This is a genomic window from Kribbella sp. NPDC050281 (assembly GCF_040655855.1).
Lineage (GTDB): Bacteria > Actinomycetota > Actinomycetes > Propionibacteriales > Kribbellaceae > Kribbella.
In genome coordinates this window covers 1-54886 of the sequence record NZ_JBFAKS010000041.1, presented here as the reverse complement: position 1 = coordinate 54886, position 54886 = coordinate 1, and the positions used below count along the sequence as shown (strand labels likewise).

The window sequence follows — 54886 nt, the reverse complement described above, 5'->3', positions numbered from 1 at the left end:
CCGGTCTCGGCCGGCAGATCAGGGAAGGGCTGCGGATCGTCATCCGTGACGGTTCACTGCGGGCAGTGGCGATTGCGACCTGCATCTACCAGTTCTCGTTCACGGCGCTGACCACCGTCTACCTGCTCTTCCTCGCCCGCACGCTCGATCTGCCAAGTGCCGTCGTCGGTTTGGTCCTGGCTGCCTTCGGCCCGGGCGTCCTGATCGGATCAGTGCTGTCCAGCTGGATGCCCAGGTGGTTCGGCTACGGCCGGGTGGTGGTGTTCGCCGCCCTCATCTCCGATGTCGTCATGCTGTCCACCTCCGGCCTGCACGGCTCCGGCCCGGCGACCGTCGCCGCGCTGATCGCGATCAACGTCCTGTACGGCGCCTTCAGCCAAACCGTCGATGTCGCGGTAACGGCGATCCGCCAGGCCATCACCCCGCTGCAGGTTCAGGGCCGGGTCGTCGCCACGATCAACTTCCTCGGCATGGGGCTGACCCCGCTCGGCGCACTCCTGGGCGGAGTTGTGGCTGGTGCGTTCGGCATCCGGATCGCACTTCTCCTGGCCACCGCAGGAATGTTCCTGTCGCCGTTGTTCCTGAGCCTGTCTCCACTGGCTCGCCTGGGGACTAGCCTGGCGCGATGAAACGGATCTTGGTGACCGGAGTGTCCGGCGTCGGGAAGTCCACGGTGGTGGCGCGCCTGGCTGAACTGGGTCACCACGCCGTGGATCTCGATTCGCCGGAGTGGTCGGAGTGGGTCGATAGCGCGGACGGTTCCGGCCCCACGCCATCGCAGCCGGGGAAGGACTGGCAGTGGCGAGAGGGCCCGGTCCGGGAGTTGCTGGCGAACGACGGTGACGGAGTTCTCATCGTCTGTGGGTGCGCGCGGAACCTGGGCGTGTTCCGTGACCGCTTCAGCGGCGTCGTACTGCTGAGCGTCCCCGCCGAGGTGATGGCCGAACGGCTCATCCATCGGACCACCAACACGTACGGCAAGGATCCGGAGGAACTCGCCCGCAGCCTCGAGTTCAAGGAATCGGTCGAGCCGTTGCTGCGGGCAACCGCCGACCTGGAGCTGGACGGAACCACACCGCTCGGGCAGCTCGTCACCCGGATCGAGCGGTTCGCCGCTGAGTCCTGACGAGCGGGCCGAGCAGCTCGCTCCGTAGCGGACATTTCACCCACCGTAGTCTGCCCTGCGATGGGATCACCCGGCGATCGATTGTCTCGTCGGCTGGTCCGGGCGCCGTCCGGCCACGTGATACTCGTCTCGGACGCCACTCGGCGTGAGATTCTGCCGGGTCGTTCGCCGGGATCGTGATTGGCTGGCGAGTGATGGACGAGATGACGGCGAGCGCGTGACCGGCCCGGAGCACCTGGCGGTGGTGGCCGCGGGACTCGGCGCGGGGATGCTGACCTCGACGGTCGGCGTCGCTTCGCTGATCAGCTTCCCGGTCCTGATCGCGCTCGGGATCCCTCCCGTTGTCGCCAACGCGTCGAACACGGTCGGTCTGCTGCCGGGCGCGCTGAGCGGATCGTTCGGCTATCGCCGCGAGCTGCGTGAGGTGCCGCGACCGCAGACGATCGCCGTCGTCCTGACCTGTGCGATCGGGGCGATCGGTGGTGCCGCGCTGCTACTGGCTTTGCCGGCGGAGGTGTTCGCCGCGGCGGCGCCGTGGCTGATCCTCTTCACCTGCTTGATCGTCGGCGTACAGCCGTGGATCTCGACCTGGCTCCGCTCGCGGCGAGAACACCCGCACGGGACGCAGACGACCATGTCACCGGCGACGACCTTCTTCACCGCACTCACCGGCGTGTACGGCGGCTACTTCGGCGCCGGTGCCGGCGTGATGATGATGGCCGTGCTCGGCCTGGGCCTCGACCTGGAACTACGGATCGTCAACGCCCTCAAGACCCTGGCGTTGCTGGCCGCGAACCTCGTCGCGAGCGTGATCTTCGTCTTCGTCGCCGACCTCGACCTGACCGCCGCCGCCCTCCTGGCCGCGGGCTCTGTCGTCGGTGGGTACGTCGGATCCCACATCGGCCGCCGCCTCCCCAGCGGCCTCCTCCGTGCACTGATCGTCCTGGCTGGAATCATTGCCGCAGTCCTGATGCTGCGCTGACAACGGAGGTGCCCTATCACCGAGCTGCCGAAGGATCTGCCGATCCTCGAGCGGGACGCGGTCCGTGTCGTCGTCCGTGACAGCAAAGACCGGATCCTGCTCTTCCACACACGTGAGGTGACCGCGCCCGAGCTGGGCGAGTGGTGGGAGCTACCGGGCGGCGGCATCGACGAGGGCGAGACCTCGCTGGACGCCGCGCTCCGCGAGCTGCGCGAGGAGACCGGGATCAAGGCGACCCCGGACCAGGTGAGTACGCCGACCTGGCGGCGTACGGCGTCGTTCCGCCATCGCGACGTACGGCACCTCCAGCACGAGGTGGTGTGCGAGGTGAGGCTCGACGGGCCGGGACCGGATGTCGACGAGACCGAGCGGTTCGACTACGAGAAAGAGGACTACTTCGGCTTCCGCTGGTGGCCGATTGCCGACGTGGTGGCCAGCACCGACGTGTTCTACCCGCGCAACCTGCCGGGACTGTTGACCCGGTTCCTGGCCGGGGACCAGATCGACGAGCCGTTCGAACTGTGGTCCTAGACGTGCTGCAGGATCGCGCCGGCCGTGATCAGCAGGCAGATGCCGCCGTTGACGTACTTGTGTGAGTAGAGGATCGCGACGAACTCGCGGATCGTTGCCGTCGGCCAGTAGTACGCCGCGGTCGGGGAGCCGACGACCTGGCCGTTGACCCTGACCTTGCGGGCGGTCAGTGCGGCCCGGAAGGCGTGGAAGTTGTTCGTCACGATCAGGCAGCGGTACGCCGGCACCCGGCTGACCATCAGTTCCCGGCTGAAGGTCAGGTTCTCCGTCGTACTGGTCGACCGGTCCTCACGCAGGATCCGGTCCTCCGGCACACCGCGCTCGATCAGGTACGACGCCATCGCGTGCGACTCGGGCACATCCTCATCGGGGCCCTGGCCGCCGGAGGTGATGATCATCGGCGACCGACCCTTGCGGACAGCCCGCAGGTAGACCTGCTGGGCCCGGTCGAGCCGGCTCGCCAGCAGCGGCGGGACGCGCGAGCCGCGCAGCCCGGAGCCGAGGACGACGACGAAGTCCACCTTCCGGGACGAGCGCACCCGGCTGTAGACGAACGCGTAGGCGAGGAAGCACACGAACAGGAACGAGATGTAGGTCAGCACCCCGACCAGGATCGAGCGCACCGCATCGAGCGGGTCCCAGCTGAGCTGCTGAACCGCGATGCCGAAGATGACGAGCCCGATGATGCCGAGCCCTGCGAGCAGTGACAGCAGGTTCGCCGGCCGGCGACCCTCCCGGCGGAGCATCGTCACGCCGTTGATCACGAGGAAGATCGCGAGCACCACGATCGCCACCGGGATGGCGACCACGATCGCCAGCACCAGCCAGCGCGCGGCGGTGCCGCTGACCGAGTCGAGCGCGAAGATCACCCCGAGCCCGGCGAACATCAGCGTCAGGACCAGGAAGATCCCATTGCGGAACAGCCGCCGGTCGTGCAGGAAGCTGAGCGCGAAGACGAGGAACCAGAACCCGGCGATTCCGAACGAGATGAGCATCGGGCGCCATCAAACCATCTGATGGCGCCCGATCGCTCACGCCAGGCTGGTCAGTGACGAGATCGATGCCTTGTGCAGGTGGGTGATCACGTTCTTCGTCTTCGGGTCGGACCGGTACAGGTACGACCCCGACTCGAACACCTCGTACAAGCGGCCGCCGTACTCGGTCAGCCCTTCGGACATGCTCGGCGCCCGGAAGCAGCTCAGCTTCGCCTTGTCCAGGTCCGGCTGCCCGCGGCGGACGACGTACAGGTTGCTCAGCTTGTCCCGCCCGTACGACGTGCTGTAGATGAAGTGCGACTTGGTCACCAGCAGGCCCTGGGTCTTGGTCGGGATCTCCCAGGCCTTGTTGATCGTGGTCAGCGTGCCGTTGCTGCTGATCTTGTACTCGTACATCTTGTCGCGGCCCTTGTCGTTGAACTTCCCGGCGAACAGGGAGTCCCCGTAGCTGGTCAGGAACGACGCGCCGTACACCTTGCGCTCGGAGCCGGTCGCCTTCACGTACGGCGTGCCGGCCTTCTTCATCGCGGCGCGCAGCGTGGCCAGACTGTACTTGCGGATGCCGTTGGTGCTGCCCTGGACGAAGGCCCAGCCGTAGACCGTGGTGATGCCGCCGCCGTGGGTCGCCGCGATCGCGACGTCGCCGACGACCTTGTTGGTGGCCGGGTCGATGCCGACGATGACCGAGTTCGAGCCCTTGCGGTACATGGTGACCAGCAGCAGGTTCTTGCTGCCGTCCCAGTTCCACCAGGTGCCGATGCCCTGCGGTGTGTACGACGCCAGCCGCGGCAGCGCGGCGCTCACGCTGAACCGGGCGTCGTACTTCGCCGACGCCGACGGGCCGTCGTAGAAGTGCTTGCCGCCGGCCTTGGTGTCACAACTGATGGCGCGCGTAGCCGTGACGGCGGTCGTGGTGGCGGCCGTGGCCGGCTGCGATGGGCCTTTGACCGCGACGGTGATCGCGGTGCCGGTGGCCAGGACACCCGCCAGGCCGAGGGCGGTGAATGCCCGGCGGCGGGACAGTTTGGGGCGCAACTTAGTTCCTCTCCAATGGGTAAGACCGTCAACCTCCAACCCTTGGTGATGTGCGAGAGTCGTGCCGGGACCGGCGCGCGAGGAAGGTGTACTTCATGACAAATGTCACGAATTGGGCGGGCAACGTCAGCTTCGCGAGCGCATTGCAGCGGCCAGGGTCGGTGGGGGAACTGCAGGAGATCGTGGCGTCGAGCGAGAAGGTGCGTGCGCTCGGCACCGGGCACTCGTTCAACCGGATCGCCGACAGCACCGGCACGCTGGTCAGTGTCGCGGACCTGCCGCAGGTGATCGAGGTCGGCGAGCGTGGGGTGACAGTCTCCGCCGGGCTTCGGTACGGCGAGATCACGGCGGCCCTGCAGGCCCAAGGACTCGCGTTGCACAACCTCGGTTCGCTGCCGCACATCTCGGTCGCCGGTGCCTGCTCGACCGGCACCCACGGCTCTGGCGACACCAACGGTCCACTCGCGGACGCCGTCAACGCGATCACCTTCGTGGACGCGTCCGGCGAGCTCGTCACGCTGACTCGTGCCGACCCGGACTTCGCCGGCTCGGTGATCTCCCTCGGTGCCCTCGGTGTCACTGTCAGCCTCACGCTCGACGTCCAGCCGTCGTACCAGATCAGCCAGGTCGTGTACGACGGTCTGCCGGTGGAGCGGCTGGGGTCGGACTTTGCCGCGGTGATGGGCAGTGCGTACAGCGTCAGCGCCTTCACGGACTGGGTCGATCCGGACGTGATGGTGTGGCGCAAGCAGCGTGGTGAGGTTCCGATCGAGGCGGAGTGGCTGGGCGCGAAGGTTGCTGACGGCCCCCGTCATCCGATCAAGGTGATGCCGGCCGGCTACGCCACTCAGCAGGGTGGCGTACCGGGTCCGTGGAACGAGCGGCTACCGCACTTCCGGCTCGAGTTCACGCCGAGCAACGGCGACGAACTGCAGTCCGAGTACTTCGTTCCAAGAGAGCGGGCGGCCGAGGCGTTCGACGTACTGCGGGCCCTGGGCAACCAGTTCACGCCGGTCATCCAGGTGTCCGAGATCCGCACGATCGCCGCCGACGAGCTGTGGCTGAGCCCGAGCCAGGGCCGGGACACGGTCGCGCTGCATTTCACCTGGATCCAGGACGAGTCCGCCGTACGGCCTGTCGTGACCGCGCTCGAGGAGGCCCTGGACCCGCTGGACGTGCGGCCGCACTGGGGCAAGGTCTTCGCCGCCGACGCGGCGTTGCTCCGCGCGCGGTATCCCAAGGTGCCCGACTTCATCGCGCTCGCGGCGAAGTACGACCCGGCCGGCAAGTTCCGCAACCCCTACCTGGACAGGTATCTGCCTAGCTGAGCTCGACCACCGACAGCGGCAGATCCTCGATCCGGTACGACGGTGACGGTGTGCGCAGTAGCGTCCCGCTCACGTGGTGGGCGCTGTTGCTCAGCACGACCCGTCCCTGGTCGTTGACGATGGCAACTTTCCGGTGGGTCGCCCGCAGGCAGGGCAGGATCGCCTTCTCGAAGGTAAACACGCGGACGTCCGCGCCGGCGACGCCGACGAACCGGTCGTCCACCACGACGGGCACGGTGAAGGTCAGGGTGTAGTCGTCGGTGCAGAGGTAGTCGACGTAAGGCCCGGTGACGTGGCGGCGGCCGGTGGTCCGCGGTACGTCGTACCAGGGCAGGGAACCGTAGTCGTAGAAGTTCTCGCCGCGGGGATCGGTGTCGACGATCAGGCGCTCGGCCGAACCGTTGCTCAGCATGAACCACTCCAGCCACCAGCGCGAGTCGGCCAGCGTATCGACGGCCGCGACGAATCCGGCGCCCTGGATCAGGCCGTCCGGATCCTCGAGCGCCGGACCCACCAGCGTCGTGACCGCACCGAGGTCGCCGCGCCGGACCGTCGGCTGATCGGTGAACACGGCACCGACGTCCGCGGCGATCCGGTCCGCGAGCCCGAAGGCCTCGCCGACCACGCCGCCGACCTGCTCCAGGACGGCATCGACTCCGGCATCTGACGCAAGGTGAGTACTCATCAGTCCTCCAGGGCCAGTCTGAGGTCGATCAGCCGTGCCGTCGAGTCTGCGACGCGTTCCTCCGCGGCCGCCCGGGCGGCGTCGCCGTCGGTTCGCTCGATCGCCGCGACGACATCACGGCAGCTCTGCACGGTCCGGCGGTGGCTCTCGTCGTCGCCGAACGCCAGCCAGAGCAGCGTGCCGACCTCCGCCTGCAGACTCACCTCGGCCCGGTACAGCCGGGTGGACTGCGCGGTCGCGGCCACCTCGATGTGGAACTGTGCGTCCGCCCGGCGACGGGAGCCGAGACCTTCCGCGTTCTCCAGACTGTCGCAGACCCCGCCGAGGCGCTGCACGTCGTCCGGCGTCGCCCGCTCGGCCGCGAGTCTGGCCGCCGTACCCGCAATGGCGCTGTAGTGGTCGCCGAGATCGCGAAGCTGCGCGAGGCTCAACTCCTCCAGCCGGTCCCGGACGATCGCGGCGGACATCTCCTCCTGGGCCCGGACGAAGCTGCCACCGCCCCGCCCGCGCCGGGTGTGGATCAGGCCGCGCAACCGCAGTGACGACAGGGCTTCGCGCACCGTAGTGGTGGAGACGCCGAAGATGCCGGCCAGGTCGGACTCGCCCGGCAGTTGCTCCGAGTCCGGGAGCAGGCCCAGCGCGATCGCGTCGGTCAGGCGGCGCTCCACCAGTTCCGAGCGGCTCAGCGTCTCCAGCGGTGCGAACACCGCCGCCGCGCCACTGCCGTAGAACCGCAGCGCCATCCCGCCCTACCTCTCTCGGTCACCCGGACACAACTCCGGAACATTCTCACCGATCTCTTGAACTTTAACATCTGATTTCATATGTTTACGGCCACCAGAGACAGTCCCCCGGCCACGGGAGTGTGCGCGATGCGAACTGTGCGGAATCTGATCAACGGAACACCGCGAGACGCGCTCAGCGGCGCTACCAGCGAGCTCGTCGATCCGGCCACCGGCAAGGTCTTCGGTACGGCGCCACTGTCCGGCGACGAGGACGTGGACGCGGCGTACCGGGCGGCAGACGCCGCTGCGCCGGGCTGGGCCGGGACCACACCGAGCGACCGGCAACGCGCGCTGCTGCGGTTCGCCGACCGGGTCGAGGCGGAGGCGGACGCCCTGGTCGCCGCCGAGTCGGAGAACACCGGCAAGCTGCTCGAGCTGACCCGGACCGAGGAACTGGACGTCATGGTCGACCAGATGCGGTTCTTCGCCGGCGCCGCACGGCTCCTCGAAGGCAAGTCCGCGGGTGAGTACCTGGCCGGTCACACGTCCTGGGTGCGCCGCGAGCCGATCGGCGTCGTCGGCCAGATCACGCCGTGGAACTACCCGATGATGATGGCGGTCTGGAAGTTCGGTCCGGCGCTTGCCGCCGGCAACACCGTGGTCCTGAAGCCGGCCGAGACCACACCGGTGACGACGGTAATGCTCGCCGAGCTCGCGGCCGAAGTACTGCCGCCCGGCGTGTTCAACGTCGTCTGCGGTGACCGTGCGACCGGGCAGGCCGTGGTTGCGCATCCGGTCCCCGGCCAGGTCAGCATCACCGGCTCGACCCGCGCCGGTTCCGAGGTCGCCAGTACGGCGGCGCTCGACCTCAAGCGCACACACCTCGAACTCGGCGGCAAAGCACCGGCCGTCGTCTTCGCGGACGCGGATCTCGCGGCGGCGGCCGAGGCGATCGGGGTCGGCGGCTACTTCAACGCCGGCCAGGACTGTACGGCGGCCTGCCGGGTGATCGTCGATGCCTCGGTGCACGACGAGTTCGTGCAGACCCTGGTCGACTGGGCGCGATCGAACGCACGCCCAGGACTCGCGAACGACGGCGACGCTCTGTTCGGGCCACTCAACAGCAGTCTGCAGCTGGACCGGGTCCACGGCTTCCTGGCCCGGATGCCCGAGCACGGCTCGATCGCACTGGGTGGCGAGCGGTCCGGCGGAGCCCTTGCCGACGGCTACTTCCTGGACGCGACCGTCGTGACCGGGTTGCGGCAGGACGACGAGATGATCCAGGACGAGGTGTTCGGTCCGGTCATCACCGTGCAGTCGTTCACCGACGAGGACGAGGCACTGCGGATGGCCAACGGCGTGCGCTTCGGTCTCGCGTCGAGCGTGTTCACCACTGACCACTCGCGGGCACTGCGGATGTCGGCGGCTCTCGACTTCGGCTGCGTCTGGATCAACACCCACATCCCACTGGTGGCCGAGATGCCGCACGGCGGCTTCAAGCACTCCGGGCACGGCAAGGACCTGTCCCTGTACGGCGTCGAGGACTACACCCGGGTCAAGCACGTGATGTCGGCGATCGGATGACGAGCTTGGGTGAGCAGGTGACGACCGAGATGCCGCCGGACACGGTGGCGGCGGTCAGCCTGCGCGGCCTGCGGAAGACGTTCGGCGAGGTGGCCGCGGTGGACGGTGTCGACCTCGACCTGGCCGAGGGCGAGTTCTTCTCGATGCTCGGCCCGTCGGGTTCCGGCAAGACCACGGTGCTGCGGATGATCGCCGGCTTCGAGGTGCCGACCGCGGGCCGGATCCTGCTCGGGGGCGTCGACGTCACCGAGCGGCCGCCGTACGCGCGCGATGTGAACACCGTCTTCCAGGACTACGCGCTGTTCCCGCATATGAGTGTGTTGCAGAACGTCGAGTACGGGCTGCGGGTGAAGGGTGTCGACCGGCGGTCGCGCCGTACCAGGGCTCTCGAGGCGCTGGAAACGGTCCGGCTGGAGGGGTTCGGGGACCGCCGGCCGAGCCAGCTGTCCGGTGGCCAGCGGCAACGCGTTGCGCTGGCCCGGGCACTGGTGAACCGCCCGAAGCTGCTGTTGCTGGACGAGCCGCTCGGAGCCCTCGACCTGAAGCTGCGCCGGGAGATGCAGCTCGAGCTCAAGGCGCTGCAGCGTGATGTCGGCATCACCTTCGTGTTCGTCACCCACGACCAGGAGGAGGCGCTGACGATGAGCGACCGGATCGCCGTGTTCAACGGCGGCCGGATCGAGCAGCTGGCCGGTCCGGCCGAGCTGTACGAGCATCCGGCGAGTGCGTTCGTCGCCGGGTTCGTCGGTACCTCCAATCTGCTCGAGGGCGACGTCGCATCCGCCGTCCTCGGTACGCCGGGAGTGTTCACCGTCCGGCCCGAGAAGATCGACATGCAATCCCGGGACGCCGCCGCCGCCCCGGGAAGCTGTACCGCCACCGGTGTGGTCCGCGAAGTGGTGTATCTGGGCTCGGCCACGCAGACCGTGGTCGACCTGGACGCCGGTGGCTCGCTCATCGTCCTGCAGCAGAACCAGCAGGGTTCGGTGCAGGACAAGCTCGCGCTTCGGGGTGCCCAGGTCCGCCTCACCTGGCGCCGCGAACACACCGTCGAGATCGGCGGTTCCGCCTAGCAAGTCCCACCGCACCACCCCTTTGGCAAGGAGCTTTCGATGAAGAGACTCAGTGCGGCGGCGAGCCTGGCAGTGCTCGCTCTGATCCTGGCAGCGTGCGGCACGTCCGGTGGTTCCGACGACAGCTCCGGTGACGGGGCGGCCGGGACGAGCGGGTTCACCCCGCCGGACCTGAAGAAACTCGACACGCTCGGAGCCGGGGAGGGCAAGCTCAGTGTGCTGGCCTGGCCCGGGTACGCCGAGGACGGCTCGAACGACCCGAAGGTCGACTGGGTCTCGTCGTTCGAGAAGGAGACCGGCTGCCAGGTCACGGTGAAGACGTTCGGTACGTCGGACGAGGCCGTCAGCCTGATGAAGACCGGGCAGTACGACGTGGTGTCGGCCTCCGGCGACGCGTCGCTGCGGCTGATCGCGGGCGGACAGGTGGAGCCCGTGAACACCGACCTGATCCCGAACTACGCCGACGTCTACCCGTTCCTCAAGGACCGGCCGTGGAACTCGGTGAAGGGCCAGATGTACGGCGTACCGCACGGGTACGGCGCGAACCTGCTGATGTGGCGGACCGACAAGGTGACGCCGGCGCCGACGTCGTGGGGCGTGGTCTTCGACGCCAACTCGCCGTACAAGGGTGCGGTCACGGCGTACGACTCACCGATCTACATCGCCGACGCCGCGATGTACCTGATGGCGACGAAGCCTGATCTGGGCATCAAGAACCCGTACGCGCTGGACGACAAGCAGTTCACCGCGACCGTCGATCTGCTCAAGCAGCAGAAGACGCTGGTGTCGGAGTACTGGTCGGACTACCTCAAGGAGGTGCAGGCGTTCACCAGCGGCAACTCGGTGGTCGGCACCACCTGGCAGGTGATCGCGAACGTGGCGACCGGCGAGAAGGTCCCGGTGCAGGTCACCGTCCCGACCGAGGGCGTGACCGGCTGGTCCGACACCTGGATGCTGAGCGCTACGTCGAAGAACAAGAACTGCGGCTACCTCTGGATGAACCACATCGTCAGCCCGACGGCGAACGCGGCGGTGGCCGAGTACTTCGGTGAGTCGCCGGCCAACGCGAAGGCGTGTGCACAGACCGCGGACAAGAACCACTGCACCACGTTCCACGCGGGTGACGAGGCCTACTCCGAGAAGATCTGGTACTGGACCACCCCGATCGAGCAGTGCCTCGACGGCCGCACCGACGTCAAATGCACCGACTACAGCCGCTGGACCCAAGCCTGGACCCAAATCAAGGGATGAACGGTCTGCACCGGCACCCGCGGGTTCGGTTGGGGTTGTTGCTGGGGCCGCCGATCTTGTGGCTCGGGGTTGCGTACCTGGGGGCGTTGGCGGCGTTGTTCGTCACCGCCCTCTGGTCGCAGGACAGCTTCACCGGGCTGATCGAGCGGGAGTGGACGCTGGACAGCTTCCGGACGCTGTTCACCGTCGAGGTGTACCGGACCATAGCCCTGCGCACGATCGGGGTCGCCCTCCTGGTGACCGTGATCGATGCGGTGGTCGCGTTCCCGATCGCGCTGTACATGTCGAAGGTGGCGCGCCCGGGGCTGCGCCGGTTCCTGCTGGTGGCGGTGCTGATGCCCTTGTGGGCCAGCTATCTGGTCAAGGCGTACGCGTGGCGCGGGATGTTCGCCGAGGGCGGGCTGGTGTCCTCGATGTTCGAGGCGGTCGGGCTGCAGTCGCCCGGGTTCGGCCTGACCGCGACGGTGGTGACGCTGGCCTACCTGTGGCTGCCGTACATGATCCTGCCGATCTACGCCGGCCTGGAACGGCTGCCGGACTCGTTGCTGGAGGCATCGGCCGATCTCGGTGCGAAGACCACCCAGACGATCCGGCGGGTGGTCGTGCCGGTGGTGGTGCCGGCCATGGTGGCCGGGTCGATCTTCACCTTCAGCCTGACGCTGGGGGACTACATCGCCGTACGGATCGTCGGCGGCACCAACCAGTTGCTGGGCAACGTTGTGTACGACAACGTGGGCGCGGCCAACAACCTGCCCTTCGCGGCGGCGGTCGCCACGATCCCGGTCGTGGTGATGCTGGGGTACCTGGCCGCGGTACGCCGTACCGGAGCGATGGAGAGCCTCTGATGACGATCTCCGGACCGACCAGGATGGTGTTGCGGATCCTCACCATCGTGATCCTTGCGATCATCTACATCCCGTTGCTGCTGGTGCTGGTGAACTCGTTCAACGTGAACAAGACGTTCGCCTGGCCGCCGCGGGACTTCACGCTGGAATGGTGGCGGCGCGCGGCCGAGAGCCAAGGGGCGCTGGATGCGCTCTGGGTGAGTGTGCGGGTCGGGCTCGTGGCGACTGTGATCGCGCTGGTGCTCGGGACGATGATCGCGTTTGCGCTGCAGCGGTTCAGCTTCTACGGCCGCGATTCAGTGTCGCTGCTGGTGATCCTGCCGATCGCGCTGCCGGGCATCGTCACCGGGATCGCGCTGAACAACGCGTTCCGGACCATCTTCGGCTTCGAACTCGGGTTCGGCACGATCGTCATCGCGCACGCGACGTTCTGCATCGTCACGGTGTTCAACAACGTGATCGCCCGGCTGCGGCGCACCGGCGTACATCTCGAGCAGGCGTCGGCGGATCTCGGTGCGTCCGGGTTCACCACCTTCCGGCTGGTGACGTTCCCGCTGATCCGGTCGGCGCTGCTGGCCGGTGGGCTGCTCGCGTTCGCGCTCTCGTTCGACGAGATCATCGTGACCACGTTCACCGCCGGCGCGAACCAGCAGACGCTGCCGATCTGGATCTTCAACAATCTGTTCCGGCCGAACCAGGCGCCGATCGTCAACGTGGTCGCAGCCGCGCTGATCGTGTTCTCGGTGATCCCGGTCTGGCTGGCACAACGACTCTCGGGCGACGCCGAGTCATTAGGAGCTGGACGATGACGGTCACGCAGGAACGCAAGCTGGTCACGGAGATCCCCGGGCCTCGGTCGATCGAGTTGATGGCGCGGGTACGGAGCTCGGTCGCGCGCGGGATCGGGATCACGCTGCCGGTGTTCGTCACCGAGGCCGGCGGCGGGATCGTGGTGGATGCCGACGGCAACCAGCTGATCGATCTCGGCTCCGGGATCGCGGTCACGAACGTCGGCAACGCCGCGCCGCGGGTGGTGAGCGCCGTCCAGGAGCAGGTGGCCCGGTTCACCCACACCTGCTTCATGGTCACGCCGTACGCCGGCTACCTCGAGGTGTGCGAGGCGCTGAACCGGATCACGCCCGGGGACCACGAGAAACGGTCCGTGCTGCTGAACTCCGGTGCCGAGGCGGTCGAGAACGCGGTGAAGATCGCCCGCTCCCACACCCGGCGGAACGGGGTGGTGGTGTTCGACCACGGTTACCACGGGCGGACCAACCTGACCATGGCGATGACGGCGAAGAACGCGCCGTACAAGGACGGGTTCGGCCCGTTCGCGCCGGAGGTGTACAGAGTGCCGACGTCGTACCCGTATCGCGACGGGCTGAGCGGACCGGAGGCCGCGGCCCGGGCGGTCGCGTCGATCGAGAAGTACGTCGGTGCGTCGAACGTGGCTTGTGTGGTGATCGAACCGATCCACGGCGAAGGCGGGTTCGTCGTACCTGCTCCCGGGTTCTTGCCTGCGGTGGCCGAGTGGTGCCGTTCTGCCGGGGTGGTGTTCGTCGCGGACGAGATCCAGACCGGGTTCGGGCGGACCGGCGACCTGTTCGCGTGCTCGCACGAGGGCGTCGTACCGGATGTGATCACACTGGCGAAGGGCATCGCGGGCGGTCTGCCGCTGGCGGCCGTGACGGGCCGGGCGGAGATCATGGACGCGCCGCACGTGAGTGGTCTCGGCGGCACGTACGGCGGGAACCCGGTGGCGTGCGCGGCTTCGCTGGCGGCGATCTCGATGATCGAGGACGAGGACCTGCCGGCCCGGGCGCGGGAGATCGGCGAGATCATGCTGCCCGCGCTACAAGACCTGGCCAAGCGACACCCCGTCATCGGCGATGTCCGCGGGCGGGGCGCGATGATCGCCATCGAGCTGGTCGACAGCTCCGGCGAGCCCGATCCGATCGCGACCGGGGAGATCGCGCGAGCGTGTCACGCGGAGGGGATGGTCGTGCTGACCGCGGGGACCTACGGCAACGTACTGCGGTTCCTGCCGCCGCTCGTGATGCCGCCGGAGCTCCTGCGCGAGGCTCTGAGTCTGCTCGCGAAGGTCTTCGACGCGCGCTAGGGACGGCCCTCGACGCGTGTCGCGCGCATCACACCAACGGGACACAACCTCAACCCCGGTCGACCGCATCATTGACCTGTGGGGATCCTCGACAAAACGGTCACGACGATATTCGTTCTCCTGGGCGGCGTGGCCCTGGTCGGCGTCGCTACCGATCTCGGAACTGTGGTGGCGCCGGACAACGACCGCGAGATACACGCCTACGAGGCTGCGCCGCGCTGCTCGACCGCTCCGCAGACACCGGCCGAATGCCGGTGGACGGAGGAGTTCACCGCGACCGACATCCATGTCGTCCCGGAGTACAAGACGGGCGACCGCAGCGCGGTCCTGATCGGCGCGTCCGGCGCCAGGTGGAACACGGGGTTCCCCAACAGCGGCCCCATCCTCGATCAACTCGACGAGGGCGACCGGGTGACCGGCACGATCTGGCGCGGCCGGCTGACCGAGATCACGGCCAACGGCGCCGCCCAGGCGACCGGAGCGGCTCCGGCCGACGGGAGCTGGCCTGACATCGTGTCGCTGGTCCTGGCCTCCAGCGGCCTGCTCGTGGTCGTCGCCTGCGCTTGGCGGCTGCGGCGCCGCCGCGCGACCCCGGCCATGGACGCCACCATCGTCCTGAGCATAGGAATGCTCTTCGTCGGGCTCTTCTCCGCGATCGCGCTCTTCGTCCTCGCCGATCTCCTGTCGCCGAGCGTGGCCTACAACTTCTGGCTGTTCGCGGCCATCTTTTGCGCCGGCGCCGCCTGGGTGACTGTCCTGGTACGCCGGGACCTCAAGGCACCGCGCACCCCCGGCCTTCCGGGCATTCCGATCTAGTGCCCTGGCTCGAGGGTGGAGGTGATGGTCCAGAGGAGGTTGCGGAGCACGCGTCGGTCCTCTGGGCCGAGCTGGGCGAGGGCCCGGCGGCCGGCTCGGTCGTAGACCTCCTGGACCGTGTGGGCCAACTCGGCGCCGCGGTCGGTGAGTTCGATCGCGACCTGACGGGCGTCGGTGCTGTTCCTGACCCGGCGGACGAGGCCGGCAGCTTCCATCCGCTGGGTGGTTTTCGTTGCTGTCGGCACCTCGACGTCCAGGACCTTGGCCAGTTGGGCCACCTGGAGCGAGCCGTGGTGCAGGAGCTTGGCGAGAACCAGTTCCTGGCCGGTGTGCAGTCCGGTGCCGGCCAGCTCGTCAGCGACCGCCTTCCGGGCCGCCCGGTCGGCGAACCGCAGCGCGATCAAGACGTCTGCTTCGCTCGCCGGTGCTTCTGGAGGCCACTCGGCCTGGTCGGTGCTCACATGTGGCTCCGGGGCAGGAATGGGTTGCGGGCGTCGTACTCGCCGCTGTACTCGGTCGGGATCGCGGGCTCGCCACGGCTCAGCTGGCTGGCGTAGCGGGGCAGTTCGTCGCGCACCTTGAGGTGGTGCGCCTGCGACTCCTCCGGGGTGGTGCGGCCGACGATCTTGCCGGCCTCGACCAGCGGCTTGAGCAGCTCCCGGTCGTCACCGTCGTCGACCGGCGGCTCGCCGACGCCGATCAGCTCGACCTCCGCAACGCCGCTGGCCGAACGGCGCCGTAGCGCATACTTCCGGCCGCCGATGGAGATCTTGTCCGGGCTCTTCTTCGCCACCGGGACCAGCGCCCCGTCCGCGTTCTCCCGGGCGACCAGTTTGTACACGAACCCGCAGGTCGGGTGGCCGCTGCCGGTGACGAGCGACGTACCCACGCCGTACCCGTCGACCGGGGCCGGTGCGAGGGCGGCGATCTGGTACTCGTCGAGGTCGCTGGTGACGATGATCCGGGTCTTGGTCGCCCCGAGAGCGTCGAGCTGCTCGCGGACCTGCCCGGCCAGGGACGGCAGGTCGCCGGAGTCGAGCCGGACCGCGCCGAGCTCGGGGCCGGTGATGCCGATCGCGGTCCGGACCGCCTCAGCCACGTCGTACGTGTCCACCAGCAGGGTCGTCCCCTTGCCGAGGGCATCGACCTGGGAGATGAACGCGTCCCGCTCGGTGTCGTGCAGCAGCGTGAACGAGTGCGCCGCCGTACCCGCGCTCGGGATGCCGTACCGGTGCGCGGCCTCCAGGTTCGAGGTGGTGGCGAAGCCCGCGATGTACGCCGACAGCGCGGCGGCGACCGCGGACTCCTCGTGGGTCCGGCGCGAGCCCATCTCGATACACGGCCGGCCACCGGCCCACCAGGTCATCCTGGACGCCGCCGAGGCGACCGCGGAATCGTGGTTCAGGATCGACAGGAACACGGTTTCCAGCAGCACCGCCTCGGCGAAACTGGCCTCCACCACCAGCACCGGCGAGCCGGGGAAGAAGATCTCGCCGTCGGCGTAGCCGGAGATGTCGCCGGTGAACCGGTAGTCCGCCAGCCAGTCCCGGGTAGCCTGGTCGACGACACCCCGGTCGGCCAGGAACCCGATCGCCCGCTCGTCGAAGCGGAACCGCTCCAGCGCGTCCAGCAGCCGGTTCACGCCGGCGACCACGCCGTAGCGGCGCCCGTCGGGCAGCCTGCGGGCGAACAGCTCGAAGACCGAGCGGCGCTGCGCCGTCCCGTCGGCCAGGCTGGCCTGCAGCATGGTGAGCTCGTAGTGGTCCGTGAGGAGCGCGGTCGAGTGCGTCACAGCGTGAGTCACAAGGGCAGCCTATTGCGAACCTGGAACCGATGATGGAGAGAATGGACCGGTGAGCACCGCACCCAGCGAACTCGAGAGCCCCGAGGTCGACGAGGCGATCGAGCTGAGCCCACCGTGGGTGACGATCGTCTGGAACGATCCGGTCAACCTGATGGACTACGTCACCTTCGTGTTCCAGACCTACTTCGGCTACTCCAAACACAAGGCGGAGAAGCTGATGCTGCAGGTGCACCAGGAGGGCAAGTCGGCGGTCTCGAACGGCAACCGCGAGGCGATGGAACGCGACGTGGAAGCGATGCACTCCTACGGCCTGTGGGCCACCTGCGAGAAGTCGTGACCCGGTTCCGCAAGCGCCGCAAGACCGTCGTCGTCAGTTTCGCCGAGCACGAGGCGGACATCCTGGCGAACCTGCTCCGCAACCTGGTCGAACTCCTGTACGACGGCCTGCCGCCGCGCGCCACCCAATCCTCGGACCCGCTGGCGGCGCTCCTGGACAGCGACGGGCCGACCTCGCCGCCGGAGGACGTCGTACTCCAGCGGCTGCTGCCGGACGCCTACAAGGAGGACGACCAGGCGTCGGGTGAGTTCCGGCGGTTCACGGAGCGCGGCCTGCGCGACCGCAAGATCAGTGACGCCAAGCGGGTGCTGTCGGCGCTCGAGGAGTCCGGCGCGGACGAGATCGCGCTGGAACCCGACGAACAACTGTCCTGGCTCCGCGCCCTGAACGACCTCCGCCTGGCGATCGGCACCCGCCTGGACATCAAGGAAGAAGACGACTACTCCACCTGGGAAAAGCTCCCCGACGACGACCCCCGCCGCCTGACGTACGACCTGTACGACTGGCTCGGCTACCTCCAGTCCGCCCTTCTCCACAACATGCGCTGAGAGATTCCGCGCTTCGCGCGGGTGGGGGAGGGGTGGCTCGGTTATCTGTAGGGCGTGTTGTTGCATAGCATGCGCTGGGTGAGCTACCCGAAGAGCGGTGACGCCGAGCTGAGTGCTAGTCCTGACTTTCCGCGGATCGAGCGGGAGGTGCTCGAGTACTGGGACAAGGACGGGACGTTCCTCGCCTCGGTGGAGCAGCGGGCGGCTGGGGTGGACGGGGCCAACGAGTTCGTCTTCTACGACGGGCCGCCGTTCGCGAACGGGCTGCCGCACTACGGGCATCTGCTGACGGGATACGTGAAGGACGTCGTGCCGCGGTACCAGACGATGCGTGGGCATCGGGTGGAGCGGCGGTTCGGGTGGGACACGCACGGGTTGCCGGCCGAGCTGGAGGCTCAGCGGGTGCTCGGGCTGAAGACGAAGGCGGACATCCTCGAGCTCGGTATCGAGAAGTTCAACGAGGCGTGCCGGGCGTCGGTGCTGAAGTACACCGGTGAGTGGCGCAGTTACGTCACCCGCCAGGCGCGCTGGGTCGACTTCGACCACGATTACAAAACGCTCAATCGCGACTACATGGAGTCGGTGATCTGGGCGTTCAAGACGCTGTACGACAAGGGCCTGGTGTACGAGGGCCTGCGGGTGCTGCCGTACTGCTGGAACGACGAGACCCCGCTGTCCAACCACGAGCTGCGGATGGACGACGACGTCTACCAGCAGCGCCAGGACCCGTCGGTGACGATCGCGGTCGAGCTGGAGACCGGTGAGCGCCTGCTCGCCTGGACCACCACGCCCTGGACCCTTCCGAGCAACCTGGCCATGGCCGTCGGCCCGGACGTCGACTACGTGGTCGTGAACGACGCCGACGGCCGCCCGACGATCCTCGCCGAGGCGCGGTTGGCGGCGTACGCCGGGACACACGGCGACTTCGACGGCCTCGGTGACGAGGTGCTCCGGCGGCTCAAGGGCTCCGACCTGATCGGCCTGCGCTACGCCCCGCTGTTCCCGTTCCTCGCGAACGCCGAGGTCTTCGGGACCGCCAACGCCTTCCAGGTCATCTCGGCCGAGCACGTCACCACCGACGAGGGCACCGGCGTCGTCCACATGGCTCCCGCGTACGGCGAGGAGGACCAGGTCGCCTGTGAAGCGGCCGGGATCCCCACCGTGCTGACCGTTGACGAAGGAGCCCGGTTCACGTCCGTGGTCCCGCCGTACCAGGGGATGCACGTGTTCGAGGCGAATCGGCCGATCATCCGCGACCTGCGGGCGGCCGGGGCGCTGGTGCGCGAGGACAGCTACGTGCACAGCTACCCGCACTGCTGGCGGTGCCGGAACCCGCTGATCTACAAGGCGGTGTCGAGCTGGTTCGTCGAGGTGACCCGGATCCGGGACCGGATGGTCGAGCTGAACGAGCAGATCACCTGGGTGCCGGAGCACGTGAAGCATGGGCAGTTCGGGAAGTGGCTTTCGAACGCGCGGGACTGGTCGATCAGCCGGAACCGGTTCTGGGGCAGTCCGATCCCGGTCTGGCGTTCGGACGATCCGGCGTACCCGCGGATCGACGTCTACGGTTCGATCGAGGAGCTGGAGCGCGACTTCGGTGTCGCGGTCCCGGATCTGCACCGCCCGTACGTCGACCAGCTGACCCGGCCGAATCCGGACGACCCGACCGGGCGGTCCACGATGCGCCGGGTGCCCGACGTACTCGACGTGTGGTTCGACTCGGGGTCGATGAGCTTCGCGCAGGTGCACTACCCGTTCGAGAACACCGAGTGGTTCGAGCACCATTTCCCGGGCGACTTCATCGTCGAGTACATCGGCCAGACCCGCGGCTGGTTCTACACCCTGCACATCCTGTCCACGGCGCTGTTCGACCGGCCGGCGTTCTCGTCCTGCCTGAGTCACGGGATCGTGCTCGGCAACGACGGCCAGAAGATGAGCAAGTCGCTGCGGAACTACCCGGACGTGTCCGAGGTGTTCGACCGCGATGGCGCCGACGCGATGCGCTGGTTCCTGATGTCGAGCCCGATCCTGCGCGGTGGGAACCTGGTCGTCACCGAGGAAGGCATCCGGGACGGCGTCCGCCAGGTGATGATCCCGTTGTGGAACGCCTGGTACTTCTTCGCGCTCTACGCGAACGCCGCCGGGGCGACCGCGACGTGGTCGACCGACTCCGAGGTTCTGCTGGACCGGTATGTGCTGGCCCGGTTGCGGGTGTTCGTCGCGGACGTCGAGGAGAAGCTGGACCGGTACGACGTCGCGTCGGCCTGCGATGCGGTGCTCAGCTACCTGGAGGTGCTGACGAACTGGTACATCCGCCGGTCCCGGGATCGCTTCTGGGACGAGTCGGGGGAGACGTTCCAAGACGCGGTGAACACGCTCTACACCGCGCTCGAGGTGGTCTGCCGGACGGCTGCGCCGCTGCTGCCGCTCACGGTGGAGCAGGTCTGGCGTGGTCTGACCGGGGAGCGGTCGGTGCATCTGACCGACTGGCCGTCGGTCGACGAGCTTCCGGACGACCCGGAGCTGGTCGCGCGGATGGAGCGGGTGCGCGAGGTGTGTTCGGTCGCGTCGTCGATCCGGAAGGCGGCAGGCATCCGTGGCCGGCAACCGTTGCAGTCGCTGACGGTGGCGACGGCCGACGCGGAGGCCTTGAGGGCTCTGGTGCCGTTGATCGAGGATGAGGTCAACGTCCGCGAGGTCGTGCTGGCGTCGGCGGATGCGGTGGACGCGCCGGTGTCGCAGCGGCTGACGGTCAACGCGCGGGCGGCCGGGCCGCGGCTGGGGCGTGACGTCCAGACGGTGATCAAGGCGTCGAAGAGCGGTGACTGGTCGGTCTCCGCGGACGGCGTTGTCGTTGCCGGGGGCATCGAGTTGGCCGAGGGTGAGTACACCCTGGAGACCACGCTGGCCGAGGGCGGTACGGCGAGCGGCCTGCTCTCCGGCGGCGGATTCGTCGTACTGGACACGACGATCACGCCTGAGCTGGAGGCCGAGGGGACGGCGCGCGACGTGATTCGCTCGGTGCAGCAGGCGCGGCGGGACGCGGGCCTGCAAGTGACCGATCGGATGCGCTTGTCGGTGACGGCTGACGCTCGGACCATGCAGGCGGTCGAGGCGCATCGCGAGCTGATCAAGGCGGAGACGCTCGCGACGGATCTGGACGTTTCGGAGGGTCCCGAGCTACGGGTCGAGGTCACTGCCTAGGGTTAGCGGCATGGAGACGCGCAGGCTTGGTCGGACTGGTCGGGACGTGGGTGTGGTCGGGCTCGGTGCCTGGCAGCTGGGCGCCGACTGGGGCTCGGTCGACGAGGGCGATGCGCTCGCGGTACTGCGGGCGGCGATCGAGGGCGGCGTCACGTTCATCGACACCGCGGACGTGTACGGCGACGGACGCAGCGAGCGGCTGGTCGGCCAGGTGGTCAAGGAGTACGACGGCCTGACCGTGGCGACCAAGATGGGACGTCGCGTCGAGCAGGTGCCGTCGAACTACACGCTGGAGAACTTCCGGGCCTGGAACGACCGGTCCCGGCAGAACCTCGGTGTCGACACCATCGACCTGGTCCAGCTGCACTGCCCGCCGACGCCGGTGTACTCGACCGACGCGGTGTTCGACGCGCTCGACTCGATGGTGGACGAGGGCAGGATGGCGTCGTACGGCGTGAGCGTCGAGACCTGCGCGGAAGCGCTCACCGCGATCGCGCGGCCGAACGTGGCGTCGGTGCAGATCATCCTGAACGCGTTCCGGCTGAAGCCGCTCGACGAGGTGCTGCCCGCGGCGCAAGCGGCCGGCGTGGGCATCATCGCCCGCGTCCCGCTGGCGAGCGGGCTGCTGTCCGGCAAGTACGACGAGAACACCACGTTCTCGGCCGACGACCACCGCACCTACAACCGCCACGGCGAGGCCTTCGACGTCGGCGAGACCTTCTCCGGCGTCGACTTCGGCACCGGGCTGGAGGCCGTCCGCCGCCTGATGCCCTGGCTGACCGCCGGCGTCACCATGGCCCAGTTCGCCCTCCGCTGGATCCTCGACCAGCCGGGTGTGAGTGTGGTCATCCCCGGCGCGCGCAACCCGGCCCAGGTGTCCGGCAATCTGGCGGCGGCAAGTCTTTCCCCGCTCACCGCCGACCAGTCGGCCGCGGTCCAGGCGACGTACGACGAATTGATCCGGCCACAGATCCACGATCGCTGGTAGCGCTCTGTCCGCATAATGGACCGACTCCCGGGTTGGCGGGACGGGTCCGGCGGTCGCCGTACCGTGGTCTCGTGTTGATCATCGAGAAGGCCACGTACGACGCGATCGTCGCGCACGCCCGCCGGGACCACCCGGACGAGGCCTGTGGCGTGGTCGCGGGGCCGGCCGGGTCGGACCGGGCGGTGCGGTTCGTGCCGATGCTCAACGCGGCGATGTCGCCGACGTTCTACGAGTTCGACTCCGGCGACCTGCTCCGGCTCTACCAGGAGATGGACGAGCGGGACGAGGAGCCGGTGGTGATCTACCACTCGCACACCGCCACCGAGGCGTTTCCGTCACGCACCGACATCACCCTCGCCCAGGAGCCCGGCGCCCACTACGTGCTGGTGTCGACCCGGGACGGCGCCGACTCCCCGGCGTACGACGGCCCCGTCGAGTTCCGGTCGTACCGGATCATCGACGCCGAGGTCGTGGAAGAAGAAGTGCGCGTGGTGGGTTCTTATGAGGAAACAAGAGGAGACAACTGATATGGCGATCGAGTTGCGCGTGCCGACGATCTTGCGCACGTACACCGGCGGCGAGAAGGCGGTGAACGGGGACGGCGCCACGCTGGCCGAGTTCATCGACGACGTGAACGGTGCCCACCCGGGTCTGAAGGAGCGCATCGTCGAAGGCGAGCCGGAGGAACTGCGCCGGTTCGTGAACGTCTACGTCAACGACGAGGACGTCCGGTTCACCGGCGGCCTGAAGACCGGCGTGAAGGACGGCGACGTGGTCGTCGTACTGCCCGCGGTGGCCGGCGGCTGAGCATGCGTTTCGACAGTCTGCTCGACTCGGTCGGAGGCACGCCGCTGGTCGGTCTGCCCCGGCTGTCGCCGTCGGCGGACGTCCGGTTGTGGGCCAAGCTGGAGGACCACAACCCGACCGGTTCGATCAAGGACCGGGCGGCGCTGCGGATGCTCCTGGACGCCGAGAAGGACGGCCGGCTGCGGCCCGGCACCACGATCCTCGAACCGACGTCGGGCAACACCGGCATCTCACTGGCGATGGCGGCCAAGCTGCGCGGCTACCGGATGGTCTGCGTGATGCCGGAGAACACCTCCGAGGAACGCCGCCAGATCCTGCGGATGTGGGGAGTCGAGATCATCTCCTCTCCGGCCGCGGGTGGGTCGAACGAGGCGGTCCGGGTGGCCAAGCAGGTCGCCGAGGAGCACCCGGACTGGGTGATGCTCTACCAGTACGGCAACCCGTCCAACGCGGCCGCGCACTACGACGGCACCGCGCGCGAGATCCTCGCCGATCTGCCGTCCGTCACCCACTTCGTGGCCGGCCTCGGCACCACCGGCACGCTGATGGGCGCCGGCCGGTTCTTCCGCGAGCACAAGCCCGAGGTGCGCATCGTGGCGGCCGAGCCGCGGTACGGCGAACTCGTCTACGGACTGCGCAATCTGGACGAGGGCTTCGTGCCCGAGTTGTACGACGAGACCCTGATCGACGCCCGGTTCTCGGTCGGCCCACGCGACGCCGTACGCCGGGTCCGTGAGCTGCTGGACAACGAGGGGATCTTCGCGGGGATCTCCACCGGCGCGATCCTGCACGCGGCGCTCGGCCAGGCGGCGAAATGCGTCCGCGAGGGCGAGACCGCGGATATCGCGTTCGTGGTCGCGGACGGTGGCTGGAAGTACCTGTCCACCGGTGCCTACGAGGGCACGATCGACGAGGCGGAGGATCGCCTCGAGGGTCAGCTCTGGGCCTGAGGTGGAGCTGAGCGCCGGCGGGCGGAGGGCCGGGACTCAGGACGGTGCCGGTTGTTGTTGCTGCCGGCACCTGATCGTGACTAGGTCATGTCCGCCTACGGTTGCTTGAAGAGGACCTTGCGTCCCAGTCGGGGGTGAACACCGCGGCCCTTGCAACTGTTGCAGGGACGTTGGGCGTAGCTGAAGAGTGCGCCGCGGTGCCGTCCGGCGCCTTTGCAACGGTTGCATTTGGCGTTCGGGTGCAGCGAGAGCGAGACGACGTACAAGGCGAACGCCGCCATGGCCAGCACCACCAGCATCCCGGTCGGCCCGAGGGCCGCCACGATGTCCGCGGTAGTGCTGTGCGTGTCCGCAGCCTGGCCCGCCGCCGTGGCGCCGTTGGGTTGCGGATTCGGTGCGGCGGTGGTGCCCAGCACCACCGCGATCTGGTGCGCCAGTGTCATGGCATCACGAAGGGCGGTCGAGCAAACATCGCTCCAGAGTGGCGCCCATCACGTGAAAAGGCAATTCCGCAGAGTAAAGATGTGGATAACTCCGGCGTGTCGGATCGCTTGGTTAGGTAAGGCTGGCTTCGGGACTGCCCGCGATCAGACCTGTATAAGCTCTGCCTGTGGCTGACGCACCGGTGGGGATCTTCGATTCAGGCTTCGGCGGACTCACCGTCGCCCGCGCGGTGCTCGATCAGTTGCCGCATGAGCCGATCCTGTACCTCGGCGACACCGCCCGGCAGCCGTACGGCCCGAAGCCGATCGCCGAGGTCCGCGAGTATGCGCTGGAGTGCCTTGACCATCTCGTCGAGGCCGGCGTGAAGATGCTCGTCATCGCCTGCAACTCGGCCAGTGCGGCGATGCTCCGCGACGCCCGCGAACGGTACGACGTACCGGTCGTCGAAGTGATCCTGCCGGCCGCGCGCCGGGCCGTGGCCGCGACCCGGAACCAGCGCGTCGGCGTGATCTGCACCCGGGCGACGGCGGCGTCGCTCGCCTACGAGGACGGGTTCGCGGCCGCGCCGCAGGTGGAGCTGTTCACCCGTGCCTGCCCGGATTTCGTCGACTTCGTCGAGTCCGGCGTGACGTCCGGGCCCGAGCTTCTCGAGGCCGCGCACGAGTACCTCGATCCGCTGGTCGAGGCCGGCGTCGACACGCTGATCCTCGGCTGCACGCACTATCCGTTGCTCACGGGCGTCATCTCGTACGTGATGGGCGACAACGTCACGCTGGTGAGCAGCGCCGAGGAGTGCGCCAAGGACGTGTACGGCGTACTCACCAAGACCGGGCTGCTCCGCGCGGACAACCTGCCGGAGCCGCGGCACCGCTTCGTCACCACCGGCAGCCCGGCCGAGTTCGCCGCCATCGGCTCTCGCTTCCTCGGGCCGGTGCTGTCCGCGGTCGACCAGTTCGCCTGGGTCCGCTAGCCGGTCTGTTGTCCAGGGCACCGGATCCCGTCGTGATGTGCGCGAAATCACCGCCAGGCAACTGGATCCGATGATCCGCGACGCGACCCGCGGTCCTGCGAAGCCGGCAACCCGCCGGTAATGTTCCGGCTATGAAGCTCACCGTGATCGGCTGCTCCGGGTCCGTACCCGGCCCGGACTCGGCCGCCTCGAGCTATCTGATCACCGCCGAGGGTTTCCACCTCATCCTCGACCTCGGCAGTGGCGCGCTCGGCTCGCTCCAGCGGCACGTCGCGGTCCCGGAGATCGGCGCGATCGGCCTGTCCCACCTGCATCCTGACCACTGCATGGACCTGTGCGGGTTGTACGTCGCGGCGAAGTACGGACCAGGTACGCCGATCCCGCGGATCCCGGTCTACGGACCGCCCGGGACGTCCGGCCGGATGGCGTCGGCGTACGACCTGCCGATCGATCCCGGGATGGAGGAGGAGATCGAATTCCACACCTGGCAGGCGGTTCAGCGGATCGGCCCGTTCACGGTGCGCACCGCGCGGATGGTGCACCCGGTGCCGGCGTACGCGATCCGGGTCGAGCACGGCAACAAGTCACTCGTCTACACCGGCGATACCGGGCCTAACGAGGCGCTGATCGAGCTCGCCCGTGGTGCCGACGTCCTGCTGTCCGAGGCCGCCTTGCAGGACAACGATCCGCACAACCCGACAGACCTTCACCTGACGCCCGCCGACGCCGGCGAACACGCCAAGAAGGCCGGAGTCAAACGTCTGATCATCACCCACGTCCCACCTTGGTACAGCCGCGAGACCCAGGCCGAGGCCGCCGCCCGCACGTACCCAGGCCCGATCGAGATTGCCACCCCCCATGCCGTTTTCGACCTCTGACGGCGTCCCGCTGTGGACGCTCACCAGCGGCACCGCCAGCTCGTTGCCGCCTGTCGTCATCGTCCACGGTGGCCCAGGCTTGTGGGACGACTACGCCGTACTCGCGGAGATGCTGGACGATCTGACCGTCGTACACCGCTTCGACCAGCGCGGCTGCGGGCGGTCGGGACCATCGGAACTGCAGTCGGTCCGGCGGACGGCGCAGGACATCGACGAGCTTCGCGAGTACTGGGGGCATGAGCGGATCGTCGTACTCGGGCATTCGTTCGGCGCGACGCTCGCGCTGGCCTACGCCGGGTGGTACGGCGATCGTGCCGCCGGCGTCGTGTACGTCGGCGGCGTCGGGATCGGCGACTGGCGTACGCCGGAACGCGCAGAGCGTGCGCGGCGGATGACACCGCCACAGGTCGACCGGCTGGACGAACTGGGGGAGAAGCGCGACCGGACACCGGAGCAGGAGATCGAGTTCCGCGTGCTGGCGTGGTTCCCCGATCATGCCGACCGGTCGATGGCGATGACCTGGGCACGGGACAGCGCGGCGGTGGACCTGCCGATCAACTTCGCCGCCAATCGTGAGCTCCTCCTGGACGTAAACCGGTGGCCAGAGGGCTACCTGGCCGGGCTCGCGGCCGGGCTCCGCGCGCCGGTCACGTTCGTCCATGGCGCCGGGGATCCGCGATCGGCGGTCAATGTCCGTGACCTGGCGGCGCACACTCAGCGCCACACCTTCCACCTCGTCCCCGACGCCGGTCACTTCCCGTGGCTGGAGCAACCCGAGCTCTTCCGGAAGGTTCTGCGGGAGGCACTACAGGGTTGCGGAAACAAATTCTGAGATCTACTCTCAAATTAGAGTCGATCTCAGGAGGCGTGTGTGATGGGTGCTGTGAGCCGTGACCCGCGGCGGTGGTGGGCGTTGGGCGCCATGTCGGTCAGCCTGATCGTGGTCGGGCTGGATCTGACCGTGCTGAACGTCGCGCTGCCGACGCTGGCGACCGAGCTGGGGGCGTCGACCAGTCAGCTGCAGTGGTTCGCGAACTCGTACACCTTGGTGCTCGCGGCGCTGCTGTTGCCCGCCGGGCTGCTGGGTGACAGGTTCGGCCAGAAGCATCTGCTGATCGGGGCCCTCGTGGTGTTCGGCGGGGCGTCGGCGGCCTGTGCGTTCGCCTCGTCGGCGGGGCAGTTGATCGCGGCTCGCGCGGTGCTCGGGGTCGGGGCGGCCTTCCTGATCCCGCTGTCGATGTCCTTGCTCAACGTGCTGTTCGAGCCGGGGGAGCGGGTCCGGGCGATGACGATCTGGGTGATGGCCAACTCGCTCGGCATCCCGCTCGGGCCGGTGCTCGGCGGCTGGCTGCTGGATCACTACCGCTGGGGATCGGTCTTCCTGATCAACCTGCCGCTGGTCGCCGTCGGCCTCGTCGCGGTCGCTCTGCTGATCCCGGCGACGCGCGGTCACCGGTCCGGACGGATCGACGTACCCGGGATTCTGCTGTCGGGAGTGGGGCTGGTGGCGGTGACGTACGGGTTCGTCGCGGCCGGTGAGCGCGGGTGGGGCGACGGGGTGACGCTGACCAGTCTGGCCGTTGGCGCCGTACTGCTGGCGGTGTTCTGGTCGTGGCAGCGGCGTACGGCGGACTCGCTGGTCGACCTGGCGTTGTTCCGGTCGGCGCGGTTCACCTGGGGCACGGTGCTCGCGACGCTGGCGTCGTTCGCGTTGATGGGTCTGCTGTTCGTGCTGCCGCAACTCTTCCAGGCTGTGCAGGGCGCGGACGCGTTGAACACCGGCCTGCGGCTGCTGCCGATCATCGGTGGACTCCTGGTCGGTGCCAAGGTCGCCGAGCGCCTCGCCGCCACCGCAGGGCCGCGGCTGACCGTCGCGTTCGGCTTCGTGCTGATGCTGGCCGGCCTGGTGATGGGCGCGTTCACCAGCGTCGACGCCGGCTACGGGTTCACGGCGATCTGGGTCAGCCTTGTCGGTGTGAGTATCGGATTCACGCTGCCGCCGGTGATGGACCTGGCCATCGGTGCGTTGACCGTCGAGCGCAGCGGATCCGGATCGGGCCTGATTCAGGCGCTCCGCCAGGTCGGTGGCACGATCGGTGTCGCGATCCTCGGTACGGTGCTCAACTCGGCGTACCGCGACCACCTGAACGTCGGCGGCCTGCCGCCCGCTGTCGCCGGCGCGGCCCGCGACAGCGCGTCCGGGGCGGTCGCGATCGCGGCCCACACCAACGCGCCGGCCCTGGCGGAATCGGCCCGTGAGGCGTTCGTCCACGGCATGAGCGCGACCCTGTGGACGTGCAGCGGGATCGCGGCTCTGGGCTTCGTGCTCGCGCTGGCCTTCCTGCCCGGCACCCGTGGGTCCGTCGAGCCGGAGCCCGCGGAAGTTGTCACAATCGAGGTATGACGACGGAGAAGCCGCCCGGGCTGCGCGAGCGCAAGAAAGCGAAGACCCGGGCGGCGATCCAGGAGCACGCGCTGCGGCTGTTCCGCGACCAGGGGTACGCCGAGACGACCGTGCAGGAGATCGCGGCCGCGGCGGAGGTGTCGCCGGCCACCTTCTTCCGGTACTTCCCGACCAAGGAGGACACCGTCGTCTTCGACCGGCTCGACCCGGTGATGATCGACGTGTTCCGCGCGCAGCCGGCCGAGCTGAACCCGACCGACGCGCTGCGTGCGACGCTCAAGGACAGCATGCGGATGCTGACCGAGGCGGAGTGGGAGTTGGAGTCTCAGCGCCAGCAGCTGGTCCTCAAAGCCCCCGAGCTGCGCGCGCGGATGCTCGACCAGCTGTACGCCGGCATCGACCTGCTGGCCGTCCTGGCGGCTGAGCGGGTCGGCCGCTCCGCCGACGACTTCGCCGTCCGGGCCTGGGCCGGCGCGGTCGTCGGCGTGGTGATGGCGACGTACCAGATCACCGGCCACGCCAAGATGCAGGACTACTTCGAGATCATCGACCGCGCGTTCGCCCACCTCCAGGCCGGCCTTCCGCTCGGTAAGTAGTTGCCTACGGCTCCATTTCGGTGATGGTGAGGGTCATCGTCGCACCCGGGATCGGCATCGACAGTGCCTCGGCCTCGATCGCGGCCCGGTCCTGATCGGACAGCGGGCCGGCGGTGCGGAGGTCGACCTTCCCGCCCTTGCGTCCCCAGGCGCCGCGGATCTCGCCGTTCAGCATGAGTCCGTGCGGGTGGTACCAATCGTGCAGATGGATCCGCGGCTTCTGGCCCGGTGCGGCGAACAGTCCATGCCGGTCCTGCCCGAACAGCCGCAGATCCGAAGCCACCAGGAACCGTGCGCCGGTCGGTGCCGGCGCGGACCGGACGGCCTGCTCGTCCGCCGCGAGGATCCACCCCTCGCGACCTTCCAACTCAACCGGGAGAAGCTCACCGTCCAGCAGCTTCCAGACTTCTCTCGCATCAGGTCTCGACAGCCCGGACCACCAACTGAAGGCCTCCACGGTGGTCGGCCCGAACGCCTGCACGTGTCGCCGGCACAGCTCCAGATGCGCGTCCTGGAAGTCGATCTCCGGCGCCGGAACCTCACGCACGTAGAGCGCACTGGTCGTCCACCGCAACGCCAACCGCCCACTCCAGCAGGCACTCCGCAGCTCATTGCCCCGGCCGCCGCGGTGCTCGGCGCCGCCCAGTTCCCGGCAGATCCGGTCGGCCTGGCGTGCGATCTCCCGCTGCTTCTCCTCATCGAGCGGCATCCGCCCGACCGTGAACACCCCGAAGTCCCGCTCCGGCAACACATACACCGCCGCCCGCGGACTGTACGTCTGCATCAACCCCGGCGCCTCCCACGCCGACGGCTCACACCCCTCCACCCGCGCGTGCAACCCGATCAACGCATCCCGAGGAGCCGTATCCTGCAACCCGAACCGAGCCGCCCCCACATACTCCCCACCCCCGAACCGCACCCCCAACCGATTCACGTCCAGCCGATACCGCACAGCCTCCGCATAACTGACCGACAGACCGCGACTCATGCCTGATACCTATCAGCACGGACCGACAGCCTGGTCGGTCCGCCCGGGCCGTCAGCTGTCCAGGGCGTTCAGGTAGGCCGTGCCGCGGGGGCTCAGTTCGTAGCCGACTTCGAGGCTGTGGGTGAGACCCAGGTTCTTGAGTTTGCGGACGTCGAGTTTGAAGGGGGCCGTCTCGCGCTTGAGGGAGGCGGCCAGGTCGGCGGCCCGGGTGGCGGGCTTGGACTGGATCAGCCGCAGCGTCTGGGTGGTCCACGCGCCGTGATGGCTGAGCTCGTCGAAGCGGGCCAGCCGGTTCGTGAGATCGGCGAGGTCGTCGGCGGTCAGCTCGGACTGGGCCGCGAGCTCCTCGCGCGGGTCCGGCCCCTCGACGAGGTGGAACTTGATCAGGAACGTCGGCCAGTCCTCGTTGCCGCGCAGCCGCCGGCGGACGTCCTTCGCGTTGCGCCGGTCCGCGTCCGCCACGTCGGCGTCGCTGTCGGCGATCAGCTCCGGGTTCACCTGGCGGACGCTGTCGATCTCGATCCGGCCGGCGTTGGTGCGGTAGATCCGCCCCTCCACCACCCGGGGCTCGGCCCACCGCCGGTAGGCCGCGGTGATCTTCCCGTCCGCGACCCCGTCCCGGTCCGATCCGGCGAACAACATGGTCCTACCCTCCCAACGCCTTCGCGACGATCGGGGCCAAGGCACGCAACGCCTTGCCCCGATGGCTGATCGCGTCCTTCTCCTCGATCGACAGTTCCGCCGTCGTCCGGTCGTACCCCTCGGCCTGGAACAGAACGTCGTACCCGAAGCCGCCGGTGCCGCGCAGCTCGCGGATGACCGATCCGCGCATCTCACCGAGCACCAGTTCGTCCGCCTCGTCCGGCCGGACGAACGCCACCGCGGCGATGAACGACGCACCACGCCGCTCGTCCGGCACATCCTCCAGCTGGCCGAGCAGCAGCAGGTTGTTCGCGTGGTTGTCCTTGGCCGGTCCCGACCAGCGCGCCGACAGTACGCCGGGCATGCCGTTCAGCGCGTCGACGCAGATGCCGCTGTCGTCGGCGATCGACGGCAGCCCGGTCGCGGCCAGCGCGGCGTGCGCCTTCAGCAGCGCGTTGCCCTCGAACGTCGGCTCGGTCTCGGCCGGCTCGTCGTACGCCGGTACGTCGCCCAGCCCGAGCACCTCGATCCCGGGCACGATCGGGGTCAGGATGCGACGCAGTTCCTCGAGCTTCTTCTTGTTGTTCGAGGCCAACAGCACCTTGGTCACGCGAGGGCCTCCAGCTGCAGCTTGGTCAGCTCCGCGCATCCCGCCGTACCGAGCTCCAGCAGGCTGTCCAGCTCGGCGCGGTCGAACGGCGCACCCTCGGCCGTGCCCTGCACCTCGATGAACTTGCCGTCGCCGGTCAGCACCAGGTTCATGTCCGTCTCGGCGCGGACGTCCTCCTCGTAGCAGAGGTCGAGCATCGGGGCGCCGTCGATGATGCCGACCGAGACCGCAGACACCGAACCGGTCAGCGGCTCGCTCTTCAGCAGCTTGCGCTCGCGCAGGTACGACACCGCGTCGGCGAGCGCGACGTACGCGCCGGTGATCGCCGCGGTCCGGGTCCCGCCGTCGGCCTGCAGTACGTCGCAGTCGAGCAGGATCGTGTTCTCGCCGAGCGCCTTGTAGTCGATCACGGCCCGCAGCGAACGCCCGATCAGCCGCGAGATCTCGTGGGTCCGGCCACCGATCTTGCCCTTCACCGACTCGCGGTCCGAGCGGGTGTTGGTCGCCCGCGGCAGCATCGCGTACTCCGCGCTGACCCAGCCGAGACCAGAACCCTTGCGCCAGCGCGGCACACCCTCGGTCACACTCGCCGCACACAGCACCCGGGTCCGGCCGAACTCGACCAGCACCGAGCCCTCCGCGTGGTCGAGCCACTTCCGGGTCAGGGTGACGGGCCGTAGTTGATCCGGGGTACGTCCATCGATACGCGCCATGCGTCCGACCCTATGCCTCCAGGCGCTGGACCTCCGCATTGGACGGGCGCAGGGCACCGGACGAACCGGACGGACGCAGGCCACTGGACGGGCGAACCTGGGTGACGGCCATCCGGGCAGCCCAGGGCAGCAGGTCGTTGGCCCGCCGGCCGAGCCACGGGACGCCTTCCTTGACCAGCCAGAGGGTGTCCGCCCACCGGCTCGGCGCGACCCCGGCACAGTCCAGATCCGGAGGTACGTCGATCGGCAGCCCTCGCCGGGCCAGTTCGTCGGCGAACGCCCGAGCCAGCCGCCGGTGACCGCGCTCACCCGGGTGCAGCCGGTCGATGCTCCAGAAGTCCCGGCGGTACACCTCCGGGTAGTCGGCCATGTCCAGCCGGATCCCGCCGAACTTCGCGTGCAGGTCGTCGTACACCTGGTTGATCTCCTCGATCCGCTGCCACAGTGGGCGGCGCAGCCAGGCCGGCAGACCGAACACCTGGCCGTGGTCGTGGAACCGGACAGTGAGCAGCAGCGCGCCACGGGCGGTGAGTTGCTCGGCGCAGTGATCCAGGCAGGCACGGATCCGGCCGGAGTCGAAGTTGGATCGCAGAGTGTCGTTGACCCCGACGATGAGCGAGGCGATGTCGATCGGACCGGTCGTTACGGCTTCGGGCAGTTGCTCGGTCGCGACCAGGTGCACGGTGGCCCCGCTGGTCGCGAAGTTGGAGAACGTCACACGGTGGGAACTGGCCAGGGAGTCGGCAAGCAACGAGGCCCAGCCTCGCCACCCTTCACCCGGGCGCGCACCGGCACCGGACAGGTCGGTCGTACTGCTGCCGTTCATCGGGTCCCCGACACCTACGGTGGTCGAGTCCCCCAGTGCCACGTAGTGGAGGCTCACATTCCGCCATGGTGACGGCACGGAGCGGGACTTCGGTGTTTCCTGGATGACCAACGCGTCAATTCCAGCTGGAGGACGGGTGATTGAAGGACGCAACTGCTCGGAGTTACTGTGCTTCAAACAACTATGTGCAGGAGCTGCTTGCTGATGACTGATCTTCGGTTTGGCTTGGTGGGACTCGGGGCCCGTAGCCGGCTCGCGCAGTACGCGCACACCCCGGGCGAGGGTTCGGCGATCGTGGCAGTGGCCGATCCGGCCGCCGCGCAGCGAGACATCGCACTGGAGCGGTTCGCCGGCGCGACGGCGTACGCGGACCATCTCGAACTGCTCGACCAGAAGCTCGACGGCGTCTTCCTGACCACGCCCGACGACCTGCACGAGGGCCCGGCGATCGACTTCCTGCGGGCCGGCGTCTCGGTGTTCGTGGAGAAGCCGCTGGCCATCACGACCGAGGGCTGCGACCGGGTCCTGCAGGCGGCGTACGAGAGCGGCGCGCGGCTGTACGTCGGCCACAACATGCGGCACATGCCCGTCGTACTGACGATGCGGGAACTGATCCAGTCCGGCGCGATCGGTGACGTGAAGGCGATCTGGTGCCGGCACTTCGTCGGCCACGGCGGTGACTTCTACTTCAAGGACTGGCACGCGGACCGCCGTCGGTCCACCGGCCTGCTGCTGCAGAAGGGTGCCCACGACATCGACGTGATGCACTGGCTGGCCGGCGGCTACACCACGCGCGTGAACGCGATGGGTGCGCTGACCGTGTACGGCGGGATCGAGGACCGGCAGGACCGATCGGAGCAGCGATTCGGCGACTTCGTCAGCGACGACAACTGGCCGCCGCTGGAGCAGAAGGGCCTGGCGCCGGTGATGGACGTCGAGGACCTCTCCATGGTCAACCTGGCGCTCGACAACGGGGTCCTGATGACCTACGAGCAGTGCCACTTCACGCCGGACTACTGGCGCAACTACACCGTGATCGGCACGCACGGCCGGTTGGAGAACTTCGGCGACACGTACGGCGGCGTGGTGAAGGTCTGGAACAGCCGCCGGTCCGGGTACCGCGAGGACGCCGACCAGGTCGTCGAGATCCCGGGCAGCTCCGACCACCACGGTGGCGCCGATCCCTTGCTGGTGGGCGAGTTCATCCGCTTCGTCCGCGACGGCGGCGAGACGCTCACGTCCCCGGTCGCCGCGCGGGCCGCGGTCGCTGCCGGGTACGCCGCCACCACGTCACTGCGCTCGGACGGCACCCCGGTCGACGTCCCGCCGCTGGACCCGACGCTGGTCAGGTATTTCGACAACGGCCAAACGCGGTGAGCTAAGGTCATGGTCGTGACCTGGTACGCCGCACTGCGAATGCTGAGCCCTCGATGCGGAGGACTCTAGCGGCGTAGGCGCATGTGCTTGCAGCGAGAGGCCCCCTGTGTCGGGGGCCTCTCTCTTTTTTCCAGCTGCCTGCACATCCTTGGAGAGATTCGATGTACCCGATCACCTATGTCACCGACTGTTTCGGCGGCAACGCCCGCGCCAGACTCAGCACCCGGATCGGCGCCCTGTTCGGCCAGTCGCCGACGATCGTGGCCGCCGACGGGCCCGATCCGGAGTCGTTCGCCGCACTCACCCTGCTCGACTGCCTGAGATCGACCGAGTCCTTGGGGGAGGACGGCCATCCGACCATCACGCTGGTCAACATCGCGCCCCGCGACGGCGAGTGGCCCAACGGCGCCCCGTTCTGCTTCTTCACCTACGGTCGGCATCTGGTCGCGAGCACGTTCGACGCGCGCACCCTGTCCTTGGTACGCCGTGAGCTCGGGATCGATCGGGTCCAGGTGACGGACATCCGCGAGGTCCTCGAGGCGGCGCGCGACTGGGCCGAGTTCAGTGCCGAGGAGCTCGAGAAGATCGCCGACACCCAGTTCCGCAGCCTGTGGTACCTGCCGCTGCTCGCCAAGTGGCTCACCGACGGCCACGCCGTCCCGTCGACACCGACCGCCGTACCCGTGCTGGACGACGCCGAGCCGACCGTGAGCGTCGTCGACAACTTCGGCAACTGCAAGCTCGACTGCTGCGCCGCCGCGATCGGGTTCTCCATCGGGGCGTCCATCCCGGTCGCCGGCCGGACTCAGGACGGCTCGATCACCCTGACCGAGGTCGGTTGCTACCGCCACCTGACCGACGTACCTCTCGGCGCCGCGGGTCTGATCCTCGGCAGCTCGGGCACGGACTTCGTCGAACTCGTCATCCGCGGCGGCTCGGCAGCGTCGGCCTTCAACCTCCGCCCGGGCGACTCACCACTGCGCAGCACGCCGGCCGAGTACGCCGCCTGAAGTGCCAGAGGCGGGACTCGAACCCGCACGCCCGGGGGCACCGGCACCTAAAGCCGGCGTGTCTGCCGTTCCACCACTCTGGCTGGGTAAGCACGCTGCTCCCCTAGGACAGACATCCTAGGGGAGCAGCAGACGCTCAGCGGCTTTGCAGGGCGTCGATGAACACCGTGCGCAGGTCGCCGGGGTTGCGGGCGACGTACGACTGGCCGCCGGTGGCCTGGGCGAGTTTGCGGAGCTCCTCGGCGTCCGCGTCCGGGCCCATACCGAGTGCGATGATGCGGACCGGGCGGGCCGGGTCGCGGAGACCTTCCAGGGTCTGGATGGTCTTCTCCAGGGTCGGGCTGCCCGGGTCGTCGTTCTTGCCGTCGGTGAACAGCAGGATCGAGTTGACCGCGCTCGAGTCGTACTGGTTCCGGACCGCGCGGACCGCCGCGATCGCGGTGTCGTACAGACCCGTGCCGCCGTTGGGAACCGCGTGCTGGATCTTCAGGTTGGTCAGGATCTTGCTCCGCTGGCCGGACGACAGCGGCGCGATCGGGACGAGTTCCTTGTAGTCGCCGCCGTCCGAGCCGATCCGGGTCGAGAACGTCCACAGCCCCAGCGAGGCGCTGTCTGGGAACAGCGACAGACCACCGCTCGCCGCCTCGATGGTCAGCTGCATCCGGGACTTGCCGCCGACCTGCTCCGCCATCGAGCCGGAGACGTCGATGACCGCCAGTGAGTGGGTGGACAGCGACAGCCGGGTCCAGTTCTGCAGCGTCTTCTCGATCGCCTCGCCGGTCGGCTTGGTCAGCTGGGTCAGGTCGCCGACCCCGCGGCCGCCGCTGAGCGGGCTGAACAGTGCGTCCCGGAAACCGGCCTGGTCGCGGGCCTGGCTGGACGCGTCGGACAGCAGCTCCGCTGCGAGTGCCTTGCCGGCGTCGGTGATCGTCTCGGCGTCGTCCTTGGCGGTGACCACCATCGGGTAGTCCAGCGTCAGCGTGCCGGTGGCCGGCATGATCGCCTTCAGCTGGGCGTCCGGGTGCTCCTCCTGGTACTTCACGAAGCTCTGCTCCGACGCCGGTACGACGACCCTGCTGCCGTCCTGGTCCGCCCGGCCGAACAGTGCGTTCACGTCGCTGTACGGCTTGGCCATCGAACCGAGTCGCTGCGCGAGCGGCACGATCACCTGCGACACCTGGGTGTCGGAGGCGGAGGTCTTCTGCCGCTCGGACTGCACCGCGAGCAGCGCGAGTGCACCGGGCGAGGTGTTCAGCGGGTCCAGCAGGGCCGGATCCGAGGCACCGAGGGCGCGCAGCCAGGACGACGTGTCGGCGAAGTTGGCGCCCCGCCCGACCAGCACCAGCGGCGAGGTCGCGACGGACGGTACGGCGATGCTCGGGACGCTCTGGCCGTCGTCGGCCTGGCCCACCCACAGAGACGAGTCCGGCACCCACAGATCGGGCCGGTTGTCGCTGCCGCTGGCGATGTCCCGAGCCACCTTGGCCGAGGGAGCCCCGCTGATGGTGAACTGCAGACACGGAGTTCCGTCGTCGCCGCCCTTACCGGCCAGCGACTTGGCCGCGGCCTCCAGCGAGGGCTGCATCTCGGGTGTGGTGCTCAACGAGACCTGCGTCGGGTCGTCACACGACTGCCCGCCGAGGAACCCGTCGGCGCCGGACTGCGATCCGAAGGAGCGGACCACAAAGACGGCGCCCAACGACACCACCAATAGCCCGACCGCAGTGATGTACACCGAACGACGGTTGTTGTTACTTCGCGTCACCGCAGAGGAATGTTTTCCCATCGCGGCAGGTCCCTCCCTCCCAGAGGCTGACTGCGCGCGCAGATTACCCGCTTTCGGCTGGTCAGGGCCAAGGTCGGAGTACTTCTTGACACACCCGGGGGTGGACCGCAACCGAACGCCGGTGGTCCTGGGAGTACCGCTCTTTCGCAAGAACACTCAAAAAGTCACCGACGGTAGTCCTGTCACTCCGATCCGGTGAGATCGGGGTGTGATCCAAATCACACCGGAGACTTTCCTCAAACGACCGTTCCATGGACCATCGCCGTGAAACGGTCGAAGGTTTCCCTGCGCGGAGTGGTCTGGACCGCGCCCGGATCAGAGGCCGAGATCGCGGCGAAGCTTGGCGACGTGACCGGTGGCCTTGACGTTGTACTGCGCCACCGAGACCTTGCCCTCGGGGTCCACCACGAAGGTGGAGCGGATCACGCCGGTGACCTTCTTGCCGTACATGGTCTTCTCGCCGAAGGCGCCGTACGCGGTCAGCACCTGCTTGTCCGGGTCGCTCAGCAGCGGGAACGTCACGCCGTCGCGCTCGCGGAACTTGGCCAGCTTCGCGGGCTTGTCCGGTGAGATGCCGAGTACGGCGTACCCGGCGGCCTGCAGCGAGTCCAGCGAGTCGCGGAAGTCGCAGGCCTGCTTGGTGCAGCCGGGCGTCATCGCGGCCGGGTAGAAGTAGACGATCACGTTCTTCCCGCGCAGGTCCTTCAGTGCGACCTCGTTGCCATCGGCATCGGGCAGGGTGAAGTCAGGTGCGACATCGCCGACGGACAGACGTTCGGACATCAGGCCCTCCAGGGGAACGGGGTGAACTGCTCGCAATCGTACGTGGGCGGGGCGCCTGAGTGGCGACTTGCGCGGGCAGGGGCCGCAGGGTGGAGTTGGCGCATGCGGGCCATGACAGTCATACCGGGGAAAGCCGACTCTGCGAAGCTCGGAGAGGTCGCGGACCCGCCCACCTCCGACGGTTCCGTGCTGGTCGATGGGTTGCTCACAGGCATCTGCGGGACGGACATCGAGCTGGTCTCCGGAGCGTTCGGCAGCGGGCGGCCTGGCTCGGACCACCTGGTGATCGGACATGAGTCGCTAGGGCGGGTGCTGGAGGCTCCGGCGGGTTCTGGGTTCGCCACAGGCGATCTGGTGGCCGGTGTGGTCCGCCGCCCGGACCCGGAGCCCTGTCCGGCGTGCGCACGCGGTGAGTGGGACTTCTGCCGCAACGGCTTGTACACCGAGCGCGGCATCAAGGAGATGGACGGGTACGGCGCCGAGCGGTGGCGGGTCGACCCGTTCTTCGCCGTACCGATCCCGGCGGAGCTCGGACACCTCGGCGTACTCGTTGAGCCGGCCAGTGTGATCACCAAGGCCTGGGAGCAGGTGGATCTGGCCGGCCGGCGGTCCTGGTTCGGACCGCAGCACGTACTGGTCACCGGGGCTGGGCCGATCGGACTGCTGTCCGCCCTGATCGCGACCCAGCGCGGGTACGACGTCCATGTCCTGGACCGGGTGCCGGACGGGCCGAAGCCGGAGCTCGTGCGAGCACTCGGTGGCACCTATCTGACCGACCTCGCCGAGCTGAGCGTCGTACCGGATGTGGTGATCGAGGCGACCGGGGCCGGGCAGGTGGTGTTCGACTGCGCGCAGCTGCTCGCGCCGGCCGGGGTGATGTGCCTGATCGGGATCTCGCCCGGTCCCGCGTCGATCGACGTACAGCTGGATGCCCTGATCCGGCAGTTGGTGGTCCGCAATGCCGCGCTGGTGGGTTCGGTGAACGCGGGCAAGCGGCACTACGCCGATGCCGTCGACGTGCTGCTCGCCGCGGACCGGACCTGGCTGGAGCGGCTGATCACCCGCACCGTGCCGCTGTCCGACTGGCCGAGCGCGCTGGTCCGCGAACCGGATGACATCAAGGTGGTCGTGGACTTGCAGGCGTGACCTGCGAGGATGGGATGTACGCAGGGCAGGCCCGGCCATCCCGGGGCTGGCCCGACGAATGAAGGGAGCGCCGACAGGTGTCGGACACGAAGGCGAAGGCTCGGACTGCCGAGCAGATCGAGGCGGACATCGCCGCCACTCGGGCACGGCTGGCCTCCACGGTGGACGAGCTGGTCGACCGGGCGCACCCGAAGAACCTGGCCAAGCGCCAGGTCGAGCAGGCGAAGGCGCAGGTCTTCGACGAGCGTGGCCAGTTGCGGACCCAGAAGATCGTCGCGGTCGGTGGCGCCGCGGTCGGCGTACTCGCCGTCCTGCTGCTGATCCGGCGGCTGGTGGGTCGCCGGTGACTCCTCGCAAGAAGCTCTCCGACGACAAACTGCCCATCCGGATGCTGCACGACCGCGTCCTGGTCTCCCTCGAGCAGGAGGGCGAGCGCAAGTCGTCGGCCGGCATCCTGATCCCGGCCACCGCGCAGATGGGCCGCCGGCTCGCCTGGGCGAAGGTGGTCGCCATCGGGGCCAATGTCCGCACCGTCGAGGTCGCCGACCGGGTCCTGTTCGACCCGGAGGACCGAGCCGAGGTCGAGGTCCGCGGTGACGACTACATCCTGCTCCGCGAGCGCGATCTGCACGCGGTCGCGGCCGGCCGTCTGGAGGACGGCCAGACCGGCCTCTATCTCTAAGGCAGCCGGTAGAGCCGCCGGGCGTTGTCACGGCCCCACAGAGCGGCTACGCGTACGGCGTCCTCGGCGGACCAGTCGTCCTGCTCGACGAAGCCGCTGAGCACTGACGTGACGGCCCGCCGCCACAAGACAGCGCCAAGGTAGTGCAGCTCTGCCGCGCCGAACGCGTCCGAGGAGTAGAGCAGCTTGCCGAACGGCGCCAGCTCCAGACCTTCCGCGACCACGGCCGCCGCCCGCGCGCCGACGTACATGGTGGTCAGGCCCAGGTCGAAGTACACGTGGGGGAAGACGTGTGCGAGGTATCCGGCCTCGCGGTGGAACGGGTAGCAGTGCAGCAGGGCGACCTGCGTGCCGAGTGGCTCCACCTGACGCAGCCACTCGGTCAGCAATAGTGGGTCGGCGGTCCGCAGGTTCAGGTCGGTGTCGCCGAAGCCGACGTGGAGTTGCAGCGGTAGACCGCGGCGTGCGCCGATCCAGAGCAGCCAGCGCAGGAGCACCGGGTCGGTGACGCGGTCCGTGCCTGCGGAGTACCAGCGGTCGAGTGCGGCCAACACCTCTTTGGCGCTTGGCTCGGCCGGGTCGAAGTCGAACCCATGCCGATACGCGACGATGCTCTTCAACCCGACAGCACCGGCGGTCCGTTTCTCCAGCCGCCGTAACAACGCATCCGGTACGGCGGCAACGGCGGACTCATGCGTGGCGACGTACTCGAGCTCGGACTCCAGCCGGACCACCTCATGTGCACGCGAGCCACTCAACGCCGCCAACTCGTCCACACCGGTCACTGCGTCGGCTTGGTAGCCCGTGTCGACGAGGTAGTCGCTGACACCTGCGGCGTTGAGGAGCAGAGAGTTCCGGTCTTGCTGCGCTCGGGCCGCGAGGTAATCGTCGGGCGACGCGTGCGGCTCCAGTCCGAGCAGCGGAGCGCAGTACCGGCGGATCGCCAATCCCAGTTGGGAATCGAACGTCGACAGCCACGGCGGGACCGGCCGGTCCGACTCGGTGATCAGTTGCTCGAAGGTAGTCCGGTCGAGCGGACCCTTGACTGCGCCGTGGACGTGGTGGTCCACCAGCGACAGCCCGGCGACGTGGTCAGCGAGGGACATTGTGGCTCGCCATCCGGAACTGTGACGGTACGGCGGCCGTACCGGTGACCAGGCCACGCACGAACTCACCGACCAGCGGTACGAACTTGAAGCCCTGCCCGCTGAACCCGACCGCGACCGTGATCGGTCCGGCCCGGTCGATGACGAAAGTGTCCGACGGGGTGTTGTCGTAGAGGCAGCTGATCGTCGTGGACCGCGCTGTGTCGAGTCCCGGGTACCACTGCTCGACGTGGCGGATCAGCTCGGCGTCCCGCCCCGGTTCCGGCGCGAAGTCCCGCGTATCGGGGTCGACTTCCGGACCGGAGCCGTGCAGTCCGACCTTCACTCCGGTTCCGGGCTCGAACAACCCGTAGCTGTTGCCGTTGTGGTTCAGGAAGCTCGGCCAGTCCAGGTCGTCCGAGATCGGTGCGAAGAACCGCGGCTGCTCCTGCGTGCAGGTAATAGGTGGCAACGGCGCCAGTCCGGTCAGCAACCTCGGAGCCCACGGACCGGCGGTCACCACAACGTGCTGCGCCCGCACCGCCCCACCTGGTACGTCGAGCTCCACGAAAGTGTCATGGACGCGCAGAGCGTTCACCGGCGACTGCACCCGGAACTCCGCTCCGTGCTGTGTAGCGATCGTCTGCAGTGCCTTGACGGTGCGGTCGGCGTACAGGCGTCCGGAGCCCGGCTGGTGGAGGACCGGTGTCTCGAAGCGGAACCCCGGCCACCGTTCGGTCGCCGCCTCGGCTGTCAGCACCTCGCCGGTTGCCGCATGCAACGACCGGAACGCCTCGACGGTCGCGTCGTCCACGCCGAAGTCGATCCCACCGGTGACCTCGAACAGCGTCTCGCCGGACTCCGCCTCCAACTCACGCCAGAGCGGTCGCGCCTGCTCGGTCAGCCGCGCGAGGTCGGCGTTGTCGGCAGCCGGCCGGAACAGCCGCGTGCCGCCGTGCGATCCACCGCGGTCGTGCCCGAGCGTGAACTGCTCCAGTACGACGACCTCCTGCCCGTCAGCCGCCAACGCGCGAGCCGCCGCCGACCCCATCGCCCCGGCCCCCACCACTGCCACGTCGTACGTCATTGCCCACCCCTCCAACCGGCGTCCTTCGTCCGGTTGGGTCCCATCTTCCTAGAAGTTGTCGGGACTCTTTCTAGAAGCTGTTGGGGCCGAAGCGGAAGACGGCGAGCAGGACGGCCAGGATCAGCACGACCGCGTTGAGCGGGAGCACCTTCCACTCCTTGCGGCGGGCGTGGGTCACGATCGCGCCGGCCATGATCACGGCCAGCCCGACAGCGGCCAGCGGGACCAGGATCGGTGCGATGTCGAGGGCACCGGGCAGGATCAGGCCGAGTGCCCCGAGCACCTCGGCGGTGCCGATGAGCTTCACCGTGCCGGCCGAGAAGTCCTCGACCCACTGCATGTTCGGGTTCGCGAGCAGCTTGCGGCGCGACTGGCTCAGTTTGGTCACGCCGGCGGCCAGGAAGAAGGCGGCCAGGACCCCCGCGACGATCCACAGAAAGACGTTCATGTCCCACTCTCAGTGATGAGTTGACGTTTCAACCCAAAGCTAGCGCGGGTGACTTGAAGCGTCAACTAAGGCCGTAGACTGGTGTCATGGGGAGTGAGACGCGGTGGCTGGAGGCCGACGAACTGGCAGCGTGGAAGTCGCTGTCCACGCTGCTGTTCAAATTGCCAGGCGTGCTCGACTATCAGCTCCAACGGGACTCGGCACTGAGTCATTTCGAGTACCTCGTGCTCGCCGGGTTGTCGGAGTCGCCGGAGCGCTCGCTGCGGATGAGTGATCTGGCCGGGTTCGCCAACGGATCGCTGTCGCGGCTGTCGCATGTGGTGAAGCGCCTGGAGCAGCGGGGCTTCGTGTCCCGTCGACCGGCCGAGGACGACGGCCGGATCACGGTGGCGACCATCACCGACGCCGGCTATGACGTCCTCGTCGCGGCGGCTCCCGGTCATGTCGCGACGGTCCGCGAGTACGTCGTCGACACGCTCACGCCGGCGCAGCTCGCCGAGCTCAAGACGATCGCCGACCAGATCCTCGCGAAGGTGGACCCGGACAAGGCCTGCTGAAATCCCCTTGCCGAGAAGTGAACGGTCGTGCTTTTATCGTCGGGTGAGCAAGGGTGAGGAGACCCGCGCCGCAGTGCTGGACGAGGCTGCGCGTGTGGTCAGTGCAAGCGGCTTGAGCGGTCTGACGATCGGCCTGCTGGCCGATCGGATGCAGCTGTCCAAGAGCGGCCTGTTCGCCCACTTCCGATCGAAGGAGCAGTTGCAGGTCGCGGTCGTCGAACGAGCGGTCGAGCTGTACGCCGAGCGCGTCATCCGGCCGGCGCTCAAGGCTCCGCGCGGTGAGCCGCGGCTGCGGGCGTTGTTCGACCGCAAGCTTCGCTGGGACGACGGTGATCTCGCCCTGCCGGGCGGCTGCTTCTTCGCCAGCGTCTCCGCCGAGCTGGACGACGCACCGGCCGGCCCGGTCCGCGATCTGGTGGTCAGCGCCGAGCGCGATCATGCCGAGCTGCTTGCGAACGTCTTCCGGACCGGCATCACCGAGGGACACTTCCGCGAGGATGCGGACCCCGACCAGTACGCGTACGACATCAGGGGCGTGCTGCTGTCGTACCACCACGCCAGCCGGCTCCTGGCCGACCCCAAGGCCGAGGACCGAGCGCGCACCGCCTTCGAGGCGCTCCTCCGGGCCGCCCGATCCGACCATGTGGAGTGACTTGTCGTGGCCAAGAAAAGCACGAACGTTCGGTTGCTGAATCTCGTCTTCGGGCTGTCTGAGCGCCTCGCACCACCGGTCGGCACGGCCTTGCTGAACCGGCTGTGGTTCCGCATCCCCGCCGTACCGGAGAAGGCGCGGCAGCCGCGGGGTCAGCTGCCCACGCCGACGCCGTTCGAGGTCGGGACGCTGCGCGGACTGTCGTACGGCGAAGGTCCGGCGGTCTATCTCGTCCACGGCTGGGGTGGGTGGGGCCTGCAGTTGGCGGCGTACATCCAGCCGTTGGTCGACCAGGGCTTCCGAGTCGTCACGTACGACGCTCCGAGCCACGGCGATTCGGCTCCCGGGCCAGAAGGCAGCTCCTCGTCGACCCTCCTCGAGATCGCGGACGCGCTCACCGCGGTGGTTGCCGCGCAGGGACCGGCGTACGGCGTGATCGCGCACTCGGCCGGTGCGACGGCCACTGCTCTCGCGCTGCGGGACGGTCTGGAGGTCGAGCGGCTCGTCTTCGTGGCGGCAGCGACCGACTTCGCCGTGACACTTGATCAAATGCAGGCGGTCCTCGGCTTCGGGCCGCGGATCCGGCGTGGGTTCGAGCGCAGGTTCGAGGCGCGCTTCGGTCCGATGAGCTCGTTCCGGACGGGCGCGATCGTCGCCGAGATCGCCGCCGGCCGGGCGCTGCCGCCGTTGCTCCTGATCCACGATCGCTCCGACGCGGAGACGTCGTACCAGGGCAGCGCCGATCTGGTCGGGGACTGGCCGGGCTCGCGGCTGGAGACCTCCGAGGGACTCGGGCACCGGCGGGTGCTGCGGGACCCCGACCTGGTGAAGCAGGCGGTCGGCTTTCTCGCGGAGCGGGCGCCCGGCGGCGGCGCGGGCTCTGGGCGAGAGATGATGTGGGAGTGATCTTCGAGACCTCCAGCCGGCTGCCAGACTTCCCGTGGGACAAGCTCGCCCCCTACAAGCAGAAGGCGGCCGAGCATCCCGACGGCATCGTCGACCTGTCCATCGGCAGCCCGGTGGACCCGGTGCCGGACCTGGTGAAGAAGGCGCTCGCGGATGCGGCCGACGCACCGTCGTACCCGACCACCATCGGTACGTCGACCGCGCGGCAGGCTGCCGTGGACTGGATGGCACGGCGTCTCGATGTCACCGGAGTGGACCCGCAGACCGGCGTACTGCCCGTGATCGGCACCAAGGAGCTGATCATGCTGCTGCCGACGCTGCTCGGCATCGGCGCCGGTGACACGATCCTCATCCCGGACCTCGCCTACCCGACGTACGAGGCGGGCGCTGCGCTCGCCCGCGCGACCAGCGTGCCGGTCAGCGATCCGACGACGTACGACGGACCGGTGCGGGTCGCGTACCTGAACTCGCCGCGGAACCCGACCGGTGAGATCACCTCCGCTGACGACCTGCGCCGTGCGGTCGAGTGGGCGCGGGCGAACGACGTACTGCTGGTCAGCGACGAGTGCTACCTCGAGTTCGGCTGGGACGCGAGGCCGCTGTCCGTGCTGCACCCGGACGTGTGTGGTGGCAGCTTCGACAACCTGCTCGCGGTGCACTCGCTATCCAAGCGGTCCAACCTGGCCGGGTACCGCGCTGGCTTCGTGGCCGGCGACGAGACGGTGGTGACCGAGCTGCTTGCCGTACGCAAGCACGCCGGGCTGATGGTGCCGTCACCGATCCAGGCTGCGATGGCGGCCGCCTTCGCCGACGACGCGCATGTGGAGGAGCAGCGGGTTCGGTACCTGCGCCGCCGGTCCGTGCTGCGGGACGCGCTGACCGATGCAGGCTGGGCCATCACCTTGTCCAACGGTGGGCTGTACCTGTGGGCCGAGCACCCGTCGTACGACGCCTACGGCTCCGTCGGAGCGCTCGCGGACCGCGGCATTCTGGTCGCTCCAGGAGCCTTCTACGGTACGGCGGGGGAGCGGCACGTGCGGGTCGCGCTGACCGGCACGGACGAGCGAATCGACGCCGCAGTGAAGAGACTGCAGGAGTAACAGAACTTCCACGTCTTGTGCGACGTCTTCTTCAATGGGTAGATAAATCCCTGGGGAGGGGACGTGCACATGAACATGTGGCGATCTGTCGGGGTGGCGGGGACTGCTGTCGTGCTGGTGCTGGGGTTGCTCCCGGCCGGAGCGCAGGCGGCCGACGAACCGACACCTGAGGCGACTCCTGCGGTCACGCCGCAGGCTGAGACACCACCTCCACCGCCGACCGCTGCGGTGGAGGAGCCGACGCCCACTCCCGTGGTGGAGGAGCCGACGCCGACTCCCACTCCCGCGGCGGCGCCGGAGTGGTCGATCACGCTGAACCAGCCGGCTGCCTCGTGGGAGGACCGGCCCGTCGTGTTCACCGGCGCGATCAGCAAGCCGATCACCGGTTCCTACATCACACTGTGGCAGCGCGTCTCGACCACGTGGGTCCTCCGTGGCGCGACCCGGACCACGACCGGCGGGGTCTACAAGTTCAGCTTCGTCTCGCCGTACCCCGGGACCTGGGCGTTCCGCACCATCATCGGAGCGAAGGACACGACGTCGCTGGCGATCTCGGCGGCCCGGACCGTGCCGATCCAGGACCGCAAGATCGTCGTCAACACCCCGGCCCCCTGGTACGCGACGCTGACTGGTGCGTCCGTCAGCGGGCGAACCTGGCCGCCCGAGCCGGGCAAGGAGCTCGCGCTGCAGCAGTACGTCGGTGGCAAGTGGCTCGCACTGGGCATCACCACGATGGACAAGTGGGGCAAGTACCTCTTCCGCGTGCCGGACAACGTGCCGGCGACCCGGACCGTCCGGGTGCTCAGCCGGTGGGTCAGCCAGCCGGCCATGGAGTACTCCGCCTCGGTCAAGATCGTGGTCAAGGCGCACATGAACCCGAAGGTCTACACGGTGACGGCTGCCTCGTTGCCGAACACCTATCGGGCCGGCTGTCCGGTCGGGCCGTCGTCGCTGCGGCTGCTACAGCTGAACTACTGGGGTTTCGACCACACGGTGCACCGCGGTGAGCTGATCGTCCGGGATGCCGCCGTACAGAAGATGATCACGGCCTGGACGGCGACGTTCGCGGCCAAGTTCCCGATCCGGCAGATGCGGCGGGTGGACCGGTTCGGCGGCAGCGACATCAGGTCGATGGCGGCCGACAACACCTCGGCGTTCAACTGCCGCCGCGTCACCGGCAACCCGTATGCGCTGTCGCCGCACTCCTATGGCTGGGCGATCGACATCAACACCGTCGAAAACCCCTATCTGGCGGCGAACAACGTCTGGTACCCGTCGAACGGGAGCGCGTACCGGAACCGGTCGGTGTCGCGGCCGGGCATGCTCTTCGCCACCAACACTCCTACGAAGGCGCTGATCGGGCAGGGGTACTTCTGGGGTGCGCGCTGGAGCAAGCCCGACTACCAGCACTTCGAGCCGAAGTGAGAGCACTCACTGGTGCCGCGGTGCTCGCTGGTGCTGCGGTGCTTGCTGTGGTGCTGGTGGGCTGCAGTGCTGACCCGCCGCAGCCTCAGGCTGCTGGGACGCCCCAGCCCACGAGCACGCCCACACCGACGCTAGGTGGCACCGTGCCGGTGCCCACGAACACCCTGAGCACGGTCAAGCCGACGGACGCCGCCGTACCGCCGGAATTGCCGGAACAGGCGACCGCACCGCCGCCTGCCTCGGCTGGTCCGCTCAGTGCTCGCAACCTCCCGGCGCCCGCCAAGCTTGGGGCTGGTTGGAAGACGTACGTCGATCCGGGTGGTGCTGAGGCGGGGTTCCTGGGCAACAAGACCTGGACCCGGCAGCGCGAGCCACACCAGGCAGCGTTCGAGGCGCTCCCGGTTGGCTGTGCTGGTCAGCTGCCGTCCGGGTCGCTTCCGGTGCCGCAGTACGCGCTCCAAGCGACGTACCGCACCGCCGCTGGGCTGCCTGCAACCGCGCTGCTCCTGCGCTTCACCGGTGCTGAGGAAGCTGCCGCCTACTACCAGGGCTACCACTCCCGTATGACCGCGTGCGGGAGCGGCGGCGACCTCTCCGTCGCCCAGCTCTGGACCGAGGACGCCGCCACAGCAGCCACCCGCCAGTACGCCGGAGCCGAGTCCTACACCGACATCTCGGTAGTCCAAGGCCGCACAGTCGCCCTCCTGGCCGCCACCGCGACCACCCCACCCCCCACCCAATCCACCTGGTCCCACACAGCCACCCCCGCCCTCCAATCCACAATCGACACCCCCTAACCACCCACCAACCCGCTAGTCGTCACCCCTTCCCCCACCGCCGCCTGCAATCACCCGCCTCCACCCCCGACACCTCCACCTCACCGCACCTCCTGCTTTCCCACTCCCGGCGCCGGAGGCGCCGTCCACGCCATCCAAATGCAACAGAAGCTCCCTCGACTCCCGGCGCCGGAGGCGCCGTCCACGCCAACCAAATGCAACAGAAGCTCCCTCGACTCCCGGCGCCGGAGGCGCCGTCCACGCCACCCAACTGGAACGGAAGTTGTATTACCTTTCAGTATTTGTTGTCTTACACTCGCGGTATGGGTGACTTCGACCGGTATGCCCGCCTGACCGCGGGTCTCGACGCGCCGTTCGCGGTGGTCGACCTCGCCGCGTTCCGCCGGAACGCGGACGACCTGGTCCGCCGCGCCGCGGGTACGCCGATCCGGATCGCGTCCAAGTCGGTCCGCTGCCGCGCGCTGATCTCCGCCGCGCTCGAGCGCCCTGGCTTCCACGGCGTGATGAGCTACGCCCTTCCGGAAGCGCTCTGGCTGGCGCACAACGGCATCGACGACATCCTGATCGGCTACCCGACCGTGCACCGCACGGCTCTGCGCGCCCTGTCCGAAGACCCCGGGGCCGCCGCCCGGATCACGCTGATGATCGACTCACCCGAGCACCTCGCCTTCATCAAGTCCGTCGTGACCGGCAACGCCCGCATCCAGGTCTGCCTCGACGTCGACGCCTCCTTGCGAATCTTCGGCCAGCACCTCGGCGTACGCCGTTCGCCCCTCCGCACCCCCGCCGACGTCGCCACCCTCGCCCGCACGGTCGCCGCCGACGACACCTTCGAACTGACCGGCGTCATGTTCTACGAGGCGCAGATCGCCGGCCTCCCCGACACCTCCCCGGCCGTCCGCTGGGTCAAGCGCCGCTCGGCCGCCGAGCTCGCCGACCGCCGCGGCGCCGTCGTCGACGCCGTCAAGCAGATCGCTCCGCTGCGCCTGGTCAACAGCGGCGGCACCGGCAGCGTCGAGATCAGCAGCGCCGACCCCGTCGTCACCGAGGTCACCGCCGGCTCAGGCCTCTACGGCCCGACGCTCTTCGACAAGTACGACGTCTTCAAGCCCGAGCACGCGGTCGCCTACGCCCTGGACGTCGTACGTCGTCCTGCCCCGCGATTCGCCACGCTCTTCGGCGGCGGGTACGTCGCGTCCGGGCCTGCCAAGAAGTCGAGGCTGCCATCGCCGACCTGGCCGGCCGGGCTGAAGCTGCTGGGCACAGAAGGTGCCGGAGAAGTGCAGACTCCGGTCCTTGGCAGGTCCGCCGAAGGGTTGCATCTTGGAGACCGGGTCTGGATGCGCTATGCGAAGGCGGGCGAGATGCTGGAGCGGTTCGAGGTCGTTCATGCGATCGACGGCGACGAGTTGCGTGAGCTCGTCACGTACCGGGGCGAGGGGAAGAACTTCGGATGAGCACCTGGCGGAACTGGGCCGGCACCGAGTCGGCCACCGGTGTGGAGATCCTCCGGCCGTCGTCCACCGACGAGCTCGCCGCGATGGTGAAGGCTGCCGCCGAGCAGGGCAAGAAGCTCAAGGCCGTCGGCGCGGGCCACTCGTTCACCGGCTGCTCCGTGCCCGAGCAGGTGATGGTCCGGATGGACAGGCTGTCCTCGATCGTCAACGCAGACAAGGAATCCGGGCGCGTGACCGTCGGCGCGGGCACCGACCTGCGCAAGCTGAACGCCGGCCTCGCCGCCTTCGACCTCGCGATGGCGAACCTCGGTGACATCGACAAGCAGACCATCTCCGGCGCCATCTCCACCGGCACCCACGGCACCGGCGCGCGCCTCGGCGGCCTCGCCACCCAGGTCGTCGCCCTCGACCTGGTCACTGCGGACGGGTCGGTGCTGCACTGTTCGGCCGACGAGAACCCGGACGTCTTCGCCGCGGCCCGCGTCTCCGTCGGCGCGCTCGGCGTGATCAGCTCGCTCACGCTGCAGACCGTTCCGGCGTTCCTGCTGCGAGCCCAGGAGATGCCGCTCCCGCTCACGGAGGTTCTCGACGGGTTCGATGAACTTGCCGATGGCAACGATCACTTCGAGTTCTACTGGTTCCCGCACACTGACCTCGCGTTGACCAAGCGGAACAACCGGGTCGCCGCCGGCGTCGGCGCGTCCCCGGTCGGCCGGGTCCGCGGCTGGATCGACGACGAACTCCTCTCCAACAAGATCTTCGAGTTCACCAACCGCGTCGCGGTCAGGCAACCCGGCCTGGTTCCCCGGATCAACCGGATCGCATCCCGCGCGTTGTCGGCCCGCGAGTACGTCGACGCGTCGTACACGGTGTTCTGTTCCGAGCGCAACGTGATCTTCCGCGAGTCGGAGTACGCCGTACCTCGGGAGAACGTGGTCGAGGTGATCCGCCGGCTTCGCGAGTGGATCGATGCCTCGGGTGCGCGCATCCCGTTCCCGATCGAGGTCCGCGTCGCCGCTGCGGACGACATCTGGCTGTCCACCGCCCAGGGCCGCGACACGGCGTACGTCGCTATTCACCAATACCACCGCCTCGCACACACCGCCTACTTCGACGCGTTCGAGCGGATCGTCTCCGACTACAACGCCCGCCCGCACTGGGGCAAGCTCCACACCCTCACCGCGGCGGATCTCCGCACGCGCTACCCGCACTTCGAGGACTACCTCGCCGTCCGCGCTCGTCTGGACCCGACCCACACCTTCACCAATCCGTACACCCGCCAGATCTTCGGCTGAGCGGCGCGCGGGGTGGTGTTCGAGGTGACGCGGCGCGGGTAGCCTGCGGGCATGACTGACGTGGAGGGTCTGCAGCCGGTCGACGAGGACTGGCAGAAGGCGTTGGCAGTGATCGCTCACCCGGACGACATGGAGTTCGGGTCGGCGGCTGCTGTGGCGCGATGGACGGCGCAAGGGAAGGAGGTCGTGTACTGCCTCCTGACGTCCGGGGAAGCGGGCATCGACGGAGTCCCGCCGGAGAAGTCGGGGCCGCTGCGCGAGGCCGAACAAATCGAGTCGTCGCGGATCGTCGGGGTCTCGCAGGTCGAGTTCCTCGGCCAGCCGGACGGGACGATCGAGTACGGCGTCCCGCTCCGCCGCGTGATCGCCGAGGTGATCCGGCGGCATCAGCCGGAGATCGTGATCACGAACAACTTCCACGACACGTGGGGCGGCGACGGCAACCTCAATCAGGCCGATCACATCAACACCGGTCGCGCCACGATCGACGCAGTCCGCGACGCCGCCAACCGCTGGATCTTTCCCGACGTGGGTGAGCGCTGGGGCGGCGTACGGCAGGTCTGGGCCGCGGGCTCACCCAACGCCAAGCACGCCGTCGACACCACCGACACGTTCGACATCGGCGTCCAGTCGCTGAACGCGCACAGGGTCTACATCGACGGCCTGAACTGGCCGCACTTCGACCCGACCGAGTTCCTCGAAGGCGTCTCCCGCCCCGCCGGCACCCTCCTAGGCACCCGCTACGCCACCCGCTTCGAAGTCATCACACCCTGACGTCTCCACCGAGTCGTGGATTCGGGTGCGCATCGGTCACGATTTCCTCCGATATCCACGACTCGATGTCCACGTGCACGGAGGTCTTGGGAAATGCGGGCCACGACAGTGCCGGGGGCGTGGAGGAGGTCGTGGGCTGTGATGACGCGCACCAGCCAGCCCTCGCGTTCGAGGTTCTCCCGGCGGCGGATGTCGCGCCGCCATTGCCCGAGGTCCCGCGCATGGTGGCGGCCGTCGTACTCGATCGCGATCTTGAACTCCGGGTAGCAGAGGTCGGGCTGGGCCAACCAGCCTCCGTCGGAGTCGAGGACGACCCGCCCGACCTCGGGCTCAGGCAGCCCGTCGAGCACGAGCAACAGCCGGAGCCGAGACTCCATCGGTGAGTCGACGCCCCGTCGAACCAGAGTCGCAGCCCGCCGCGCCAATCGGATGCCGCGAACGCCGACCGCCGCGGTCGCAGACTCGATCAGGCCTGCGGTGTCGACATCCGTACGGCGTACCAGTGCATCGCCGGGCCGTGACGAGCTCGGTCAGGTCGCAGTACGACGCGAGGTCGAGGAACGTGCGCTCCGGTGGTGTCACCGGGACACCGAGCGCGGGCACTCCCTCCAGATTGCGGACTTCATGAACCCGAAGGCCGCGAACTCGTGGCACCACCCGATGGGGATCGCGCCGGACGCTGAGATGCAGTTCGCCCGAGGTCGGTCCCGTCCCGCACCACAGCCCCAGCGCCGTGTGATGACTGATCACCCCACCGGGCGCGAGTAGCAGAGCCGCCGCGGCACGCACACGTGGCGTCAGGAGAACCTCGGCCGGCGCATAGACCGATCCCACGACCCTCCGAAAGCGGCCGCTGCGCAGTATTCCGGGCGACGTTCCTGCCCTCCGCGCCTGCGCCGCCGTGAAAATCTCTCCGAGCATCCCTCCACTCTGTCCGACCCCGCACCCCGCCCGCGCCGCTTATCCACAGGCGGTCGCGCGGTGGCGTGCTTCGGCACGCCGAGTCGTGGAATTGTGTGCGCGGAATCCCCGATCAGGGACCTGGATCCACGACTCGAGCGCCCGGGTGTCAGCTCTTGGGGAGGTCGAGGTGGATGGAGAGGTGTGGGGGGTTGGGCTTGGGGTGGCGGGGTTCGCGGTCGCCGCTGGGGTCTGGGCCGGGTGGGTTGCCGGGGCCGGACCAGGAGCGCACGAGGGTGCGGCCTTTGCGGGAGAGACGGTGAAGGTCGATCTGCTCGACCTGGTGTGCCGGGATGCCTAGCTGAGCCAGGCTGCGGTTGGCCATCGCGCAGGCAGCGTCGTGCTTGCGCGTCGAGAGCTTGTGCTGGAGGACGATCGCGATCGTCCCGTCGGGCAGGTCCTCGACCCGGCAGAGGCGCATGCCCGCGTCCAGTGCGTACGACTTGAACGCAAGGTCGATGTAGTCGGCGTTGGACAGTCGATTGGTCTTTGCGCGAGCAACCACTTCATACCTGGCCATGTACCGATCATGCGTCGGCGCGCAGGCGTTTTCCAGGTACTCCGGCCGCCCGGCAACGGCACGGTGGCCAGGTTGGTCAGACCTGGACGACTCGGTTGGCCTCGGTGAGGACAGCGGGGGAGGCCAGCGACTGCCATCGCGGGAGTTGTTCCTGGAGGAACTGGTGGAGTTTCGGGGCCAGGTCCGGAGCGTGGTCGAGGACGTCCAGTTCGTTGACGATGGTCAGATCGACGAAGTCCCGGAGATCCGCGGTGGAGAGCTCCTCCGACGTACCGGTGAAGCGGTCGGTGACGGTGCGGTGCTCGGCCAGGTCGCGCCAGGTGGTTTCGCGGTCGCACGCGCCGTAGCGGTACACGATCTGCTCGGCTTCGGGGCCGATGACGGCCTCCAGGACCGGGCGTTCGTTCTGCCAGTCGAACAGGTGGGTGGGGAAACCGTCGGTCCCGTAGGCGGCGTGGGCGAGGCCGGCCAGGACCAGCGTGTCGGAGGCCCCGAGGGTGGTGAGGCGCTTGGCGACGCGGTGGAGGTGGACGTACAGGCTCCCGCCCGCGTGCTCAAGCTCGTCCGCGCCGCGGACCAGCAACAGCGATCCCATGTCCTGAAAAGCGCTCATCTGACCCCTTCACTTCGGGAGCGGCCAGGGCCCAGGAGGATCGGCCCAGGGAATTACGGTAAGGCCTCGATCACGACCGCGCCCAGAGGTACGGCGCGCCGGGTTCGTCACATTTTGTTGCGGGGTCTGCGTGCTGAAGCCGCTGCCGCGGCCGCCGCGGTGTCTGCGGGTAGCTGCCGTTTGGTACTTCCCACCCTTGTGCGGGGAGGCGCCTACATGCCCGTTGCCGGACGGGTGGAAAGCACCAAACGTCAGCCGTTGTCGCTGCAGCAATTGCCGTTCAAGCCGCTGTCGTCAAGCGGTTGTCGTTCAAGCGGTTGTTCTCGGCTGGGATCCGGGGCGGTCGCTGCCGCAGTCAGCCGACGGTGGTCAGTCCGCGAGGTCGGCGAGGGCTTTGCGGGCGGCTTCCAGTTCGGCTTCGAGGGCGGCGACCTTGGCGGCCTGCTGCTCACGCGCGGCCTCGATGACCTCGTCGATCGGGGTCGAGAGGTCCTCGTGCAGTTCCTTGGCGGCGCGGGAGACCGCGGCGGCCGCGACGGCGAGGTTGCGGGCCAGGTAGGTGCTGCCCTGCTTGAGCTCGGCGTGCCACTCGCCGTCGGCGGTGCCGGTGACGGTCAGCGTCAGCTCGAGGGTCTTGGTCTTCTTGCTCGCGGCCTTCTTCGCCGGAGCCTTCTTCGGCTTGTCCGCTGCAGGCGCGTCGGGCGCCGGAGCGTTGTCCGGGGTGGCGTCCGTCGGAGTGAGGGTGTCGGGAGTGTCGGCGACGTCCGACGGCGCTTCTACTGCCAGAGTGTCTACAGTCATCGTTGCGGCGATCTCCTTGTGAACATCGCCCGCCGTGAGCGGGCTGGCGCTGAGCGTCTATTAGAACATACGTTCGAGACGCAAGCCAATCCGCAAGGAAGAGACAAGGGAAAGGCGAAAAGAACCCCGGCGAGGGGAGTGAAATAGAACCTGAAACCGTGTACGTACAAGCAGTGGGAGCACCTTCGTGGTGTGACTGCGTACCTTTTGTATAATGGGTCAGCGACTTATATTTTGTAGCAAGGTTAACCGTATAGGGGAGCCGTAGGGAAACCGAGTCTTAACTGGGCGATTAGTTGCAAGGTATAGACCCGAAACCCGGTGATCTAGCCATGGGCAGGTTGAAGGTTGGGTAACACTAACTGGAGGACCGAACCGACTAATGTTGAAAAATTAGCGGATGACTTGTGGCTGGGGGTGAAAGGCCAATCAAACCGGGAGATAGCTGGTTCTCCCCGAAAGCTATTTAGGTAGCGCCTCGTGAACTCATCTTCGGGGGTAGAGCACTGTTTCGGCTAGGGGGCCATCCCGGCTTACCAAACCGATGCAAACTCCGAATACCGAAGAATGTTATCACGGGAGACACACGGCGGGTGCTAACGTCCGTCGTGAAGAGGGAAACAACCCAGACCGCCAGCTAAGGTCCCAAAGTCATGGTTAAGTGGGAAACGATGTGGGAAGGCATAGACAGCCAGGATGTTGGCTTAGAAGCAGCCATCATTTAAAGCCGATCGCGGCGAGGTCGAAGTCGAGCAAGAGCAGTCCCTGCGGTGTCAGCAAAACGTTGTCGAGAGTCACGTCGCCATGGCAGACACCATGGT

General features: G+C 68.3%; 59 protein-coding genes, 1 tRNA gene and 1 rRNA gene (1 of these 61 cut by a window edge). 39 read left to right on the top strand and 22 right to left on the bottom strand.

The window, feature by feature from the left end:
* From AB0I34_RS34525 to AB0I34_RS34510, 4 genes are all read left to right on the top strand, one after another.
* Positions 1-629 carry the 3' portion of an MFS transporter gene (locus tag AB0I34_RS34525; RefSeq protein ID WP_360453331.1) on the top strand. The gene continues 607 nt to the left of window position 1, outside the view, so 629 of the gene's 1236 nt are visible here — the last part of the coding sequence; its start codon lies off the left edge, out of view; it ends in the stop codon at positions 627-629.
* Positions 626-1126 (top strand): AAA family ATPase, encoded by a 501-nt coding sequence (locus AB0I34_RS34520; RefSeq protein ID WP_360453329.1) that lies wholly within the window; start codon positions 626-628, stop codon positions 1124-1126. Before AB0I34_RS34525 ends, AB0I34_RS34520 begins: the two co-directional genes overlap by 4 nt.
* A 217-nt stretch (positions 1127-1343) precedes the next feature.
* Positions 1344-2108 carry a sulfite exporter TauE/SafE family protein gene (locus tag AB0I34_RS34515; RefSeq protein WP_360453326.1) on the top strand — a complete coding sequence of 255 codons (765 nt, stop codon included), beginning with the start codon at positions 1344-1346 and terminating at the stop codon, positions 2106-2108.
* Positions 2109-2123: 15 nt separating this feature from the next.
* Positions 2124-2639: an NUDIX domain-containing protein gene (locus tag AB0I34_RS34510; protein WP_360453440.1), complete on the top strand. Its 516-nt coding sequence runs from the start codon at positions 2124-2126 to the stop codon at positions 2637-2639.
* On the opposite strand, the gene AB0I34_RS34505 is transcribed toward AB0I34_RS34510, so the two are convergent.
* Positions 2636-3634: a YdcF family protein gene (locus AB0I34_RS34505; protein WP_360453321.1), complete on the bottom strand. Its 999-nt coding sequence runs from the start codon at positions 3632-3634 to the stop codon at positions 2636-2638. The two genes, AB0I34_RS34510 and AB0I34_RS34505, sit on opposite strands and share 4 nt — an antisense overlap.
* A gap of 36 nt (positions 3635-3670) precedes the next feature.
* Entirely contained in the window at positions 3671-4669 is a 999-nt protein-coding gene (locus AB0I34_RS34500) for a hypothetical protein (protein WP_360453318.1), read from the bottom strand.
* A 95-nt stretch (positions 4670-4764) separates the two neighbouring features.
* Between AB0I34_RS34500 and AB0I34_RS34495 the strand changes: the two genes are divergently transcribed.
* Complete coding sequence (locus tag AB0I34_RS34495; protein WP_360453315.1) at positions 4765-5997, top strand: D-arabinono-1,4-lactone oxidase; 1233 nt, start codon at positions 4765-4767, stop codon at positions 5995-5997.
* Here the strand turns inward: AB0I34_RS34495 and AB0I34_RS34490 are convergent.
* Positions 5990-6682, bottom strand: a complete 693-nt coding sequence (locus tag AB0I34_RS34490; RefSeq protein WP_360453312.1) for a cache domain-containing protein — start codon at positions 6680-6682, stop codon at positions 5990-5992. The genes AB0I34_RS34495 and AB0I34_RS34490 overlap by 8 nt on opposite strands.
* Positions 6682-7425, bottom strand: a complete 744-nt coding sequence (locus AB0I34_RS34485) for an FCD domain-containing protein (RefSeq protein WP_360453309.1) — start codon at positions 7423-7425, stop codon at positions 6682-6684. The genes AB0I34_RS34490 and AB0I34_RS34485 overlap by 1 nt, the downstream gene beginning before the upstream one ends.
* 129 nt (positions 7426-7554) lie before the next feature.
* On the opposite strand from AB0I34_RS34485, the gene AB0I34_RS34480 reads away from it, so the two are divergent.
* The 7 genes from AB0I34_RS34480 to AB0I34_RS34450 all read left to right on the top strand — a co-directional run bounded on the left by AB0I34_RS34480 (position 7555) and on the right by AB0I34_RS34450 (position 15095).
* Positions 7555-8991: a gamma-aminobutyraldehyde dehydrogenase gene (locus AB0I34_RS34480; RefSeq protein WP_360453307.1), complete on the top strand. Its 1437-nt coding sequence runs from the start codon at positions 7555-7557 to the stop codon at positions 8989-8991.
* A gap of 17 nt (positions 8992-9008) precedes the next feature.
* Positions 9009-10064: an ABC transporter ATP-binding protein gene (locus AB0I34_RS34475; protein WP_360453304.1), complete on the top strand. Its 1056-nt coding sequence runs from the start codon at positions 9009-9011 to the stop codon at positions 10062-10064.
* A 39-nt stretch (positions 10065-10103) separates the two neighbouring features.
* Entirely contained in the window at positions 10104-11315 is a 1212-nt protein-coding gene (locus AB0I34_RS34470) for an ABC transporter substrate-binding protein (protein WP_360453301.1), read from the top strand.
* On the top strand, positions 11312-12160 hold the full coding sequence (locus tag AB0I34_RS34465; RefSeq protein WP_360453298.1) for an ABC transporter permease: 849 nt from the start codon (positions 11312-11314) through the stop codon (positions 12158-12160). Before AB0I34_RS34470 ends, AB0I34_RS34465 begins: the two co-directional genes overlap by 4 nt.
* On the top strand, positions 12160-12969 hold the full coding sequence (locus AB0I34_RS34460; RefSeq protein WP_360453295.1) for an ABC transporter permease: 810 nt from the start codon (positions 12160-12162) through the stop codon (positions 12967-12969). Before AB0I34_RS34465 ends, AB0I34_RS34460 begins: the two co-directional genes overlap by 1 nt.
* Entirely contained in the window at positions 12966-14279 is a 1314-nt protein-coding gene (gene gabT / locus AB0I34_RS34455; protein ID WP_360453292.1) for a 4-aminobutyrate--2-oxoglutarate transaminase, read from the top strand. The genes AB0I34_RS34460 and gabT overlap by 4 nt, the downstream gene beginning before the upstream one ends.
* Positions 14280-14357: 78 nt before the next feature.
* Positions 14358-15095: a hypothetical protein gene (locus AB0I34_RS34450; protein ID WP_360453289.1), complete on the top strand. Its 738-nt coding sequence runs from the start codon at positions 14358-14360 to the stop codon at positions 15093-15095.
* On the opposite strand, the gene AB0I34_RS34445 is transcribed toward AB0I34_RS34450, so the two are convergent.
* The gene (locus tag AB0I34_RS34445) at positions 15092-15556 is read right to left on the bottom strand and encodes a MarR family transcriptional regulator (RefSeq protein ID WP_360453286.1); all 465 of its coding nucleotides are present in this window, start codon (positions 15554-15556) and stop codon (positions 15092-15094) included. The genes AB0I34_RS34450 and AB0I34_RS34445 overlap by 4 nt on opposite strands.
* Positions 15553-16899 (bottom strand): nicotinate phosphoribosyltransferase, encoded by a 1347-nt coding sequence (locus AB0I34_RS34440; RefSeq protein WP_360453283.1) that lies wholly within the window; start codon positions 16897-16899, stop codon positions 15553-15555. Before AB0I34_RS34440 ends, AB0I34_RS34445 begins: the two co-directional genes overlap by 4 nt.
* A 49-nt stretch (positions 16900-16948) precedes the next feature.
* Between AB0I34_RS34440 and clpS the strand changes: the two genes are divergently transcribed.
* The 7 genes from clpS to AB0I34_RS34405 all read left to right on the top strand — a co-directional run bounded on the left by clpS (position 16949) and on the right by AB0I34_RS34405 (position 23733).
* Positions 16949-17236 (top strand): ATP-dependent Clp protease adapter ClpS, encoded by a 288-nt coding sequence (clpS, locus tag AB0I34_RS34435; RefSeq protein ID WP_131361796.1) that lies wholly within the window; start codon positions 16949-16951, stop codon positions 17234-17236.
* A complete protein-coding gene (locus AB0I34_RS34430) occupies positions 17233-17784 on the top strand; it encodes a DUF2017 domain-containing protein (RefSeq protein ID WP_360453280.1) in 552 nt (183 codons plus the stop codon). The genes clpS and AB0I34_RS34430 overlap by 4 nt, the downstream gene beginning before the upstream one ends.
* Positions 17785-17862: 78 nt before the next feature.
* A complete protein-coding gene (gene ileS / locus AB0I34_RS34425) occupies positions 17863-20988 on the top strand; it encodes an isoleucine--tRNA ligase (protein ID WP_360453277.1) in 3126 nt (1041 codons plus the stop codon).
* A gap of 10 nt (positions 20989-20998) precedes the next feature.
* The gene (locus tag AB0I34_RS34420; RefSeq protein WP_360453274.1) at positions 20999-21976 is read left to right on the top strand and encodes an aldo/keto reductase; all 978 of its coding nucleotides are present in this window, start codon (positions 20999-21001) and stop codon (positions 21974-21976) included.
* Positions 21977-22047: 71 nt separating this feature from the next.
* Positions 22048-22503 (top strand): M67 family metallopeptidase, encoded by a 456-nt coding sequence (locus AB0I34_RS34415; RefSeq protein WP_360453271.1) that lies wholly within the window; start codon positions 22048-22050, stop codon positions 22501-22503.
* 1 nt (position 22504) lies between these two features.
* Entirely contained in the window at positions 22505-22783 is a 279-nt protein-coding gene (locus AB0I34_RS34410; protein WP_360453268.1) for a MoaD/ThiS family protein, read from the top strand.
* Between the two features lie 2 nt (positions 22784-22785).
* Positions 22786-23733: a cysteine synthase family protein gene (locus AB0I34_RS34405; RefSeq protein ID WP_131361802.1), complete on the top strand. Its 948-nt coding sequence runs from the start codon at positions 22786-22788 to the stop codon at positions 23731-23733.
* Between the two features lie 95 nt (positions 23734-23828).
* Here AB0I34_RS34405 and AB0I34_RS34400 read toward each other — a convergent pair whose 3' ends face one another.
* Entirely contained in the window at positions 23829-24176 is a 348-nt protein-coding gene (locus AB0I34_RS34400) for a hypothetical protein (protein WP_360453264.1), read from the bottom strand.
* A gap of 167 nt (positions 24177-24343) precedes the next feature.
* Here AB0I34_RS34400 and murI point away from each other — a divergent pair, with 167 nt between their 5' ends.
* The 5 genes from murI to AB0I34_RS34375 all read left to right on the top strand — a co-directional run bounded on the left by murI (position 24344) and on the right by AB0I34_RS34375 (position 29025).
* The gene (gene murI, locus AB0I34_RS34395) at positions 24344-25147 is read left to right on the top strand and encodes a glutamate racemase (RefSeq protein WP_131517483.1); all 804 of its coding nucleotides are present in this window, start codon (positions 24344-24346) and stop codon (positions 25145-25147) included.
* Positions 25148-25278: 131 nt separating this feature from the next.
* Complete coding sequence (locus AB0I34_RS34390; RefSeq protein ID WP_360453261.1) at positions 25279-26025, top strand: MBL fold metallo-hydrolase; 747 nt, start codon at positions 25279-25281, stop codon at positions 26023-26025.
* Positions 26006-26857 carry an alpha/beta hydrolase gene (locus AB0I34_RS34385; RefSeq protein ID WP_360453258.1) on the top strand — a complete coding sequence of 284 codons (852 nt, stop codon included), beginning with the start codon at positions 26006-26008 and terminating at the stop codon, positions 26855-26857. Before AB0I34_RS34390 ends, AB0I34_RS34385 begins: the two co-directional genes overlap by 20 nt.
* A 42-nt stretch (positions 26858-26899) precedes the next feature.
* Positions 26900-28429: a DHA2 family efflux MFS transporter permease subunit gene (locus AB0I34_RS34380; protein ID WP_360453256.1), complete on the top strand. Its 1530-nt coding sequence runs from the start codon at positions 26900-26902 to the stop codon at positions 28427-28429.
* Complete coding sequence (locus AB0I34_RS34375) at positions 28426-29025, top strand: TetR family transcriptional regulator (RefSeq protein ID WP_360453253.1); 600 nt, start codon at positions 28426-28428, stop codon at positions 29023-29025. Before AB0I34_RS34380 ends, AB0I34_RS34375 begins: the two co-directional genes overlap by 4 nt.
* A 4-nt stretch (positions 29026-29029) precedes the next feature.
* Here AB0I34_RS34375 and AB0I34_RS34370 read toward each other — a convergent pair whose 3' ends face one another.
* Genes AB0I34_RS34370 through AB0I34_RS34350 form a run of 5 tightly spaced genes read right to left on the bottom strand, consistent with a single transcriptional unit; the run spans position 29030 to position 32846 of the window.
* On the bottom strand, positions 29030-30013 hold the full coding sequence (locus AB0I34_RS34370) for a crosslink repair DNA glycosylase YcaQ family protein (protein WP_360453250.1): 984 nt from the start codon (positions 30011-30013) through the stop codon (positions 29030-29032).
* A gap of 51 nt (positions 30014-30064) precedes the next feature.
* A complete protein-coding gene (locus tag AB0I34_RS34365; RefSeq protein ID WP_360453247.1) occupies positions 30065-30655 on the bottom strand; it encodes a hypothetical protein in 591 nt (196 codons plus the stop codon).
* A 4-nt stretch (positions 30656-30659) separates the two neighbouring features.
* The gene (rdgB, locus tag AB0I34_RS34360; RefSeq protein WP_360453244.1) at positions 30660-31265 is read right to left on the bottom strand and encodes an RdgB/HAM1 family non-canonical purine NTP pyrophosphatase; all 606 of its coding nucleotides are present in this window, start codon (positions 31263-31265) and stop codon (positions 30660-30662) included.
* Positions 31262-31978 carry a ribonuclease PH gene (gene rph, locus AB0I34_RS34355; RefSeq protein WP_131361811.1) on the bottom strand — a complete coding sequence of 239 codons (717 nt, stop codon included), beginning with the start codon at positions 31976-31978 and terminating at the stop codon, positions 31262-31264. Before rph ends, rdgB begins: the two co-directional genes overlap by 4 nt.
* A gap of 10 nt (positions 31979-31988) precedes the next feature.
* Positions 31989-32846 (bottom strand): SGNH/GDSL hydrolase family protein, encoded by an 858-nt coding sequence (locus AB0I34_RS34350; protein WP_360453240.1) that lies wholly within the window; start codon positions 32844-32846, stop codon positions 31989-31991.
* A 162-nt stretch (positions 32847-33008) separates the two neighbouring features.
* Between AB0I34_RS34350 and AB0I34_RS34345 the strand changes: the two genes are divergently transcribed.
* Positions 33009-34181, top strand: coding sequence for a Gfo/Idh/MocA family oxidoreductase (locus tag AB0I34_RS34345; RefSeq protein WP_360453237.1), 1173 nt, complete (start codon positions 33009-33011; stop codon positions 34179-34181).
* A 161-nt stretch (positions 34182-34342) separates the two neighbouring features.
* Positions 34343-35191 carry an SAM hydroxide adenosyltransferase gene (locus AB0I34_RS34340; protein ID WP_360453234.1) on the top strand — a complete coding sequence of 283 codons (849 nt, stop codon included), beginning with the start codon at positions 34343-34345 and terminating at the stop codon, positions 35189-35191.
* A 2-nt stretch (positions 35192-35193) separates the two neighbouring features.
* On the opposite strand, the gene AB0I34_RS34335 is transcribed toward AB0I34_RS34340, so the two are convergent.
* The 3 genes from AB0I34_RS34335 to bcp form a co-directional block, all read right to left on the bottom strand.
* Positions 35194-35274, bottom strand: a tRNA-Leu gene (locus AB0I34_RS34335).
* 53 nt (positions 35275-35327) lie between these two features.
* Positions 35328-36926 carry a substrate-binding domain-containing protein gene (locus AB0I34_RS34330; protein ID WP_360453231.1) on the bottom strand — a complete coding sequence of 533 codons (1599 nt, stop codon included), beginning with the start codon at positions 36924-36926 and terminating at the stop codon, positions 35328-35330.
* A gap of 366 nt (positions 36927-37292) precedes the next feature.
* Positions 37293-37760, bottom strand: coding sequence for a thioredoxin-dependent thiol peroxidase (gene bcp, locus AB0I34_RS34325; RefSeq protein ID WP_131361816.1), 468 nt, complete (start codon positions 37758-37760; stop codon positions 37293-37295).
* 102 nt (positions 37761-37862) lie between these two features.
* Between bcp and AB0I34_RS34320 the strand changes: the two genes are divergently transcribed.
* The 3 genes from AB0I34_RS34320 (at position 37863) to AB0I34_RS34310 (ending at position 39588) form a co-directional block, all read left to right on the top strand.
* Positions 37863-38906 (top strand): glucose 1-dehydrogenase, encoded by a 1044-nt coding sequence (locus tag AB0I34_RS34320; protein WP_360453227.1) that lies wholly within the window; start codon positions 37863-37865, stop codon positions 38904-38906.
* Positions 38907-38983: 77 nt separating this feature from the next.
* A complete protein-coding gene (locus AB0I34_RS34315; RefSeq protein WP_131361818.1) occupies positions 38984-39253 on the top strand; it encodes a DUF3618 domain-containing protein in 270 nt (89 codons plus the stop codon).
* 41 nt (positions 39254-39294) lie between these two features.
* Positions 39295-39588, top strand: a complete 294-nt coding sequence (locus AB0I34_RS34310; protein ID WP_360453437.1) for a co-chaperone GroES — start codon at positions 39295-39297, stop codon at positions 39586-39588.
* On the opposite strand, the gene AB0I34_RS34305 is transcribed toward AB0I34_RS34310, so the two are convergent.
* From AB0I34_RS34305 to AB0I34_RS34295, 3 genes are all read right to left on the bottom strand, one after another.
* Positions 39585-40694 carry an amidohydrolase family protein gene (locus tag AB0I34_RS34305; protein ID WP_360453224.1) on the bottom strand — a complete coding sequence of 370 codons (1110 nt, stop codon included), beginning with the start codon at positions 40692-40694 and terminating at the stop codon, positions 39585-39587. The genes AB0I34_RS34310 and AB0I34_RS34305 overlap by 4 nt on opposite strands.
* A complete protein-coding gene (locus AB0I34_RS34300; RefSeq protein WP_360453221.1) occupies positions 40681-41760 on the bottom strand; it encodes an FAD-dependent oxidoreductase in 1080 nt (359 codons plus the stop codon). The genes AB0I34_RS34305 and AB0I34_RS34300 overlap by 14 nt, the downstream gene beginning before the upstream one ends.
* A gap of 70 nt (positions 41761-41830) precedes the next feature.
* Complete coding sequence (locus tag AB0I34_RS34295) at positions 41831-42208, bottom strand: DoxX family protein (RefSeq protein WP_360453218.1); 378 nt, start codon at positions 42206-42208, stop codon at positions 41831-41833.
* 86 nt (positions 42209-42294) lie between these two features.
* Here AB0I34_RS34295 and AB0I34_RS34290 point away from each other — a divergent pair, with 86 nt between their 5' ends.
* The 9 genes from AB0I34_RS34290 to AB0I34_RS34250 all read left to right on the top strand — a co-directional run bounded on the left by AB0I34_RS34290 (position 42295) and on the right by AB0I34_RS34250 (position 51171).
* The gene (locus AB0I34_RS34290) at positions 42295-42765 is read left to right on the top strand and encodes a MarR family transcriptional regulator (RefSeq protein ID WP_360453215.1); all 471 of its coding nucleotides are present in this window, start codon (positions 42295-42297) and stop codon (positions 42763-42765) included.
* 43 nt (positions 42766-42808) lie between these two features.
* Positions 42809-43417, top strand: a complete 609-nt coding sequence (locus AB0I34_RS34285; protein ID WP_360453212.1) for a TetR/AcrR family transcriptional regulator — start codon at positions 42809-42811, stop codon at positions 43415-43417.
* A 6-nt stretch (positions 43418-43423) separates the two neighbouring features.
* Positions 43424-44323 (top strand): alpha/beta fold hydrolase, encoded by a 900-nt coding sequence (locus AB0I34_RS34280; RefSeq protein WP_360453209.1) that lies wholly within the window; start codon positions 43424-43426, stop codon positions 44321-44323.
* Entirely contained in the window at positions 44323-45423 is a 1101-nt protein-coding gene (gene dapC, locus AB0I34_RS34275) for a succinyldiaminopimelate transaminase (RefSeq protein WP_360453434.1), read from the top strand. Before AB0I34_RS34280 ends, dapC begins: the two co-directional genes overlap by 1 nt.
* Before the next feature lie 69 nt (positions 45424-45492).
* Entirely contained in the window at positions 45493-46848 is a 1356-nt protein-coding gene (locus AB0I34_RS34270; RefSeq protein WP_360453206.1) for a M15 family metallopeptidase, read from the top strand.
* A gap of 143 nt (positions 46849-46991) precedes the next feature.
* Complete coding sequence (locus AB0I34_RS34265; protein WP_360453203.1) at positions 46992-47645, top strand: hypothetical protein; 654 nt, start codon at positions 46992-46994, stop codon at positions 47643-47645.
* A 302-nt stretch (positions 47646-47947) separates the two neighbouring features.
* Complete coding sequence (locus AB0I34_RS34260; protein WP_360453200.1) at positions 47948-49102, top strand: amino acid deaminase/aldolase; 1155 nt, start codon at positions 47948-47950, stop codon at positions 49100-49102.
* A complete protein-coding gene (locus tag AB0I34_RS34255) occupies positions 49099-50397 on the top strand; it encodes a D-arabinono-1,4-lactone oxidase (protein ID WP_360453197.1) in 1299 nt (432 codons plus the stop codon). Before AB0I34_RS34260 ends, AB0I34_RS34255 begins: the two co-directional genes overlap by 4 nt.
* 51 nt (positions 50398-50448) lie before the next feature.
* The gene (locus tag AB0I34_RS34250) at positions 50449-51171 is read left to right on the top strand and encodes a PIG-L deacetylase family protein (protein ID WP_360453194.1); all 723 of its coding nucleotides are present in this window, start codon (positions 50449-50451) and stop codon (positions 51169-51171) included.
* On the opposite strand, the gene AB0I34_RS34245 is transcribed toward AB0I34_RS34250, so the two are convergent.
* The 4 genes from AB0I34_RS34245 to AB0I34_RS34230 all read right to left on the bottom strand — a co-directional run bounded on the left by AB0I34_RS34245 (position 51138) and on the right by AB0I34_RS34230 (position 54065).
* Positions 51138-51548: a DUF559 domain-containing protein gene (locus AB0I34_RS34245; protein ID WP_360453191.1), complete on the bottom strand. Its 411-nt coding sequence runs from the start codon at positions 51546-51548 to the stop codon at positions 51138-51140. The two genes, AB0I34_RS34250 and AB0I34_RS34245, sit on opposite strands and share 34 nt — an antisense overlap.
* A 692-nt stretch (positions 51549-52240) precedes the next feature.
* Entirely contained in the window at positions 52241-52651 is a 411-nt protein-coding gene (locus AB0I34_RS34240; protein ID WP_360453189.1) for a hypothetical protein, read from the bottom strand.
* A 76-nt stretch (positions 52652-52727) separates the two neighbouring features.
* On the bottom strand, positions 52728-53264 hold the full coding sequence (locus AB0I34_RS34235) for a DUF6817 domain-containing protein (protein WP_360453186.1): 537 nt from the start codon (positions 53262-53264) through the stop codon (positions 52728-52730).
* Positions 53265-53633: 369 nt separating this feature from the next.
* The gene (locus AB0I34_RS34230) at positions 53634-54065 is read right to left on the bottom strand and encodes a DUF6319 family protein (protein WP_360453183.1); all 432 of its coding nucleotides are present in this window, start codon (positions 54063-54065) and stop codon (positions 53634-53636) included.
* A gap of 55 nt (positions 54066-54120) precedes the next feature.
* Between AB0I34_RS34230 and AB0I34_RS34225 the strand changes: the two genes are divergently transcribed.
* Positions 54121-54886: ribosomal RNA gene (locus AB0I34_RS34225) — 23S ribosomal RNA — on the top strand; the annotation flags it as partial.

What these genes read in the sequence shown, in the direction of transcription:
- AB0I34_RS34370 (WP_360453250.1), bottom strand. Translation starts at nt 30,013, where the DNA reads ATGAGTCGCGGTCTGTCGGTCAGTTATGCGGAGGCTGTGCGGTATCGG.
- AB0I34_RS34505 (WP_360453321.1), bottom strand. Translation starts at nt 3,634, where the DNA reads ATGCTCATCTCGTTCGGAATCGCCGGGTTCTGGTTCCTCGTCTTCGCG.
- AB0I34_RS34260 (WP_360453200.1), top strand. Translation starts at nt 47,948, where the DNA reads ATGGGTGACTTCGACCGGTATGCCCGCCTGACCGCGGGTCTCGACGCG.
- AB0I34_RS34250 (WP_360453194.1), top strand. Translation starts at nt 50,449, where the DNA reads ATGACTGACGTGGAGGGTCTGCAGCCGGTCGACGAGGACTGGCAGAAG.
- rph (WP_131361811.1), bottom strand. Translation starts at nt 31,978, where the DNA reads ATGGCGCGTATCGATGGACGTACCCCGGATCAACTACGGCCCGTCACC.
- AB0I34_RS34235 (WP_360453186.1), bottom strand. Translation starts at nt 53,264, where the DNA reads ATGAGCGCTTTTCAGGACATGGGATCGCTGTTGCTGGTCCGCGGCGCG.
- AB0I34_RS34390 (WP_360453261.1), top strand. Translation starts at nt 25,279, where the DNA reads ATGAAGCTCACCGTGATCGGCTGCTCCGGGTCCGTACCCGGCCCGGAC.
- AB0I34_RS34295 (WP_360453218.1), bottom strand. Translation starts at nt 42,208, where the DNA reads ATGAACGTCTTTCTGTGGATCGTCGCGGGGGTCCTGGCCGCCTTCTTC.
- AB0I34_RS34245 (WP_360453191.1), bottom strand. Translation starts at nt 51,548, where the DNA reads ATGGAGTCTCGGCTCCGGCTGTTGCTCGTGCTCGACGGGCTGCCTGAG.
- AB0I34_RS34480 (WP_360453307.1), top strand. Translation starts at nt 7,555, where the DNA reads ATGCGAACTGTGCGGAATCTGATCAACGGAACACCGCGAGACGCGCTC.
- AB0I34_RS34320 (WP_360453227.1), top strand. Translation starts at nt 37,863, where the DNA reads ATGCGGGCCATGACAGTCATACCGGGGAAAGCCGACTCTGCGAAGCTC.
- AB0I34_RS34255 (WP_360453197.1), top strand. Translation starts at nt 49,099, where the DNA reads ATGAGCACCTGGCGGAACTGGGCCGGCACCGAGTCGGCCACCGGTGTG.
- AB0I34_RS34310 (WP_360453437.1), top strand. Translation starts at nt 39,295, where the DNA reads ATGCTGCACGACCGCGTCCTGGTCTCCCTCGAGCAGGAGGGCGAGCGC.
- AB0I34_RS34470 (WP_360453301.1), top strand. Translation starts at nt 10,104, where the DNA reads ATGAAGAGACTCAGTGCGGCGGCGAGCCTGGCAGTGCTCGCTCTGATC.
- AB0I34_RS34240 (WP_360453189.1), bottom strand. Translation starts at nt 52,651, where the DNA reads ATGGCCAGGTATGAAGTGGTTGCTCGCGCAAAGACCAATCGACTGTCC.
- AB0I34_RS34410 (WP_360453268.1), top strand. Translation starts at nt 22,505, where the DNA reads ATGGCGATCGAGTTGCGCGTGCCGACGATCTTGCGCACGTACACCGGC.
- AB0I34_RS34400 (WP_360453264.1), bottom strand. Translation starts at nt 24,176, where the DNA reads ATGACACTGGCGCACCAGATCGCGGTGGTGCTGGGCACCACCGCCGCA.
- AB0I34_RS34520 (WP_360453329.1), top strand. Translation starts at nt 626, where the DNA reads ATGAAACGGATCTTGGTGACCGGAGTGTCCGGCGTCGGGAAGTCCACG.
- AB0I34_RS34405 (WP_131361802.1), top strand. Translation starts at nt 22,786, where the DNA reads ATGCGTTTCGACAGTCTGCTCGACTCGGTCGGAGGCACGCCGCTGGTC.
- AB0I34_RS34340 (WP_360453234.1), top strand. Translation starts at nt 34,343, where the DNA reads ATGTACCCGATCACCTATGTCACCGACTGTTTCGGCGGCAACGCCCGC.
- gabT (WP_360453292.1), top strand. Translation starts at nt 12,966, where the DNA reads ATGACGGTCACGCAGGAACGCAAGCTGGTCACGGAGATCCCCGGGCCT.
- AB0I34_RS34495 (WP_360453315.1), top strand. Translation starts at nt 4,765, where the DNA reads ATGACAAATGTCACGAATTGGGCGGGCAACGTCAGCTTCGCGAGCGCA.
- AB0I34_RS34305 (WP_360453224.1), bottom strand. Translation starts at nt 40,694, where the DNA reads ATGTCCCTCGCTGACCACGTCGCCGGGCTGTCGCTGGTGGACCACCAC.
- AB0I34_RS34460 (WP_360453295.1), top strand. Translation starts at nt 12,160, where the DNA reads ATGACGATCTCCGGACCGACCAGGATGGTGTTGCGGATCCTCACCATC.
- AB0I34_RS34270 (WP_360453206.1), top strand. Translation starts at nt 45,493, where the DNA reads ATGAACATGTGGCGATCTGTCGGGGTGGCGGGGACTGCTGTCGTGCTG.
- AB0I34_RS34345 (WP_360453237.1), top strand. Translation starts at nt 33,009, where the DNA reads ATGACTGATCTTCGGTTTGGCTTGGTGGGACTCGGGGCCCGTAGCCGG.
- AB0I34_RS34375 (WP_360453253.1), top strand. Translation starts at nt 28,426, where the DNA reads ATGACGACGGAGAAGCCGCCCGGGCTGCGCGAGCGCAAGAAAGCGAAG.
- AB0I34_RS34420 (WP_360453274.1), top strand. Translation starts at nt 20,999, where the DNA reads ATGGAGACGCGCAGGCTTGGTCGGACTGGTCGGGACGTGGGTGTGGTC.
- bcp (WP_131361816.1), bottom strand. Translation starts at nt 37,760, where the DNA reads ATGTCCGAACGTCTGTCCGTCGGCGATGTCGCACCTGACTTCACCCTG.
- AB0I34_RS34490 (WP_360453312.1), bottom strand. Translation starts at nt 6,682, where the DNA reads ATGAGTACTCACCTTGCGTCAGATGCCGGAGTCGATGCCGTCCTGGAG.
- AB0I34_RS34300 (WP_360453221.1), bottom strand. Translation starts at nt 41,760, where the DNA reads ATGACGTACGACGTGGCAGTGGTGGGGGCCGGGGCGATGGGGTCGGCG.
- AB0I34_RS34385 (WP_360453258.1), top strand. Translation starts at nt 26,006, where the DNA reads ATGCCGTTTTCGACCTCTGACGGCGTCCCGCTGTGGACGCTCACCAGC.
- AB0I34_RS34380 (WP_360453256.1), top strand. Translation starts at nt 26,900, where the DNA reads ATGGGTGCTGTGAGCCGTGACCCGCGGCGGTGGTGGGCGTTGGGCGCC.
- AB0I34_RS34290 (WP_360453215.1), top strand. Translation starts at nt 42,295, where the DNA reads ATGGGGAGTGAGACGCGGTGGCTGGAGGCCGACGAACTGGCAGCGTGG.
- AB0I34_RS34485 (WP_360453309.1), bottom strand. Translation starts at nt 7,425, where the DNA reads ATGGCGCTGCGGTTCTACGGCAGTGGCGCGGCGGCGGTGTTCGCACCG.
- AB0I34_RS34465 (WP_360453298.1), top strand. Translation starts at nt 11,312, where the DNA reads ATGAACGGTCTGCACCGGCACCCGCGGGTTCGGTTGGGGTTGTTGCTG.
- AB0I34_RS34365 (WP_360453247.1), bottom strand. Translation starts at nt 30,655, where the DNA reads ATGTTGTTCGCCGGATCGGACCGGGACGGGGTCGCGGACGGGAAGATC.
- AB0I34_RS34230 (WP_360453183.1), bottom strand. Translation starts at nt 54,065, where the DNA reads ATGACTGTAGACACTCTGGCAGTAGAAGCGCCGTCGGACGTCGCCGAC.